The organism is Spirochaetota bacterium (genome assembly GCA_004297825.1).
Classification (GTDB): Bacteria; Spirochaetota; UBA4802; order UBA4802; family UBA5368; genus FW300-bin19.
The window spans coordinates 1-56,358 of record SCSX01000075.1 but is presented as its reverse complement, the minus strand read 5'-3'; the positions used below and the strand labels follow the sequence as shown (position 1 = coordinate 56,358).

At 59.5% G+C, this 56,358-nt stretch carries 51 protein-coding genes; 30 read left to right on the top strand and 21 right to left on the bottom strand.

Going from position 1 to position 56,358, the window contains the following annotated elements:
• The first annotated feature begins 322 nt into the window (after positions 1-322).
• Positions 323-2,434: a cyclic nucleotide-binding domain-containing protein gene (locus EPN93_16600; GenBank protein ID TAL32235.1), complete on the top strand. Its 2,112-nt coding sequence runs from the start codon at positions 323-325 to the stop codon at positions 2,432-2,434.
• Positions 2,435-2,488: 54 nt separating this feature from the next.
• Here EPN93_16600 and EPN93_16595 read toward each other — a convergent pair whose 3' ends face one another.
• A complete protein-coding gene (locus EPN93_16595; GenBank protein ID TAL32234.1) occupies positions 2,489-4,543 on the bottom strand; it encodes a hypothetical protein in 2,055 nt (684 codons plus the stop codon).
• Between the two features lie 301 nt (positions 4,544-4,844).
• On the opposite strand from EPN93_16595, the gene pyk reads away from it, so the two are divergent.
• Both pyk and EPN93_16585 read left to right on the top strand, forming a co-directional pair.
• The gene (gene pyk / locus EPN93_16590; GenBank protein ID TAL32233.1) at positions 4,845-6,605 is read left to right on the top strand and encodes a pyruvate kinase; all 1,761 of its coding nucleotides are present in this window, start codon (positions 4,845-4,847) and stop codon (positions 6,603-6,605) included.
• A 159-nt stretch (positions 6,606-6,764) separates the two neighbouring features.
• On the top strand, positions 6,765-7,886 hold the full coding sequence (locus EPN93_16585) for an ATP-binding protein (protein ID TAL32232.1): 1,122 nt from the start codon (positions 6,765-6,767) through the stop codon (positions 7,884-7,886).
• A gap of 19 nt (positions 7,887-7,905) precedes the next feature.
• Here the strand turns inward: EPN93_16585 and EPN93_16580 are convergent, their stop codons facing one another.
• The 9 genes from EPN93_16580 to EPN93_16540 form a co-directional block, all read right to left on the bottom strand.
• The gene (locus tag EPN93_16580) at positions 7,906-8,499 is read right to left on the bottom strand and encodes an RNA polymerase sigma factor (protein TAL32231.1); all 594 of its coding nucleotides are present in this window, start codon (positions 8,497-8,499) and stop codon (positions 7,906-7,908) included.
• 81 nt (positions 8,500-8,580) lie between these two features.
• The gene (locus tag EPN93_16575; protein ID TAL32230.1) at positions 8,581-8,949 is read right to left on the bottom strand and encodes a carboxymuconolactone decarboxylase family protein; all 369 of its coding nucleotides are present in this window, start codon (positions 8,947-8,949) and stop codon (positions 8,581-8,583) included.
• Positions 8,950-9,037: 88 nt separating this feature from the next.
• Positions 9,038-10,393, bottom strand: a complete 1,356-nt coding sequence (locus EPN93_16570; protein TAL32229.1) for a CoA-disulfide reductase — start codon at positions 10,391-10,393, stop codon at positions 9,038-9,040.
• Positions 10,394-10,574: 181 nt separating this feature from the next.
• Entirely contained in the window at positions 10,575-11,630 is a 1,056-nt protein-coding gene (arsB, locus tag EPN93_16565) for an ACR3 family arsenite efflux transporter (protein ID TAL32228.1), read from the bottom strand.
• 22 nt (positions 11,631-11,652) lie between these two features.
• On the bottom strand, positions 11,653-12,354 hold the full coding sequence (locus EPN93_16560; GenBank protein TAL32227.1) for a cytochrome C biogenesis protein: 702 nt from the start codon (positions 12,352-12,354) through the stop codon (positions 11,653-11,655).
• Positions 12,354-12,857, bottom strand: a complete 504-nt coding sequence (locus EPN93_16555; GenBank protein ID TAL32226.1) for a thioredoxin — start codon at positions 12,855-12,857, stop codon at positions 12,354-12,356. The genes EPN93_16560 and EPN93_16555 overlap by 1 nt, the downstream gene beginning before the upstream one ends.
• Positions 12,854-13,135, bottom strand: a complete 282-nt coding sequence (locus EPN93_16550; GenBank protein TAL32225.1) for a thioredoxin family protein — start codon at positions 13,133-13,135, stop codon at positions 12,854-12,856. Before EPN93_16550 ends, EPN93_16555 begins: the two co-directional genes overlap by 4 nt.
• Before the next feature lie 69 nt (positions 13,136-13,204).
• The gene (locus EPN93_16545; protein TAL32224.1) at positions 13,205-13,540 is read right to left on the bottom strand and encodes an ArsR family transcriptional regulator; all 336 of its coding nucleotides are present in this window, start codon (positions 13,538-13,540) and stop codon (positions 13,205-13,207) included.
• Between the two features lie 141 nt (positions 13,541-13,681).
• The gene (locus EPN93_16540; protein ID TAL32223.1) at positions 13,682-14,902 is read right to left on the bottom strand and encodes a PLP-dependent transferase; all 1,221 of its coding nucleotides are present in this window, start codon (positions 14,900-14,902) and stop codon (positions 13,682-13,684) included.
• A 66-nt stretch (positions 14,903-14,968) separates the two neighbouring features.
• On the opposite strand from EPN93_16540, the gene EPN93_16535 reads away from it, so the two are divergent.
• The 4 genes from EPN93_16535 (at position 14,969) to EPN93_16520 (ending at position 19,720) form a co-directional block, all read left to right on the top strand.
• The gene (locus EPN93_16535) at positions 14,969-16,522 is read left to right on the top strand and encodes a hypothetical protein (protein ID TAL32222.1); all 1,554 of its coding nucleotides are present in this window, start codon (positions 14,969-14,971) and stop codon (positions 16,520-16,522) included.
• 249 nt (positions 16,523-16,771) lie between these two features.
• Complete coding sequence (locus EPN93_16530) at positions 16,772-17,413, top strand: cobalamin-binding protein (GenBank protein ID TAL32221.1); 642 nt, start codon at positions 16,772-16,774, stop codon at positions 17,411-17,413.
• 18 nt (positions 17,414-17,431) lie between these two features.
• Positions 17,432-18,781 carry an MFS transporter gene (locus tag EPN93_16525; protein TAL32220.1) on the top strand — a complete coding sequence of 450 codons (1,350 nt, stop codon included), beginning with the start codon at positions 17,432-17,434 and terminating at the stop codon, positions 18,779-18,781.
• Positions 18,782-18,799: 18 nt separating this feature from the next.
• The gene (locus EPN93_16520) at positions 18,800-19,720 is read left to right on the top strand and encodes a methionine synthase (GenBank protein TAL32219.1); all 921 of its coding nucleotides are present in this window, start codon (positions 18,800-18,802) and stop codon (positions 19,718-19,720) included.
• A gap of 9 nt (positions 19,721-19,729) precedes the next feature.
• Here EPN93_16520 and EPN93_16515 read toward each other — a convergent pair whose 3' ends face one another.
• The gene (locus tag EPN93_16515; protein ID TAL32218.1) at positions 19,730-21,520 is read right to left on the bottom strand and encodes a hypothetical protein; all 1,791 of its coding nucleotides are present in this window, start codon (positions 21,518-21,520) and stop codon (positions 19,730-19,732) included.
• Positions 21,521-21,834: 314 nt separating this feature from the next.
• Here EPN93_16515 and EPN93_16510 point away from each other — a divergent pair, with 314 nt between their 5' ends.
• From EPN93_16510 to EPN93_16490, 5 genes are all read left to right on the top strand, one after another.
• Positions 21,835-23,739, top strand: a complete 1,905-nt coding sequence (locus EPN93_16510) for a propionyl-CoA synthetase (GenBank protein ID TAL32217.1) — start codon at positions 21,835-21,837, stop codon at positions 23,737-23,739.
• Positions 23,740-23,909: 170 nt separating this feature from the next.
• Positions 23,910-24,995, top strand: coding sequence for a hypothetical protein (locus tag EPN93_16505; GenBank protein ID TAL32216.1), 1,086 nt, complete (start codon positions 23,910-23,912; stop codon positions 24,993-24,995).
• A 101-nt stretch (positions 24,996-25,096) separates the two neighbouring features.
• Positions 25,097-25,258: a Trm112 family protein gene (locus tag EPN93_16500; protein ID TAL32236.1), complete on the top strand. Its 162-nt coding sequence runs from the start codon at positions 25,097-25,099 to the stop codon at positions 25,256-25,258.
• A 164-nt stretch (positions 25,259-25,422) separates the two neighbouring features.
• Entirely contained in the window at positions 25,423-26,571 is a 1,149-nt protein-coding gene (locus EPN93_16495) for a hypothetical protein (protein ID TAL32215.1), read from the top strand.
• Positions 26,572-26,588: 17 nt separating this feature from the next.
• The gene (locus tag EPN93_16490; protein TAL32214.1) at positions 26,589-27,053 is read left to right on the top strand and encodes a chemotaxis protein CheX; all 465 of its coding nucleotides are present in this window, start codon (positions 26,589-26,591) and stop codon (positions 27,051-27,053) included.
• 7 nt (positions 27,054-27,060) lie between these two features.
• On the opposite strand, the gene bamD is transcribed toward EPN93_16490, so the two are convergent.
• The 8 genes from bamD to EPN93_16450 form a co-directional block, all read right to left on the bottom strand.
• Positions 27,061-27,987, bottom strand: coding sequence for an outer membrane protein assembly factor BamD (gene bamD, locus EPN93_16485; GenBank protein ID TAL32213.1), 927 nt, complete (start codon positions 27,985-27,987; stop codon positions 27,061-27,063).
• A complete protein-coding gene (locus EPN93_16480; protein TAL32212.1) occupies positions 27,984-28,775 on the bottom strand; it encodes a hypothetical protein in 792 nt (263 codons plus the stop codon). The genes bamD and EPN93_16480 overlap by 4 nt, the downstream gene beginning before the upstream one ends.
• Positions 28,772-29,629, bottom strand: a complete 858-nt coding sequence (locus tag EPN93_16475; GenBank protein TAL32211.1) for a hypothetical protein — start codon at positions 29,627-29,629, stop codon at positions 28,772-28,774. The genes EPN93_16480 and EPN93_16475 overlap by 4 nt, the downstream gene beginning before the upstream one ends.
• Before the next feature lie 62 nt (positions 29,630-29,691).
• Positions 29,692-31,398 carry a DUF115 domain-containing protein gene (locus tag EPN93_16470; protein ID TAL32210.1) on the bottom strand — a complete coding sequence of 569 codons (1,707 nt, stop codon included), beginning with the start codon at positions 31,396-31,398 and terminating at the stop codon, positions 29,692-29,694.
• 8 nt (positions 31,399-31,406) lie between these two features.
• On the bottom strand, positions 31,407-32,903 hold the full coding sequence (locus EPN93_16465; protein ID TAL32209.1) for an HDOD domain-containing protein: 1,497 nt from the start codon (positions 32,901-32,903) through the stop codon (positions 31,407-31,409).
• 57 nt (positions 32,904-32,960) lie between these two features.
• Positions 32,961-35,054 (bottom strand): ComEC/Rec2 family competence protein, encoded by a 2,094-nt coding sequence (locus tag EPN93_16460; GenBank protein TAL32208.1) that lies wholly within the window; start codon positions 35,052-35,054, stop codon positions 32,961-32,963.
• Positions 35,041-35,673 carry a hypothetical protein gene (locus tag EPN93_16455; protein TAL32207.1) on the bottom strand — a complete coding sequence of 211 codons (633 nt, stop codon included), beginning with the start codon at positions 35,671-35,673 and terminating at the stop codon, positions 35,041-35,043. Before EPN93_16455 ends, EPN93_16460 begins: the two co-directional genes overlap by 14 nt.
• 3 nt (positions 35,674-35,676) lie before the next feature.
• Positions 35,677-36,288 (bottom strand): outer membrane lipoprotein carrier protein LolA, encoded by a 612-nt coding sequence (locus tag EPN93_16450; protein TAL32206.1) that lies wholly within the window; start codon positions 36,286-36,288, stop codon positions 35,677-35,679.
• Between the two features lie 170 nt (positions 36,289-36,458).
• On the opposite strand from EPN93_16450, the gene EPN93_16445 reads away from it, so the two are divergent.
• The 17 genes from EPN93_16445 (at position 36,459) to EPN93_16365 (ending at position 52,896) form a co-directional block, all read left to right on the top strand.
• Complete coding sequence (locus EPN93_16445) at positions 36,459-36,956, top strand: hypothetical protein (GenBank protein ID TAL32205.1); 498 nt, start codon at positions 36,459-36,461, stop codon at positions 36,954-36,956.
• 359 nt (positions 36,957-37,315) lie between these two features.
• Positions 37,316-39,322, top strand: coding sequence for a hypothetical protein (locus tag EPN93_16440; GenBank protein TAL32204.1), 2,007 nt, complete (start codon positions 37,316-37,318; stop codon positions 39,320-39,322).
• Between the two features lie 3 nt (positions 39,323-39,325).
• On the top strand, positions 39,326-40,393 hold the full coding sequence (locus EPN93_16435) for a hypothetical protein (GenBank protein TAL32203.1): 1,068 nt from the start codon (positions 39,326-39,328) through the stop codon (positions 40,391-40,393).
• A 4-nt stretch (positions 40,394-40,397) separates the two neighbouring features.
• A complete protein-coding gene (locus EPN93_16430; GenBank protein ID TAL32202.1) occupies positions 40,398-41,246 on the top strand; it encodes a hypothetical protein in 849 nt (282 codons plus the stop codon).
• A gap of 3 nt (positions 41,247-41,249) precedes the next feature.
• On the top strand, positions 41,250-41,750 hold the full coding sequence (locus EPN93_16425) for a hydrogenase maturation protease (GenBank protein ID TAL32201.1): 501 nt from the start codon (positions 41,250-41,252) through the stop codon (positions 41,748-41,750).
• Positions 41,740-43,602, top strand: coding sequence for a hypothetical protein (locus EPN93_16420; protein ID TAL32200.1), 1,863 nt, complete (start codon positions 41,740-41,742; stop codon positions 43,600-43,602). Before EPN93_16425 ends, EPN93_16420 begins: the two co-directional genes overlap by 11 nt.
• A 31-nt stretch (positions 43,603-43,633) precedes the next feature.
• A complete protein-coding gene (locus EPN93_16415) occupies positions 43,634-45,304 on the top strand; it encodes a Fe-S-binding domain-containing protein (protein ID TAL32199.1) in 1,671 nt (556 codons plus the stop codon).
• Between the two features lie 11 nt (positions 45,305-45,315).
• Positions 45,316-46,215, top strand: a complete 900-nt coding sequence (locus EPN93_16410; protein TAL32198.1) for an NADH-quinone oxidoreductase subunit H — start codon at positions 45,316-45,318, stop codon at positions 46,213-46,215.
• A gap of 23 nt (positions 46,216-46,238) precedes the next feature.
• Complete coding sequence (locus EPN93_16405; GenBank protein TAL32197.1) at positions 46,239-46,784, top strand: 4Fe-4S dicluster domain-containing protein; 546 nt, start codon at positions 46,239-46,241, stop codon at positions 46,782-46,784.
• A gap of 2 nt (positions 46,785-46,786) precedes the next feature.
• Entirely contained in the window at positions 46,787-47,314 is a 528-nt protein-coding gene (gene nuoB, locus EPN93_16400) for an NADH-quinone oxidoreductase subunit NuoB (GenBank protein TAL32196.1), read from the top strand.
• 74 nt (positions 47,315-47,388) lie between these two features.
• Entirely contained in the window at positions 47,389-47,793 is a 405-nt protein-coding gene (locus EPN93_16395; GenBank protein TAL32195.1) for a response regulator transcription factor, read from the top strand.
• Between the two features lie 111 nt (positions 47,794-47,904).
• Positions 47,905-48,615, top strand: a complete 711-nt coding sequence (locus tag EPN93_16390) for a tetratricopeptide repeat protein (protein ID TAL32194.1) — start codon at positions 47,905-47,907, stop codon at positions 48,613-48,615.
• A gap of 22 nt (positions 48,616-48,637) precedes the next feature.
• Positions 48,638-50,035, top strand: coding sequence for a hypothetical protein (locus EPN93_16385; GenBank protein TAL32193.1), 1,398 nt, complete (start codon positions 48,638-48,640; stop codon positions 50,033-50,035).
• Positions 50,036-50,171: 136 nt separating this feature from the next.
• Positions 50,172-50,678, top strand: a complete 507-nt coding sequence (locus EPN93_16380) for an ORF6N domain-containing protein (protein TAL32192.1) — start codon at positions 50,172-50,174, stop codon at positions 50,676-50,678.
• A gap of 215 nt (positions 50,679-50,893) precedes the next feature.
• Complete coding sequence (locus tag EPN93_16375; GenBank protein ID TAL32191.1) at positions 50,894-52,054, top strand: hypothetical protein; 1,161 nt, start codon at positions 50,894-50,896, stop codon at positions 52,052-52,054.
• Positions 52,055-52,331: 277 nt separating this feature from the next.
• A complete protein-coding gene (locus EPN93_16370; protein TAL32190.1) occupies positions 52,332-52,619 on the top strand; it encodes a DUF4258 domain-containing protein in 288 nt (95 codons plus the stop codon).
• Positions 52,606-52,896, top strand: coding sequence for an antitoxin (locus tag EPN93_16365; protein TAL32189.1), 291 nt, complete (start codon positions 52,606-52,608; stop codon positions 52,894-52,896). The genes EPN93_16370 and EPN93_16365 overlap by 14 nt, the downstream gene beginning before the upstream one ends.
• 160 nt (positions 52,897-53,056) lie before the next feature.
• On the opposite strand, the gene EPN93_16360 is transcribed toward EPN93_16365, so the two are convergent.
• Positions 53,057-54,061 (bottom strand): hypothetical protein, encoded by a 1,005-nt coding sequence (locus EPN93_16360; GenBank protein ID TAL32188.1) that lies wholly within the window; start codon positions 54,059-54,061, stop codon positions 53,057-53,059.
• Between the two features lie 125 nt (positions 54,062-54,186).
• On the opposite strand from EPN93_16360, the gene EPN93_16355 reads away from it, so the two are divergent.
• Positions 54,187-54,936, top strand: a complete 750-nt coding sequence (locus EPN93_16355; protein ID TAL32187.1) for a hypothetical protein — start codon at positions 54,187-54,189, stop codon at positions 54,934-54,936.
• Positions 54,937-54,979: 43 nt separating this feature from the next.
• Here EPN93_16355 and EPN93_16350 read toward each other — a convergent pair.
• On the bottom strand, positions 54,980-56,358 hold a 1,379-nt coding region (locus tag EPN93_16350; GenBank protein ID TAL32186.1), incomplete at its 5' end, for a serine/threonine-protein phosphatase.

Sequence of the window (56,358 nt, the reverse complement as noted above, 5' to 3'; positions counted from 1 at the left end):
CGCTTTCGCCGCATCGTGACGAAAAATCGGGGGAGAAAGCGCGCGCGCACGCGATGAAAACATGAAGTGAAAATGGAAAAACCTGCGCACCCGTGGAAAAATCGGCGCGGGAAAAGGAGAAATATTTCGCGCGCGCGCGAAACGGGCGAAATTCCCCGGATGATGCGCGAAAAATTTCTCAGCGGATTCAAAATCGCGTGATCGCGGCGCTAGAAATGACGGGGGAAAGGGAATTTTCGCCGTCGCGCTCTTTCAATCGGAATTCCGGCGCGCCGGGGACCCGCTTATTGCTAATGTTGCGAGCCCGCACGTTCGATGATTAATGCGAGTACATCCATGCGCGCGGCTGAAAACACATGACACGGCGGGAAAAAGCGCTCTCCACCAGGGAATGCGGCTAATGATTGCCTCTATCGTCATCTCAATTTTGCCGATGCCGCTGTTTTACCTGATATATTTCAGGCATTTCTTCACCTACTACCGGATGAAGGGAATAAAACCCGTCTTCATCAAGCATGTCGAGGGCCTTCTCTACGGTGTCGCCGTCGCAATAATCCTGATTCTACTCTCTCCAGCACTCGATGAACTTTTCAAGGGGGGATCGATTGCCGTAGATTCCTTCGTGAAGGCTGCGCTGGTCGAAAAAATGGGAGCGCTCGCCGCCATTTTGCTGCTCCAGCGCTATTACCCGCGGTTCAGCCTCCTCGAGGGCGTGAGCTCGGGCCTGATCGTGGGCGCCGGGTTCTCGCTCGTGGAAAACGTATTCTACGCGCTCAACTACGGTACCCCTGTCGTCCTCGTGCGCGCCCTTTTTTCGGTGCCCCTGCACCTCAGCACGTGTGCGCTTACCGGTTATTTCGCGGGTGCGGCGAAATTATGCGCCACGGCACCCTATCGCACGCTCCACTATGCGCGGGCGATAACCGTACCCGTCGCCCTGCACGGCGTGTTCGACCTCTTTATCATGCAAGGAGGGGGTTTTACCTACCTGGTGGGGCCCCTCGCGATCATTATCACGGGCATGCTCGAGCTTTTCATCGCCTGGGCGAAGCTTGTCCCGCCCGTCCAGGGTCTGGCGGCGGAAAATCTGCGCTTCGAGGACTGGCTGCTCAAGTATCGACAGCCGCGCTTCGAGCGCTGGATCCTCAATTCCATGGGGACGCCGCGCGCCGTGCGCGTTCCGTTTTTCAGACCTCTCATGAATCCCGCGCTCTGGGCGGCCTCGGCGGCGCTCGTGGCGGGCGGGCTCGCGCTCCTTCCCTTCAGGGCGGAAACGGTGACCCTGCTGGGAATCGCGCTCAGGCCGGCGGAGCAGATACTCGTGGTGACCGTGTTTCCCGCGTCGATCGGGATAAGCCTGGCGATGGCGGGCGCGGTGAACCCGGATTTCTTCAGGCTGAGCATGGTCCGCATCCCGGTGATATTCGACGCCGTTTTGAAGAGCCCGGGGGGAGAGGACAGCCTCGTGAGCTTCGACATCACCCCCGTCAATTGTTTTCTCCGCACCTTCGAGCCGCTGGATCCCGCGGGCGAGGCGGAGATCGTGTTTGAAAGGAAAGGCTTTCACTCCCCCGCGGTGAAGGCGCGCGCGGTGTGGAACAATCACGGCGCGCACATGGGAGACGAGCCCACGGGAACGATCGTCAAGTTTATCGGCCCCCCCCTGTCTTTTTTCCGCTTCGCGATGGGGTATTACTACTACCGCCTGCGCAAGGGAATCATTTATAACCTGAAACTGCCCGGTTTCGAGGGGGTGCGCAGGCTTTTCATGCTGCCCCAGACGGTCATGCAGAGCGAACTCGTCTTGCGCGCGGGATCGATGGTGTTTCGCCAGGGAGAGGATGCGAATTCCTTCTATTTCATTAAAAAAGGACAGGTGAACATATACAAGGAGCTCGATTCAGGAAAGCGCATACTGCTCGAGTCGATGGAGGCGGGGCAGATATTCAACGAAATGGCGCTCCTGGGGGAGACCCGCAGGGGGGTAACCGCCGAATGTCCCGTGAACACCATTCTCGCGCGCGCCCACGCGGATAATCTCGAGGCGCTGATAAAATATAATCCGGATTTCGCGTTCGCCCTGGTACGCAAGCTCGCCGGGCGCGTGGACCGGACACAGGAATCGCTCACCCAGACGATCGAGTACATCCAGAAGCTCGCGGACATGCGGTCCGCTCATTCGAGGAACGCCGCGGTGCTTCTCGCGTGGGCCATGGGGCACGATCCGCGGGGAAGCGGCAGCCTCGCCGTGGACGCCGATACGCCCGCCGCGGCGCTGGACGTAACCCCCGACGAACTCCTCCGCTATATCGCGGGTTCGCTTTTCGAAGCGCCCCACGATCACGAAGGATTGGGAACGCCCGCCGATCCCCGTCTCGTCGCGTCAATCGAGAAGCGGTTGTCCGGGACCGGGCTCAAACTCGTCCGAAAATAAAACCCCCCATCCCTGCGGAATGGGGGGCATGTGCGTTCGCAATAGAGAAGAAGCTTAACCCCCGGCGCGCATCCGTCTCCTGTTGAATACGAACAATCCCGCGAGTATGAAGGCTATTCCTCCCAGGAGCGCGATCATGAGCCCGCTGTGGCGCGATGCCACGTGCATTAAATACGCGGCGAGTGCCTCTCCCCCGGCCGTCTTGATCGTCTCGTAACGCGCCGCGACCTCGGTGTCGGGCAGGGCGCGTCCGAAGAGTTCGACACGGTCCACGATCCCGTTCATCCCGAGGTTTCTCCAGCTCGAGTTGTACAGCGTGTCCGCGAGCTGGGCCCCGATAACGAGCCCTCCGGCGCTGTCGCGCACCTCGCCCACGGTATTGGGCGTCCAGGACTCGAGCTTTCCGTTGATGTAGAGCCGCACCTCGGAGGCGTTCCAGGTGGCGACTATATGGTACCAGACGTCGGTCGAGAGCTTTGTGGAGCTGTCCACGTACGAATAGCGCCCCGACGCGCCGGTCACCAGGAAGCGCACGGTTCCGTCCGTGCCCCAGAACTGGAGGCTATAGGTCTCGTCGCTGAAATCGGGCCGCACGCCCTTGTGGACGATACCCGCATACGGCTTGTGCGTGATTATTTTCACCAGGGTCTCGACGCTCCCCGCCTGGGGAAGCGTAAGATCGGCGCTGTCGGGCACCAACACATAATCGTCATAGCCGTCGAACCGGAGTGAGTTGCCCTGCACGCCCGGCGTCTGCGTGGCCCCGAAAAGGGTGTAGCCGGCCGCGTCCGTGTACTCGAAGTTCCACAATCCCGCAAGCTCGGCGGTCGGGGTCACGATCACCGTGTAGGTGCGCGTGCTCCCGTTGTCCGCCTTGACGATATAGGCGACCGGGTTGGTAAAATTGTTTTCGGTCCGGCCGCTTTCCTGCTCCGCGCCGCCCACCGAAACGAGCACGCCTGTCGTGACGAAGAAGGCCTTGAGGGCTCCGAGCGGCCTGGACGCCGGGAAGGCGACGCGTATGGCGCGCGCGTCCTCGTCAATCGCGCACTCCTCGCCGTCGAGCACGAAGCGCGTGATCGCCTTCGCGTCGCTCTTCGCCACGGTCACGTCCACCGTATAGGTGCGCTGCCCGCCGTCCTCGGCGGTGACGACGAAGTCGCGCACGGACGAGAAATCGTTGCGGGTCGAGCCCGCGGACTGCGCGACGCCGTCAAGGCTCACCTTCTCGCCGGTGGTCACGAACCATGCGGCCAGGTCGTTCGCTTTGCTCTTGAAGGGAAGGACCACGCTGATAATATCGTCCGCGATCGTTCCGGGCACGTCGCTCCCGAGCGCCGGGTTGTCCGAGCTCCTGAATACGAAGGAGGTGATCTCCTTCCAGGGCGCGGGGATCACCGTGGCGGTGACCGTATAATCCTTTCGGGAACCGTTTTCGGCAACGGCCGTGTAGACGACCGGGACGCTGAAATCGTTCAGGGTGACGCCGCTCGCCTGTACGACGCCGTCCACGGTCACCTGGCTGCACGCCGCGGAAAACGACGCGGGGAGCTTCTTGAGCGAGGTTTTCGGGGGAAGCGACACGCGTATGTCCGCGCCGGTCTCGTCGATGATCGCATCCGTGCCCAGGAGGGCGAAGGTAGTGATTTTCTTTTCGGTGCTCGGGGCTTTCGTCACCGTGACGGTGTACTCCCGCGCCGCGAGGTTTTTCGCCGAAACGTGGTACACCACGGGGGAATCGAAGTCGTTGGCCGATTTGCCGCTCGCCTGCGTGATCCCGTTTACCTGGACGACCGGGCTGTTCGTGACGTATTCCGCGACCAGCCCGTCCAGCGACGCGTCATGGGGCACGGTGATCGAGATCGTGTCGCCGTCAAGGGTGCCGATCGCGTCGGCCGGAAGGACGGAATTGTTTTTCGCGGCGAACCGGAAGTCCAGGAGGTCGGTATCTCCCGCGTCGAAGCGGGGGTATTCCTTCCCGGAGGGGGTCTCGCTGCAACTGATTATCAGTAAAGGGATACAAAGCGCAATTGCTGTAAGTATTAATTTTTTCATATATTTCCTTCCATTTATACTAAAAAGGCGTCCATTAAATAAAATAGCAAGCATATCATTATCGGTCAATAAAAAAACCTACATGGGCTTTTTTTGAATAGTGGGATTAACACCGCTAAATTCGAATCTTTGCCGGTCTCCCGGGGACCTTTCGTTTCGACAGGACTGGTTCATTTGAAAGATAATTTGACATTGTGGAGGCGGTGGCAGTTAATAGCGCGGAATTCATGTCGCGGTTTCTTCCAAGGAAAGGCCGCGGCAGGGGGGCCGATTCGCATACGGTCGTCAGGGGCATGGGTCGCGGTACCGAACCGCCGACCCTCCGCGACAACGGGCGCGATATTCTGGAGGCGCAATGAGAAAGACGAAAATTATCTGCACCCTGGGGCCGGCAACCGACAGCCCGGAGGTGCTCAGGGGCATTTTCCTCACGGGCATGGACGTAGGGAGGGCGAACTTTTCGCACGGCACCCACGAGGAGCATCTCGCGAGGGTCACCCTCTTCAAAAAGGTGCGCGACGAGCTCGAGAAACCCGCGGCGCTCCTGCTCGACACCAAGGGTCCCGAGATACGGCTGAAAAAGTTCCGGGGGGGGAAGGCGCGCATCGAAAAGGGGGCGCGATTCACGCTCACCACCGATGAGGTCGAGGGTGATGCGGAACGCGTATCGGTCACCTACCGGGGTCTCCCGGATGACGTCGTCAAGGGCAACAGGATACTTATCGACGACGGGCTTATCGAGCTCAGGGTCGTGAGCGCCTCCGGCGCGGACGTGGTGACCGAGGTGGTGAACGGGGGCGAGCTTTCGGATAAAAAAGGCGTGAACCTCCAGGGGGTGACCGCCCGGCTTCCCTTCATGAGCGACGGCGACCGCGCCGACCTGCGTTTCGGCATCGAGCACGATTTCGATTTCGTTGCCGCGTCCTTCGTGCGCAACGCGGACGACGTCAGGCAGATCAAGGGATTCCTCGAGGAGCACGGCGGCGGCGCAATCAAGGTCATCTCGAAGATCGAGAACCGCGACGGCGTGGCGAACATCGACGAGGTCATCCGCGCGAGCGACGGGATCATGGTCGCGCGCGGCGACATGGGGGTGGAGATCGCCTTCGAGGATATCCCGCATTTACAGAAGATGATCATAAAGAAGACGCTTTCCGCGGGAAAGCCCGTGATCACCGCGACGCAGATGCTGGATTCGATGATCCGCAACCCACGGCCCACCCGCGCCGAGATCACCGATGTCGCGAACGCGATCTATGACGGGACGAGCGCCCTCATGCTCTCGGGCGAGACCTCGGTGGGAAAGTACCCGGAGCTCACCGTGGCCACCATGGCAAAGATCGCCGAGAAGACCGAGACCGAGATCGATTACCGGGCCCTCCTTGAAAACACGCATATCCGCATTTCAAAAAACGTGACCGACGCCGTAAGCTACTCGACCTGCTCGGCGGCGCACTCGCTGGGGGCCGCGGCGATCATCACGATTACGAAGTCCGGTCATACGTCGCGCATGGTGTCGCGCTACCGGCCTATCTGCCCCATACTCGCCTCCACGCCGCTGGTCAAGGTGTACCGGCAGCTCGCCCTCTCGTGGGGGGTAATCCCCATGATGGCCGTGGAGGCGGCCACCACGGACGAGATCTTCCAGAACGCGGCCGACCGGGCCCATGCCGCGGGCCTGATAAAGAACGGGGACCTTGTGATCATCACGGGCGGTATGCCGGTGGGGGTGAGCGGCACCACGAACATGATCAAGATCCACGTGGTGGGGGACGTGCTGGTCGAGGGGAAGAGCCTCAATGGGCTTTCGGCGACGGGGATACTCTGCGTTGTCGCCGAGGGGAAATCGACCCCCGGGGATTTCAGGGGCGGGGACATCCTGGTCATCCGGCGCTCGAGCGACGCCGTGCTCCATCTCATCCGGAACGCGACCGCCGTGATCACCGAGGAGGACGCCGCCGACTCCCCGGCCGCGATCGTCGCGAAGGCGCTCGATATTCCGGTGATCGTGAACGCAGGGCGCGCGACGGACATTCTCACGAGCGGCATCGCTGTACGCGTGGACGGGGAGAAGGGCCTGGTCTACAGCGGACAGAGCACGCGGGCGGGCGGGTGAAGCGCCGACCGGCCGGCAGGGACTTATATAGAAGAATCCATCCGGAGGGGACCATGGACCTCGCCTGCCTGGACAACCACAGGTGCTAATATTCCGACTATTTTGCAGCGCTTTGCTGGAAAGACTTGACTATTGTGCAATATAGTGCACAATAGTCGGATGAACAGGTTCCAGAAATCGCTGATCGAGAAAGACCTCTCTAAGAAGATGGTTTTTCTCACCGGCCCGCGGCAGGTGGGGAAAACCTGGCTAGCGAAGGAGATCGCCCGATCTTTTGAAAAGAGCGTTTACCTGAATTACGACCGTCGCGAGGACAGGGAAATAATCAGGAAAGAGGCATGGCTCGAGGCGACGGAGCTTCTCGTACTCGACGAGCTTCACAAGATGCCCGGGTGGAAGAATTACCTGAAAGGAGTGTTCGACACCAGGCCGGCGCATCTCAAAATTCTTGTTACCGGGAGCGCGCGCCTGGAAACGTTCAGGCAGGGTGGGGATTCGCTGGCGGGCCGTTTTTTGCTCCACAGGCTGCTGCCGTTCAGCCCCTCTGAAACCCGCCGGGCCGGGTCGGCGGAGCCGCTGGAGCGCTTCATGACGCGCGGGGGGTTCCCCGAGCCATTCCTTGCGGAAAGCGACGAGGATGCCGCGCGGTGGCGGAACCAGTATATCGACGGACTGATCCGCACGGATATCCTCGATTTCGAGAATGTACATGACTTCAGGGCGATTCATCTCGTCTTCGATCTGGTGCGCGCCAGGGTGGGTTCCCCGGTCTCCTATTCTTCCATCGCGGGAGACGTGGGGATCGCCCCCAACACGGTCAAAAAATACATCCAGATTTTCGAGGCGCTCTATATCGTATTCAGGGTCCCCCCCCTGTCGCGCGACATCGCCCGTGCGCTCAAAAAGGAGCCCAAGCTGTACCTGTACGATTCCGGTCTGGTGAAGGGAGACGAGGGCGCACGCCTGGAAAATACCGTAGCACTGTGCCTGCTCAAGAACGTCTACGGCATGTACGATTACCGGGGGGCGCACACCGCCCTGCATTACCTAAGGACGAAGGACGGTGAAGAAATCGATTTCTGCATCGCGGAAGAGGACGTCCCGCGGCGTCTTATCGAGGTGAAGCGCTCCGACCCGGAGATCGCGAAGAGTCTGCGGAAATTCCATGAGCGCTACGGGATACCGGCGATCCAGGCGGTCATGGAGCTGAAGCGCGAGCGGGTCGAGAACGGAATTGAAATCAGGCGCGCTCTCGACCTGCTCCAATCGCTCGATTTTTAAACCGGTTCCCCCGCCCCTGTTATCGGCTGCCGGGTTTTCTGGTGCACCTGATATTGCTGTCCCTGTCGTAGTAGAAATTGCATCCCCTGGTCAATATGCTGTTCAACAGCAATCTGCCCCGGTGGAGCCGCACCTTGACCGCGGAAATTGAAATGCCGCATACGCCCGCGATCTCCTCAACGGACATATGCTCGAAATAATGCAGTACCAGGACGATGTGGTAATGCGGGGCGATGCGGCCCATCTCCCCGCGGATGCATTCGTTCATTTCGTCCACGATGACCCGGTCCTCGATGTCGCCCGATGCGGCGCCCCCGCCATGGATGCGCTCGTCGAAAAGCACGATGTCCTTACCGCCGCGTCTTCTGAAGAAATCGACGGCGGTGTTGGTCGCGATGCTGAAGGCCCAGGACCTTGTCCTGGACGAGTCCTCCAGGTCGGAAAGGTGCGCGGCGATCTTGACCAGGGTCTCTTGAAGAAGGTCCTCCGCATCCTCCTCCTGCCCGGTGAGCTTGCGCAGGTAATTATAGAGCGCTTCTCCGTGCTCCCGGTAAAAGTATTCGAAGCTGTTCGCGTCATCCTGCCCGGTAGTCATGATCGATTCCTTGGCCATATGTATAATTGTAAATTAAATTTGAATCAACATCAAGAAAATTGCATATTCACCGACGGGATCGATTTGAACGCGTCGGCATCAACTGCAGGAGCACGGCTGATCCGCCGCGCATTCATTAGAGCCTTCACGTGAATCGAGCATGCGTTCGGCCGTGGAGAGGACATTCTGTGCCGGGACGCTCTTAACCTTCACGGCCATGGATACCGCTGCGCGGATCTGCCCGTCGGTAAGTCCGTTTTTTTTACACTGCTTCAGGTGGTAGGCCGTGCAGGGTATGCAGTTGGAGCCGATAGAAGCGCCCAGTGCCACCAGTGCCAATTCGCGTTCGTTTAAATTTTCCATGAGTATCTCCCTGGTGTGGTTTCTTTGAAATCGGCTTATAGACGCATCCGGCAGTGTCGGGGTTACAATTTTTTCATGAGGAGCGCTGGTGTCCGTAAAGAGCATCCGGGTGCATGCCGTTAAGAAGGACGTCAGGAGAATTTAATGAAACGGAAAGGCCTGTATAAAGGGACAACGTAAAATACTTTCCGCGCTACTTCTTCATGGTCCTTTCCAGGTGCTGCACCGCCGTCTGCACCGGGTCCCAGGGGCTGGAGAGCGGGGGCGTGTAACTCAGGTCGTAATTGCTGAATTCGCGCACGGTCATTTCATGGTACAGGGCCGCGGCGAAAATATCGATGCGTTTCGATACCTCCGTCCCGTAAGCGCCCAGCATCTGGGCCCCGAGAATTTTTCCGGAGAGCGTATCGGCGGTGACGCGGATGAATATTTTTTTCGCGCCGGGGTAATAGGCCTTGTGGTCCCATCCCTCGAAGTCGGCGCTCACGGGGTCAAGGCCTGCTCCCCGCGCTTCCCTCTCGTTCAGTCCCGTCCGCGCGGCGACCGTATCGAAAATTTTCACCGACTGCGTTCCCAGCGAGCCCGCGAACTCGGCGTCCCCGCCCGCGGCGTTTTCGCCGGCCACGCGGCCCTGCTTGTGGGCGACGGTTCCCAGGGGCAGGTAGAACGGGTCCCGGAGCATGCGGTGCCGGGTTTCCACGCAGTCGCCCGCCGCGTAAACGCCGGGGATGCCGCTCTCCATTTTCCGCGTGACCCTGAGCGCACCCCGCACCCCCGTCTCCATTCCTATGGATCTGCCGAGCTCCGTATTGGGTGCGCCCCCGACGGACACGAGCACCAGGCCCGCCGCGGCCCGGAAGCCCGCGGTTCCGTGTACCACGAGCCCGCCGCCGTCGCGCGTTATGGATTCCACGCCCGTCCCGGTATGCACGGAAATGCCGTTGGACGCAAGCGCGTCCGCGATCTTCGCGCCCAGTGCCGGCTCCATGGACGGCATCACGGAGGGCGCGGCCTCCACGATGGTGACCTTCATGCCGCGCCGGGCGAGTGATTCGGACATCTCCATGCCTATGTAGCCCGCGCCGATAATTACCGCCGCCGTCGGGCGCGCGTCCCGTATGTAGTCGTTGATGGCGAACGAATCGCGCATCCAGCGCAGGAAGAATACGCCCGGGCTGTCGAGTCCCGGCAGGGGCGGGCGGACCGATACAGCCCCGGTCGCGATTACGAGCGCGTCGTAGTCCAGGGAAATTTTTTTCCCGCCGGGCGCGTCGACCGTCACGCGCCTCGATCCGGTATCGATTGAGCGCGCCGTATGCTCCGTGAGAAGCCGTATCCCCGCGGCCTCGATCTCCCCGGCGGTCCGATGCGCGAGCGTGCGCCAGTCGGTCACGTCCCCCCCGATAAAATACGGCAGCCCGCAGATGCTGAAATTGGGAAACGCGTCCGCCACGATCATGACGGGCTGCACGCGCGGATCGATCTCCCGCGCACGCAACGCCGCGCTGATCCCCGCGTCGCTCCCGCCGATAATCACCAGGTTTTTCATTTCAACAGGGCCTCCATGATTGGTTGCGCGTGGTGCAGACCGCGATCATGCATTAAAAGAGCATAATCCCGGGATAGAGGTCAACGGCGCTTCTATTACGGCTGCCGGAAATATCGGATCCCGACTCCTTCATCGCCTCGACGACGTACGGGTTTAGCTCTCCCAGTTCGATCCGGGGGCGTCACCCGGTACCGCCGGCGAAGTATCTTTTCCGGAAAAAGAGCGCGACATTCACCAGCGCGATCATGACCGGCACCTCGATGAGCGGGCCTATGACTGCGGCGAAGGCGACGCCTGAGCCTATTCCGAACACCGCGACCGCGACGGCGATCGCAAGCTCGAAGTTGTTGCTCGCCGCAGTGAACGAGAGCGTCGCCGCGACCGGATAGCCCGCGCCCACCCGTCTGCTCATGAAGAAACTCACCAGGAACATGACCACGAAGTAGACCAAGAGCGGAATCGCGATGCGCACGACGTCCATGGGAATCTTCACGATATATTCGCCCTTGAGGCTGAACATGACGATGATTGTAAAGAGCAGCGCGACGAGCGTGAGCGGGCTTATCTTCGGGATGAACTTTTCCTGGTACCATTCCTTGTTTTTTATGTTGATAAGCGCAAACCGGGTGACAACACCCGCGATGAAGGGGATGCCCAGGTAGATGAAGACGCTCCAGGCTATCTGGCCTATAGTGATGTCCACGATGCTCCCCTTGAGCCCCACCAGGGGAGGGAGCACGGTGATGAAGAACCACGCGTACACGCTGAAGAAGAGCACCTGGAAGATGCTGTTGAACGCGACGAGTCCCGCCGCGTATTCCGTGTCGCCGTCGGCGAGGTCGTTCCACACGATGACCATGGCGATACAGCGCGCGAGGCCTATGAGGATGAGGCCCGTCATGTATTCCGGGTACCCGGAGAGAAACAAAACCGCGAGGACGAACATGAGCGCGGGACCGATAAGCCAGTTCTGCACGAGCGAGAGCCCCAGCACCCGCCAGTTCTTGAACACGTCGCCCAGCTCCTCGTATTTCACCTTCGCCAGCGGCGGGTACATCATGAGGATGAGCCCGATCGCGATGGGGACGTTGGTGGTTCCCGACTGGAAGCTGTTCCAGAAGTCTACGATGCCCGTTGAAAGGTATCCCCAGAGCACCCCCGCGAACATCGCGAGGAATATCCACAGGGTGAGATACCTGTCGAGGAATGATAACCTTTTCGCCGCGCGTTCGGACATGCCAGCCCCCTTTATAGTGTCATTAAATTGTAACCGCCAGATATATGCCGCCCATAATCACCAGCACGCCGCAGGCCTTTCTCAGGACAAGTGCGCCGTGGGTCGATTCATTCCAGTTTAAATATCTCTGCACCGCCCCGGTGAAGGTTCCCGCGCACACGATGACGGAGCAGTGGCCCGCCGCGTAGGCGATGATCAGGGAGACGGCGAACACCAGGTGCGTCGATGCCGTGCTGAATACGATTCCCAGCATAGGCGCCATGAAGGCAAAGGTGCAGGGGCCCAGGGCCGTGCCGAAGAGGAGCCCCAGGATGAGTGCCGCAACCAGTCCCTTTTTCCGGAACGCGGGACTGGCTCCCGTTTCCAGGAAGGTGAGGGGGATGATACCCAGCAGATGAAGTCCCATGACGCAGAAGATCACCGCGACCAGGTAGTTCCCCCAGGAACCGATATCGCCCATCAAACGGCCCATGAGTCCCGTCGCGAGGCCGATGACGCTGATTGTCACAAGGACCCCGGCCGCGAAGAGCAGTGCATGCGCGAAGGCCCTGCGCGTACCCATCGCTCCCTGCCCGCCGATAAATCCCACGATGAGCGGAATCCCGGCGAGGTGGCAGGGCGAGAGCACGACGGAGAGCACGCCCCAGGCGAACGCGCCCGCAAGCGCTATCCCCGCCGAACCGCCCAGGGTCCCGGAAAGCAGGGTAAACAATTCGACGAGCACTAGCGGACGCCCTTCATGGCGAGCACTTTCATGATCTCCTCCCGCGGGAAGAATCCCTCGTGACGGAAGTACTCCTTTCCCTCGCCGTCCAGGAATACCTGGGTGGGAATGACGCGTATCCCGTACCCCTGCGCGTCGGCCTTGCCCCCAGGCGTCCACACGTCGTGAAACACTATTTTCACCTGGTCGGCGTAATCCCTTTCTATCCCGCGGATGACCGGCTGCATCATCCTGCAGGGGATGCAGTCGATCGAGCCGATCTCCACGAAGGTTACCCTGGCCGCGGTTTTCGCGGCGACGTTCTCCGCGGTACGGGATGCGTCTTCCCCCGATCTCGTCTCCGCGCCGTCGGACGGGCGCGCGTCGCTGCACCCCAGGATGCCCGCGCCCACGAAAAGGGGCGCGCCGCATGATGTCCCGCATTCGTGCTCCACGCGGGGGACGGCGATCGCGATCGCGATTGCCGCCACGACGGGCAAAATTATCTTCAATGGCTTTTTCATGATTGCGTCCTTAATGGCGGCGCCTCAGGCGCCCGTGTTCGCGTCCGCGCACCGATCAGCTTCTTCAATTCCTCCGGGGAGGGGAGCCTCCCGGCAAGCTTCACCTCGCCGTCGACGACGAGCGCGGGGGTGACCATCACACCGTAGGCCATGATGGCCTTGATGTCCTGCACCTTGGCGACCTCCGCCTGCACGCCCATCTCGCGGACCGCGTCCCTCGTCATCTCCTCGAGTTTTTTGCACTTTGCGCAGCCGCTTCCGAGTATTTCAAGTTTCATGAACCGTCTCCGTAATTCCTAACTATGGTTGTTTGACAAATCAGCCAAGGTCATGCCGCGCGGGTATTCTCACCGCTTCCTGCACGTCATAACCAGTTCCCTCTGGCCCTTCAGGTTGGATTCCATCACTTCCTCGACGCAGCCCAGGAACTCGAGGATGCAGGGGACCCGGAGCGAATAATAGCAGTTTGTCCCCGATTTCCGGTGCTCCACGATGCCCGCGTTATCTAGCACGGAAAGGTGCTTGGAGACCGTCGAGGTGTCGAACCCGAGCATGTCGGTGAGCTCGCAGACGCAGCGCTCTCCCCTCTTGAGCTCCTCCACGATGAACAGGCGTGCGGGGTGCGCCACGGCCTTGATTATACGCGCGCGGGCCTCGAGTGACGCCCATTTTTTCGTGTCCACTATTGTCTCCGGTCAATGTTTCTTATTTGGCAATATAGCCAAGGATGTAAATTATTCAAGCTTTTTTTAGCTGTGTGGAAAAAATTCACTCGTGGAAACTTTACGGAATGGGAGATGACTCTCCCTTTCTTTGAAGCTTCCTCAAGGCACGGCATCGAGCGCGCCGGAGAGGTCCGCGATGATGTCCTCCGCGTCCTCGATCCCGACCGACAGGCGGAATACGCCGTCCCCCATGATCGCGCGGTACTTCGCCTTCTGCGCGTCGTTCATCACGCCCCAGTCCGCGAAGAAGAAATCCGTGGGCATGTAGTAGATGAGGCTCTGGTCGTGCCCCAACGACACGGCGTACGTTATGAGCCGCAGGTTTTTCAGGAATTCGAAGTGCGCGTTCATGTCCGCCTTCAAGTTAAAGTTGAGCATCCCGCTGTAGCCCTTCATCTGCCTCTTCGCGACCTCGTGGCCGGGGTGGCTTTCAAGGCCGGGGTAGCGGACCGATAACACCTTCGGGTGGGAGGCGAGGAATTCCGCGACCCGCTGCCCGTTTTCGCAGTGACGCTCCATGCGCATGGGCAGGGTTACCGAGCCGCGCATGATGAGCCACGCGTTGAAGGGGCTCGCGCACGCGCCCATGTGCACGATCCCGTACTCGCGCACCTCGGTCATGAGCTTCCGGGGGCCGATAATCGCGCCCCCGAGCGCGTCGCCGTGCCCGTTGATGAACTTGGTCGCGCTGTGGATGACGACGTCGGCGCCAAGATCAAGGGGCTTCTGGGTGACCAAGCCCGACCAGGTGCTGTCGACGGCGAGCATGGCCCCCGCGTCATGGGCGATCTTCGCGATCGCGGCGATATCGGCGACCTGGACGATGGGGTTGCCGGGGGTCTCGACGAAGACGAGCTTCGTGCCGGGGGTGACGGCCGCGCGCACGGCATCGAGGTCGCTCGTGTCGACCTGTGTCGTCTTGACGCCAAAGCGCGGAAGGTGGAAGCCGGCGAGCTTTTGCGTCCCCGTGTAGCAGATCTCGCTCGCGACCAGGCGGTCCCCGGCGCCCAGCACCGTGAAAAGGAAGGCGCCTATCGCCCCCATGCCGCTCGCGGTCACGACGCAGTCCTCGCCGCCCTCAAGGAGCGCAAGCCGCTCCTCCAGGTAGCGCGGGGTGGGGGAGAGCTCGCGCGTATAGGTGAAATGATCGGTATCTTCTATAGAGAGGGACTTGATGAGCTCTCCAAGGTCGTGCGGCAGGGCGTAGCTGTTGGCCATGTGGATGGGGCGCCGAATCGCCTTCGTGTCGGTATCGACCCCCTCGCCCGCGTGTACGCAGCGCGTGCCCAGTTTCCATTCGGGGTTGAAGTTCGTGCTCATGGGGCCTCCTGGTTTTGATGCGTATAAATATTTATTATTTGACTTATTAACGCAACCAGAAAATAAATGAACACAGGTTCATTATGCAGCGGCGGGCCGCCGGAGGAACGGGCGCGGATCCCCGTGCGCGAGTATTCTTGTATCCCGGGAGCGCGTATGAAAAGCAGCAAGTACCAGGTGTTGAGTGAGGGCGAGATTCGCACCATCCATGAGCATTCCGTCAGGGTGCTTTCCGAGACGGGGATACGGGTCGTCGTGAAGAAGATGCGCGGGATACTGCGCGACATAGGCTGCGCGGTCGACGACGAAACGAAGATCGTGAGGTTTCCGCCGCACATCGTCGAGGAATACCGGAAGAAGGCGCCGCGCGAGTTCGTCATGTGCGGCTGCGATCCCTCCTACGAGCGCCTGATAAGCCCGGACACGCGCGTCTTCTCGGGGCTGTCCACCGCGATCAATATGTACGACCTGGAGACGGGCGAATACAGGCCCACGACCCTTAAAGACGTCGTCGACCACATCGTGCTCATCGATTACATGGACCACATCCACACCAACCAGATGGACATTTGGCCCAACGACATCCCCATGCAGACCATCCACGTGGAGACGATGCGCCAGTGGGCGCTCAACTGTAAAAAGCCCTACACGCTGGGATCCTACGGCGTATTGGCCACCACCGACATGCTGCACATCCTCTCGCTCATCATGGGCGGGATGGACAAGATTAAAACGAAGCACCCCTTCAACAACATCGTCAGCGTGCAGAGCCCGCTCTCGACGGCCCATCTCCAGATCGAGGGGCTTATGATCATGGCCCAGAACGGCCAGCCCTGCATCATGGCGCCGGAGGCCATGGCCGGGACCACCGCGCCGGTGACGCTCGCGGGGCTCCTGGTCCAGCACAACGCCGAGATTCTCGCACACATCATCATGGCGCAGGCGGTGAACGCCGGGACGCCCGTCTTCTACGGTACGGTCTCAACGATCGCCGAAATGCGTCGCGGGACGGTCGCGTTAGGCGCTATAGAAACCGGCATGATAAGCGCGGCGAGCGCGCAATTGGCCAACCACTACGGCATCCCCTGCCGGGCGGTCGCCGGGTGCACGGAGTCGAAGACCATGGACGTCCAGTGCGGCATCGAGCGCTCGCAGTCGATCATGCTCGCGGCGATGGGCGGGGCGAATTATATCACCTGCGTGGGCACGTTTGAGTCCTCCACCGCGGCGGCGCACGAGCTTACCGTGATCGACAACGAGATCATCGGCATGACGGAGCGGGCCCTGCGCGGGATCGAGGTGAACGAAAACTCGATGGCCCTGGACGTGATCCAGGCCGTGGGCCCCGACGGGAACTACCTGATGCAGGAGCACACGCAGAAGAATTTCCGCTCCGAACATTTCATCCCGAAGCTCGCGGACAGGGACAAACGCGACATCTGGGAAAAGGGCGGGAAAAAGGACATGCTCGTGCGCGCGCGCGACGAAGCGAAAAAGATCCTCGCGAAACACAAGCTGAAAGACATCGATACAAAGCTCGCGAAGGAGCTGGACGACTTCGTGAAGTCGGTCGCCGCGCGCTCCCTGGACGACTTCTACAATGCCGAGTGGGAATCATGAGTGCCGGTGCGGACAAACGCTTTACGGAAAGGGAGATGAGGAGATAAAAGATTAACGGCGATGGAAGAGATGGAGGAAAGGGTTGCCGTGGGAGGCGCGGATTCGAATCCGCGCCTCCCACGGCCTTTCTCCTCCCCCTCGATGGGGGAGGCCGGGTGGGGGTGGAAAGCGCTCATCGGCTTATGATCACTTTTCACCCTCCCCTATCCCCTCCCATCGAGGGAGGGGCATCAGCTCAGGAGGAACGACATGGCAAATGAAATACTGGCAAAACTGGAAGACGCGATCGTCGAGATGAAGGCGGACGAGACCCAGGCCCTCACGCGTGAGGCGATGCAGGCGGGTGTTACCGCGCTCGACATACTGAACAAGGGGCTCCTCTCTGCGCTCGAACGGGTGGGCGTGCTCTTCCGCGACGGTGACTACTTCCTTCCCGACGTGCTCATGTGTGTGAAGGCGTACAACAACGCCTACGCGCTCCTGGACGCCGAGCTCAAGAAGGGCGCGTACAAGTCGCGGGGAACGGTGATGCTCGGTACGGTTCACGGCGACATTCACGAAATTGGGAAGAACATTCTGCTTGCCCTCCTGCAGGGCAACGGGTATACCGTGGTGGACATAGGCGTGGACATCAAGTCCGAGGTATTCCTCGAAAAGGCGAAGGAGGTGAAGCCCGACATCATCGGCATGTCGGCACTGTTGACCACGAGCATGCCGGCCATGAAAGAAGTGGTCGACCTCTTCGTGAAGGACGGCTCGCGCGGAAAGTACAAGATCATCGTGGGAGGCGCCCCCGTGAGCAAGAAGTTTGCCGAGGAGATCGGCGCCGACGGGTACGGGGAGGACGCACAGTCCGGTGTGGAACTTGTCGGGAAGCTGCTTGCGGGATAAAACTACGGGAGGACGCACATGAAGGGAATCTCAGTGGCGGCCGGTTCGGCGAAGCCGCTTACCCTGGGGGAAATCATCCTCTACAATATGGCGGGATTCGCATTCAATATCTACGATACGGTGCTGTACGCCTGGATACCCTTTTTCTACACCCCGCCGGACGAAAGCGGCCTGACGCGCTACATCCCGCTCGCGTGGCTCGGGATATTGCTCGCGGGCGGGAGGCTCCTGGACGCGATCAACGATCCGCTTATCGGCTACTGGAGCGACAACACGAAATCGCGCTGGGGCAGGCGCAAGCCCTACATCTTCATTTCGACCCCCTTCCTGTTCCTCTCGTTCATCTTCCTGTGGCTCCCGCCCGTGCAGGGGGAAAGCATGGTGAACGTCTGGGTTCTCGGCGCGGCGCTCTTTGTGTATTACTGGGCGTACACGGGCGTGCTCATACCCTGGTTCGCCGTTCTGCCCGAGATGAGCGACAAGAACGACGAACGTGTGAAGATCGCCTCGATAGGCGTTGCGATCGGGGTGCTCGGCGCGCTCATCGGCGGTGGACTATCGGGCCCCCTCTTTTCCTCCGTGGGCCCTTTCATGATGGGCCTCATCCTCGCGGTCCCCGCGTTCATCGCGGGCGAACTGACGCTCCTGGGCATACACGAGCGCCATGCCGCGCCGCATGAGGACGAATGGCCGGGCTTCTTCAACGTGTGCAGGCAGGTGTTCGCCGACAGGCAGTTTCTTTCCTTCGCGGCGATGATCATGTTCGTGCAGCTTACCTACCAGCTCATGCTCATGAACGTACCCTATTTCACGACGCTCATTTTAAAACGGCCCAAGGCCGACGCCTCGATCATTATGGCCGAGGTCATCATCCTGATGGCCGTGTCGGCGCCGGTATGGTACTGGTTGCTCAAGCGCTACTCAAAGAAGCGCGTCTTCCGCTTCATCATTCTTACGATGATCGCGGGATTCACGCTGAGCTACTTCATCGGCGTGACCGATATTCTGCCGCCGCTCGTGGAGGCGATGATCGTATTCCCGATCGCCGCGATCCCCATCGGGGGAATGTTCACCGCCTCGCTGGGCGTGATCGCGGACCTCTCGGACTACGACGAGCTGAAGCACGGAAAGCGGCGCGAAGCGGTGCACTACGGGATTTACGGCATCGTGCGCAAGACCGGCTGGGCGCTGTGCGCGCTCATTCTCGCGGGGGTCTTCGGCGCGTTCGGTTACAGCGCCGAGAACCCGGAGGGCGTGCGCGTCATCTGGCTCGTGTGCGCGCTCTCGTGCCTGGTGGGGCTGGTTGCGTTCATTCCCTACAGGCTGGGTGACAGCAAAGAAGAGACGAGGAAAATAATGAATCTGTAATCGCGGAACCCCGATCGCATGGCGCATAACGCGCAGGGCGCGGGGGGCCGATACACGGGAGGGACCATGAACACGCTCATCCAGAAACTTGTCGCGGAAGGGATAGTCGTCACCGACGGCTCGTGGGGCACGCAGCTTCAACAGCGGGGTCTTGCGCGCGGCGAGTGCCCGGACTCGTGGAACCTGTCGAACCCGGAAAAGGTGGGCGAGGTCGCGCGCCTCTACGTCGAGGCGGGAAGCCGCGTCATCCTCACCAACACCTTCGGCGCGAACGCCGTGGTGCTCGGAAAGTTCGGAATCGCCGATAAGGCCGCCGCGATCAACCGCGCGGGGGTGGAAATTTCGAAACACGCGGCGGGGGACCGGGCGTACGTCTTCGCGTCGATGGGCCCCTGCGGCAAGATGCTCGTGAGCGGCGACATCACCCCGGACGCGCTGCGTGAAGTCTTCACCGACCAGTCCCGCGCGCTCGCCGCCGCGGGCGCCGACGGCATCGTGGTCGAGACCATGATGGATGTGGAAGAGGCGCGCATCGCGGTGGAGGCCGCGAAGGCGACCGGGCTCCCGGTCGTTGCGAGCATGGTGTTCGATTCCGGCAAACAGAAGGACCGCACCATGATGGGCAACACCCCCGAGCAGGCCGTGACCGCGCTCACCGCCGCCGGCGCCGACGTGATCGGCGCGAACTGCGGGCAGGGGATCGAGGGCTTCATTCCCATCTGCACGCGCATGCGCGCGGCCACGGGCGTACCGCTCTGGATGAAGCCCAACGCCGGGCTCCCCGAGCTCGTGGACGGCCAGGTCGTGTATCGGACCACCCCTTCTGAATTCGCAAAATTCGTTCCGGAGCTTATTCGGGCGGGCGCGGGTTTTCTGGGCGGATGCTGCGGGACCAGCAGGGAGTTCGTGGAGGCGATCAGGAGGACGGTGAGCGTGTGAAGCGGAAACTCACTTCACCGGCAGCACCGCCGGGTCGATCGTATCCACTGTTTTTAAATCATTCTTGTCGAGCACGAGAATCTTCTTGTCGTGACGGTTTATGTAGATGTAGTCCTGGAAAAAGCTGATAAAGGTTTCTTTGCTCACCCGCTCCGTCGATCTCGCGACACGCTTAAGCGCGCCGTCGTACCTTCCCAGGTAGTACTCGCCCTTGTCGATCATGACCACGTAGACGCTGCCCTCGCGGACCTCGACGAAGCTTCTCCAGAACACGTCGTCGGTGCCGGTCGATTTCGCGGCGAGCGTTTCGCGGTCGAGTAGCACCAGGCGGTGCTCCCCCTTGTGGCTGCCCGCATGGGCGATCACGGCGATCCCCTCGGAGAAGATGTCGTAGCGGCTGCCGCAGATATTCTTGACGGGCGACGTGAACTCCACCTTCCGCGTCGAGGCGTTGATCATGATCATCTCGTTGTTGTAATGGCCCTCTTCAAGGTATTCCTTAATTTTCAGATAATAGAGCTTGAGCGCGTAGATGCTCTTGTCGGTTTCCTTGTCGCGGAGGCTGTCCTCACGCTTGTCCAGGTCCTTTTCCTTTTTTGCGAGCTCCTTCTCTTTATCCTTTTCCCCGGTCTTTTTTACGGTCGTGTCGGTCTTTTTTTCCGGCTCTTTTTTCTTTTCGTCCTCGGTGATCTCCTTCTTTTCTTCCTCGAGCTTCTTTTCCTTTTCGGCGATCTTTTTTTCTTTCTCGGCTATGCGCTCATCCTCTTTCTTTGTCTTGTCTTCCTTGTCTTTGAGGGTTTTTTCTTCCTTTTTGGTCTCCTCCGTCTCCTTCTTTAGCTCTTTTTCCTTTTCTTCAACTTCCTTTTTCTTCTTCTCGCGCTCCTGCTCGTCTTTAATCGCGGGAATCTTTTTCTTCTCCTCCTCGATCTTTTTGCGCTCAGTTTCCTCCGCCTTCTTCTCCTTCTCGAGACGGTCGCGCTCCTCCTTCAGCTTCTTTTCGGATTCGTCCTGTTTTTTCTTCTCTTCCTTAAGCTTTTCCTTTTCGTCCTCTATGACCTTTTTCTTGATGTCGACCAGGTCTTTTCGCTCGTCGATGTTTTTGTCATCCTTGCGGACGAGCTCCTTCACTTTTTCATCGGATATTACATCGGCATCTATGGTGCCTATATTGCCGCGCGCGGCGTTCTCGGTGAGCGGGATGAGGAGCATGGTCTGCCCCGGCCACTCGTAATATTTCGTGGAAAGACCGGCATTCGCCGCCGTGAGGCGTTTGGTGACCACGGCCTTGTATTTCCCGCCGAAATAATCGAGCTTGCCGCGGTACACGGCATTGTAGTAGGTCGAGAAGACCGCGAGCGTCCACGCGTCCTTCGCGGAATAGGCGTACATGCCTTCCAGGTATGCGGCGATGATGAGCCTCAGGTTGTCGATATGCGTGACCCTCGCATCGGGGTCCACCGAAAAGATATCCGCGGCGAGTTTCTCGGGCTCATCCGCCGAGACGGCGCGGATGATGGAATACTTCAGGTAGTAGGGGACCTGCACGTTTGCGCCGTAGCGCGCCGCTCCGGCGGCAAGGCCGTAGCCTATGGCCTTGATCTCCATGAAGCTGTCAGGTCTCACCGCAGGCGGCACGTAGTTCTGGAAATCGATCTTCTTCCCGGACTTGAGCTCCTCGACGTCCACCTTGATCGCGTACGCGCCCGTGGCGGCGAGCGATACCAGCAGCATCAGGCATACACGCTTCATGGCAATTCCCCGTATGGTGACTGTGAATGGATAGTTCTTTTCACATAGCATGGCCGATTCGCACACGCGCTGTCAAACCAATAATAGGGAAGGGTGCGCACGGACTTTGGACGACAGCCAGTTTTTTATTGACAAAACGGGTTCGTCATTTTATCTGGACTCAGTTGTAATACATCATTACAATCTTGACGGCCGTGCACACTCGGAGGTCATCCGGCCAGGGCGGCCCGGTAGTGGGCCCGGCCCGTCATACTTTTCCCTTCCGGGAAAGGACCATCGCCGTGCACATTGTAGTTACCTATTTGCGCGCCGTTATTCCGGCGCGCCCGGTACGACCGGAAACTTGATATCATCGGGAGGGCTTCATGACGGCAGGCTATCAACAGGCGTACAACGAATCAATTTCCAACCCCGAAAAATTCTGGGGAGAGGCGGCGAAGGCCGTCACGTGGACGAAACCGCACGACACGGTGCTCGATTCCTCCCATACCCCATTCTATCGCTGGTTTGCAGGCGGCGAGCTCAACACCTGCTTCAACGCCGTGGACCGGCATGTCCAGGGCGGGCGCGCCGACCAGGCCGCGATCATCTACGACAGCCCGGTGACGGGAACCGTGAAAAAAATTTCCTACCGGGAGCTCCTGGACCAGGTGTCGGGCTTCGCGGGGGCGCTCGTCTCCCTGGGCGTGAAGAAGGGGGACACCGTCATCGTCTACATGCCCATGATCCCCGAGGCGGCGGTCGCGATGCTGGCCTGCGCGCGCATTGGCGCGGTGCACTCGGTGGTGTTCGGGGGGTTTGCGCCCAACGAGCTCGCGATCCGCATCGACGACGCGAAGCCGGTGGTCATGGTCACGGCATCGTGCGGGATAGAGGGAAAGAAGACGATCGAGTACAAGCCGCTCCTGGACAGGGCGATCGAGCTCGCCTCGCACAAGCCGAAGCATTGTATCATTTACCAGCGCCCGCAGTGCACGGCCCCGCTTATCGGCCCCCGCGATCGCGACTGGAGCGAGGCGGTGAAAAGCGCCTCCCCCGCGGACTGCGTTCCCGTGAAGGCGACGGACCCGCTCTATATCCTTTACACGTCCGGTACCACGGGTATCCCCAAGGGTGTGGTGCGCGATAACGGCGGGCACGCGGTCGCGCTCACCTGGAGCATGAAGAACATCTACGGCGTCGAACCGGGAGAGGTATTCTGGGCGGCATCGGACGTGGGCTGGGTCGTGGGACATTCCTACATCGTCTACGCACCGCTCCTGTACGGCTGCACCACGATCATGTACGAGGGCAAGCCCGTGGGCACGCCGGACCCCGGCGCCTTCTGGCGTGTAATATCGGAGCACGGCGTCAAGGTGCTCTTCACCGCGCCTACGGCGTTTCGCGCGATCAAGAAGGAAGATCCCAACGGGGAGCTCATTAAAAAATACGACCTCTCGAATTTCCGATACCTCTTCTTGGCCGGCGAACGCCTGGATCCCGATACCTATTTCTGGGCGAGCGAAAAGCTGCAGCGTCCCGTAATCGACCACTGGTGGCAGACCGAAACCGGCTGGGCGATCGCCGCGAACTGCATGGGACTCGAGGCCTTCCCGGTGAAGGCGGGCTCGCCCACCAAACCCGCGCCCGGCTACCAGGTGGAAATCCTGGACGGAGAGGGAAAGTCCCTCCCGCGCGGAACCGAGGGCGTGGTCGCGATCAAGCTGCCGCTGCCTCCGGGGACGCTTCCCACCCTCTGGAAGAATGACGACAAGTACCGCGAATCGTACCTGGAAATGTTCCCCGGCTACTATTTTACCGGGGACGGCGGTTACTACGACAAGGACGGATACATCTACATCATGGGACGCGTCGACGACGTGATCAACGTCGCGGGTCACCGGCTCTCGACCGGCGCCATGGAGGAGATCATCGCCACGCACCCCGACGTCGCCGAATGCGCCGTGGTGGGCGCCGCGGATTCCTTCAAGGGGCAGCTCCCTGTCGGTTTCGTGGTGCTCAAGGCGGGGGTCGACCGCGAGGAGAAGGCGATCCAGGTCGAGCTCGTCAAGATGGTGCGCGACCAGATCGGCGCGGTCGCCTGCTTCAAGGAGTCCATCGTCGTGAAGCGCCTCCCGAAGACGCGCTCCGGCAAGATACTGCGCGCCACCATGCGCAAGATCGCGGACGGCGAGTCGTACACGGCGCCCTCGACGATCGACGATCCGGCAGTGCTGGGCGAGATCGCGGAAGGGCTCAAGACCATTGGATATGGAACGAAGAAAGGATAAAGACGTTTTAGAATGGGGGTTATCTCCTCATCCCCTTTTCCGTAATGCACTGCCTTAAAACAGCATTCCGGAAATGGAAACATATTGACTAAAGCACACGCGCCCTGGTAAAATCGGGGCGCGTCGTTTTTCAGTGAGCGCCGTCGCGCAGCCCCCTGGAGGTTTTCGCCATGCCTTTTACGCTTCCCGTCTACGACGGGCCCGATTTTTCGAATTCGCGTTTCAAGGACCGTCCCGTCGCCGTCTTCCTCCCCGCGCCCGCCGACGGCGTGGCCCCGGAGAATTTCCATGCGACGAGCAATTTCCCGGAATATATCCAGCGTGCCCGCGGGGAATGGACGCTCCTCGATGAAAGCCGCATGGATTGCGTGGTCGTGCGGGACGGCAGTCGGTTGCACGTTCGCGAGTTCCGCACCCTTCGCAAAAATGAGGAGGTGCTCGCCGGACGCGGTGAAAACGGGGAAGACGGCATCTATGTTCACCCCTCGGGTTTCGCCGAGGAAAATGGCGAAACCGACAAGTTCCAGTTTCGCACCCGCGCCACGCGCGAAACCCCGTTCAGCCGCGATTATGATTTTCTCTACGAACTCCTGCGCTACGAGCGGGAGCACGGATTCGTCACCTGGGTGCTGGGGCCGGCGGTCACGTTCGACCGCGATTCGCGCGAAGCGATGGCGTCCCTCATCCGTAACGGCTATTGCCATGCGGTCATGGCCGGTAACGCCCTGGGAACGCACGACCTCGAATCCTCCATGTTCGGGACGGCGCTCGGGCAGGACATTTACACCAAGAAGAATCGTCCGCTGGGGCATTACCATCACCTGGACCTCCTCAACCGCGTGCGGTTATCCGGATCCATCGAACGCGCGGTCCGTGAAATGGGACTTTCCGGCGGCATTCTCGCCGCGTGCATGGAAAAAAACATTCCCTTCGTGCTCGCGGGATCCATTCGCGACGACGGTCCGCTCCCGGAGGTCATTACCGATACCGGCCGGAGCCAGGACGGCATGCGCGTGTTCGCACGGCGGTCCACAACGGTGATCGCGCTCGCGACCCAGCTTCACGCGATCGCATTCGGGAACATGCTTCCCTCCTATATGGTTGTGAACAGCGTGGTTCGGCCCGTGTATTTTTATATCGTCGATATATCGGAATTCGCTGTGGACAAGCTCGCGAACCGGGGAAGCTTCCAGGCGGCGGGTATCTCGACCAATGTGCAGGATTTTATTGTGAACTGCCGGCGCGCCCTGGTGTGAGACCAACGCACATACCGTCAATCGCGCGATAATTGTAATTGACCTTTTTAGCAGTGCTTCTATACTCACCGCACATATTTCCACAGGAGTAGCTTTTCATGATCGATACGAAGCTTCTTGACATTCTCGCCTGCCCCGCCTGTAAGGGCGACGTCGAATACGACGCGAAGAACGAGAAGATCATCTGCACCGAGTGCAAGCGCAAGTACCCCGTCAGGGACGGGATCCCCGTCATGCTCGTAGACGAAGCCGAGCAGGGATAGCCCGCAAGAGTGCTTTTTGCGGGCCCGCGAGTCGCATGCAACATGCGTTTTTTGAAGTTCCCGGTTAAATCTCATTGACAAAATCGCGAAAACGGGCTAATCTTTTCGGGCTATATTTTGGATCAGATTCGCCATTTTCAGCAATGTATGTGTAAGGACCAGCTATGTTCGACAGAAATTCCCCGGTAGTGAAATTCGCGGGTTACGCGATCATCGGTTTTTTCGTGCTCATCATCATCATCTCGTTCGGCATGCCCGATTTCATGTCGCGCCTCGGGGGCGACAAGTCGACGGCGGCGGTGGTGAACGGAGAGAGGCTCCATGTCATGGACTTTGTCCGTTTCCGGGACATGCGCTACGGCAACAGGCTCAAGGATGCCGACAAAAAAGAATACCAGTATATCATACTTGAAAACTTCGTGCAGTACCACATGGCCGCCCAGCTCGCCGAGAAATCCGGCATCATGGTTTCCGAGGAGCGCGTGAAGAAGTTCATACGGGAGATCCCCGGGTTCCAGGACCAGTCGGGCTCGTTCAACGGCCAGTACCTGAAGGGCTATCTCGACAGGTCGCACCAGAGCCTGCCGGAATTCTACAAGACGATCAAGATGGATATCATGAACCAGGATTTCGGGCAGATGCTGCGCTTCGGCGCGGGCGCCACCCCCGACGAGGTGCGCGCGCAGGCGGCTGTCGACTCGTCAAAGATACAGGTCCGATACTGCTACGCCGCCAATAATGAGCTTAAGGCCCGCTTCAAGGACAGGATCGCAGTGACCGAGGACGAGGTGGACGCGGAGCTCAAGAAAAACCGCACCGAGGTCAAGGACCCCAAGACCGACCGGGAGCGCATTCGCGCCTCTCTCGAAGATCGGAAGTTCGAAACCGAGAAAAAAACGATCATCGACGAGATCGAAAAGCTTGCGGTCGCGGGTAAGAGTTTCGAGACGGCAGCCGCGCTCCTCGGGGGCAGGACGATGAACTCCGCGGTGTTTAAAATAGGCGAGCCTGTGAAGGAAGAGGCCGGGAAGGGGACGCCGCTGTACGCGCTCAACGATTCGGCCGTGTTCCTCGACGACATGCTTGCGATGGGAGTGGGAAAGACCTCACGGGCCGTCAATTCCGTGGAAGGGGTTTACATCTTTACGCCCCTCCAGCGGGACGTCGCGCTCAAGGCGGTAACCGGCAAGGAAGCGGAGGCCGTCGAGAGCCGCATAATGAACGAGAAGGGCAATGCCCTCATGTCGGCAAGCATGATGGCGTTCCGAGAAAACTCGAAGATCCAGAAATACCTGAAAATGGACGATAAATAATATCCGGAGAGGGAGCCATGAACATCAACGCTGAATACGTCAATCCATTTCTCGAGGCCGCGGGAGTCGTCTTCAAGTCGGTGGTGGGAGTGGACCTCAAGCGGGGGAAGCTTGCCATCAAGGAGACGCCCTCTCCCTCGCACGAAGTCGCGATACTCATCGGGATCACCGGGTCGATCAGCGGCGAAGTCGTCTACAGCATGAACTATCCCATGGTTCACAAGATCGCAAACACCCTCGCCCCCGGACTCACGGAGCCGCAAATTCAGAACGAGTACAAGGACATCATCGGCGAGCTCGCGAACATGATCACGGGCAACGCGATGAACCTGTTCGCGGAGACGGGAAAGCGTATCGAGATGACGACGCCCACCGTGATCGACGGCAAGAATTTCACGATCACCCATATCAAGCAGACCACGCTCGCTATAACGCTCTACAGCCCGTTTGGGCAGCTCGAGATGAACGTGGCGCTCAAGTAGGGGGATTTCAGTTTTCCATTTTGAAATAGGTGGATTCGATCGCGCGCAGGTCCTTTTCAACGCGCATGAGCAGCGGTGAATTCTGGAAATTGGGCTCCTTGTCTTCGCGGGCCTTCTTGAGAAAAATCTGGTATATCCTGCGCGCGCTTTCGAGGTCCCTGAGCCCCGGGTCCTTCTCGAACACCTGTCCCATAAGGAAATAGGCGTCGTCGATAGTCTCCCTCTTCGAATAGTACTTCGCGATCTTCGTTGCGGATTCCAGCGCCTGCCCGCCCTTGCCCTCGTTCAGGTATATCGTGCCCAGGAGCAGGTACGCGTCGTCGGCGAGCTCGTGTTCGGGGAATTGCGCCGACAGCTTCACCAGGTGTTCTATGGCCGCGGGCGTGCTTCCCTTCCTGTAGCTGGTGTCCCCTATGAAATATAATGACGCCGGGTATTCGCCCCGGTCCTCCGGGACCGTGCCGAACTCCTTTATCGCCTCATCGAGCTTGCCTGCATTCAGGTGAATGCGCCCGATCCACATACTCGCCTTGTCGGTGAACTGGCTCTCGGGATACTTGGCCTTGATCTCCCGGAATTTCACGAGCGCGGCATCGTACAGGCCGGAGGTATAGAGCTGGATGCCCGTACGAAGCAAAACCTCGTCGGGGGGAAGCGGCTGGAGCTTGTCCTCGGATTTTTCTTTTTTAGCCCTGGCCGGCCTGGACTGCGCTGCGTCCACGGCGGGTTGTTTCGCGCCCGCTTTCACCTCCGGCTTCGCGTCGGCCTTCGCCGCGGGCTTTACCGTCTTCTTCTGCTCGGTCGGCGGGGCGCTCTCCTCGATGCTTCCATCGAGAATGCTTTTCACGATCGCCTCGGGACGGTCCTGGGTTTTCGCGTATCCAGGCACAACGGCGATGGTTATCGCAAGAAACAGAACGAGGGTCCTCGTCATTTCTCCACCGCCTCGCCGCTCTTGTCGATAGGCTTCATCGTGCCCGGCTGGCGGATTATGCGTTTACCCTTTTCATCCTTACCGCGCAGGGGCGCCACCTCGTCGGACCGGGAAGGCGTCTTGCGCACCGCGGGCTCTTCATCGGAATCGAGGTCGCGGATATCCCTGCCCCCCTCGGCCGCGCGGGCTTTAGGGCGTCTCGGGGCTTCGCTTTCCAGGTCGTCCTCACCGCCCATCATGCCGCGCTCCTTCTGCCGGATTATGTCCAGCTTATCGGCGGCCGCCGCGGGCATTTTTCGCGACTTCAGGTTTTTAACCGCGGGCTCGGCGCCCCGGTCATCGGTGCGGTCGATCTCGGAGAGCCTGTCGCGCGAATCGATGGACGGCCGGCGCGAGATTTTTCTCTCGGAAAACTTTGACTCGGCGAGCACGCTGTCCGCCTCAGGGTCCAGGACGTTATCGTACCTGAATTCCTTTTTGCGGGTTTTCGGGAGCTTCAGCTCCTTGATCTTGCTTCCCTCCAGCATGCCCTCGTACGTGCCCTCGTCGCGCTCCTGCAGCACGTCGAGCCTGAACACGTCGTCGGTGTGTTCCGCCAGGGGTTTTCCGGGACGCTTCGCCGCGTCCTTTCCCAGGAAGTAGCCCACGATGATCCCGCCTATCATGAGCGCCACGGTCAGCATGTAGAATGCCTGCTTGATCATGTCCGCCGTTCTGCGGTCCATGTTCGCGACAAGCCGCTCTATGGGTCCGAATACGCCCGAAAGTAATTTAGTGACTGGATTCATCGTGCCGCCGCCTGGTGCGTGTCCAATATAATGATCAGCCTGCATTTTTTCAAATTATTTCTGGTCGCGGTGCTCCCCAGGATCCTTCGCGCGTCCCTGTTGGAAATGACCGGGCAGCCGCGCACCGTTTTCAGCGCAATCGTGAAGAGCGGACGGGACCCGGCCCGCTTCATGGCCCTGGCCTCGTCCTCGGTCGTGCAATAGGAAGCAAGGCCATATTTTGTCGCGACCGCGCTGTCCACGAACTCGCGCCCGTATATCTCGACGCCCTCGTCGTTCAGGACGGACGGAAAAATCATGGGCTCCATGCCCGTTCCCCGGCAATCGATGATCAGGCCGGTGTAATCGCTCTTCAGGGGGGTGTCGTCGATAACCGGGAAGTCCGCCTGGGGAAACGGGTAGGGCAGGGCGGCCGCCACGTCTCCCACGCGGAGATTCAGCTCGCACACCGTTCCGTCGTGGGCGCGCGGGAATGTCCGGAATTTCGCACCTGACGCGAGCATCTCGGACAGCCTGGCCTGCGTAGCGTCGTCCGAGGCGATGAGGTCCTTCATGAGCGTGCGGGGATCTATCCGGATGGTCCGAATCGCGGCCATGACGTTTTCCACGCACGCCCCGCGGGCACGCCCCGCGGAATCGGACCGGGCGCGGTTCAGGGAGAGCGGGCTCCCGTCGTTCGCGTCCACCGGCTGGCCCCTGCCGTCGGTCTCGACCGAGGCGAGCGCGGAGGAGACGATCGTTCCACGGGTCCAGTTGATAACGCAGTCGCGGTACGCGGTCGTGTAATCGGCGGCCGACGCCCCCTGCGTATGTAAAACCAGGGCGGAGATGATCGCTGTCAGGGTGCGTTTCATGGTCATGGGTTTGTGGGCCGCGTGTCGGCCGGTTTTATTATCGGAAGAAATCCGGTCTTCTTTCACGATAATTCGGCCAGCCGCGCCCGGCATCGCTCCAGCATCACGGCGAGCCTGCGGGAGGCCTGGGCGATATCTGCGCTCAGCATGGCGGCCGCCTTTGCGGGGTCCATGTCGGGATGCCGCGCGAGATAGGCGTGCGTTTTGCGCAGGAACGGATTATAGAGGGGTCTGATAAAATCGTCCTCGACAAGCGCTATCGCCCCTTCGCTGCCCTCCGGGCCGGACGCCTGAGCGGCGGTCTCCTTTACGCGCCCGATCGCCTCGTCCAGGGCCGATACTATCCGCTCCCTGGTGCGGGACCCCGTCGGGACAGGGGCGCGAAGGATATCCCCGGGCGCCGGATACAGGGGCTTCATCGATTCCGCCAGGCTTCGCAGGTCCTGTTCCCGCGTGTTGCGGATGCGCGCCCCCCCCTCGGTCGCGTTGATGACCGGGAAATTGACCTTGAGCGCCGAGTCCTCGAACCAGCCCCGATACAGGTCGAAAACATAATCGGCGATCACCGTGCCGTTTCCGCCGTACGCCTCCACGCGCTTGATCCTGCGCTTCCGCACCACGCCCTGGTTGATAGAGTCCAGGTTTTGGAACCGGGAGGTTCGCGGGAGCCAGCCGTCGTTGTGATAGGTACCGCTCGCGTGGATCTCCCTTCCGGTGTAGGCGAGATCCTGGCCCACGAGGATTATGGGGCTGCATCCCAGGTTCAACAGCAGGTCGAACGCGCTGGTCGCCACCGATCCCCCCGACTGGATGTCGCCCACGGGCTCGATGTAGCGCTCGATCCAGTCCATCATGGGGGTGGGTTCGCGGCAGGTTTCTCCCGAGGGCCCGCTGAAGTACTTGGCGGTGGTGCTCACGAATACGCGCCCCGGGTAAAGGTCGGCGATGCGGGGAAAGCTCACCAGGTCGGCGACCAGGGCCGCGCCGGAATTCATGGAACCCAGGAAATGGCGGAGCGAGTGCTTCTGCGCGTCCAGGGTGATCACCATGTGCGGTGTGACGCCGCGGCGGAGGAGGACTTTAAGGGCGGTGTCGACCGCGACCACCAGGGCCCTGTCCTTCATTCCTTCGAGCAGGGACGCGTTTTTCCTGAGCGAGGGCCCGGCCGACACGATAATCCCCGGGCACCCCCGGAACCTCCCGAACAGTCCCTGCACGGTGGGCGCGGTGAATACCCGGTGCAGGTTGCTGAGGATGTTCTCGACCCATCGCTCCTCGAACTCGAAGCGTGTAAGAAGGTCGCTCAATTTCGAGGAGAGGAAGCGGGTGATGTCCCTGATCATCGCGTCATAAAACGCGGGCGCGAGACTATAGGAGGGACGATGCGTGAAGAACGCGAATCCCCTGAACGAGCCCATCTCCAGGGATTCAAGCGCCGCGGGCACCTCCTGTATCGAGCAGGCGACAAGGACGTCCTCGAAATTTTCCGGGTAATGCGTTCTCGCGAGCCGTATGACTTCGGGGGATTCCTCGATCACGATGATCCGGCAGCCGGGGTATTTCTGCGCCAGGAGCCTGACGTGATAGCCGAGCCCGGCCCCGCTCACCAGGAGTATCGTGGCCCGCTTCTTGTCGAAGGACGAGACCGCGCGCTCCGCCTCGATCATGGGATCGTAGGAAGAATGCAGGCGCACCTCGCGCCCGTTCCGCCGGGTAATTGTCTTCCAGCCGCTTGGGGTGTCGGAGAGAAAATAGTCGGCCGGTGACATCGGGTCGGCTAGAGGCTCTGCTGTTTGAGAAGCGCCTTGAGCTCCTCATGGAGGGCAGTGAAATCGGCGCTATCGATCAGGTTGTAGCGCTCAAGGATTTCCTCGTCCACGTAGGAGAACTGGTACTTGCGCGACTCGATTCCCGCGATCAGGTTGGCGAGATATACCACGCCCACGAGCTCGGCGTGGGGCTGGCTTGCAGCGAGCGGCGTGTGATGGTGCCGGATCGCCTCGATGAGGTAGGCCGGGAAGCCCCATTTCTCGGCGATGAGCGCCCCGATCTGGGCGTGGCTGATGCCTACGGAAATCTCCTCGATTACCGTCGAGGTGCGTATCTTCCTGTTCTGCACGATATCGGCGATCGAGTTCGTGAGGTTCAGGTCGGTGGAGAGCATGACGATTTTTCCCAGGTCGTGGAGGAGTCCCGCCAGGTAGGCGTTTTCCACCACCTTGCTCAGCTTGAATTTCATCGCGATGCGCCGCGCGTAAAAGGCCACCAGGTTGCAATGGTTCCATATCTGCTCGAATTTCTGGAAGCGCTTGTCCATGATGCGCCGCGCGCCGGTCGCTACGAGGACCGCGTTCAGGTTCTTGAGCCCTATCGTCATCACCGCTTCGGAAATGGTCTCGATCCTCTTGGCCGGGACGAATCCGGCGGAATTCGAAAGCTTAAGGACATCGGTCGCCAGGGCCGGGTCGCCCATGATCTTGTCCGAAATCACCTGGATGGTGGATTCCGGGTCCGCGCAAAGCTGCTGAAGCTGGAAAATATGCTCCGGGAAGGTGGGTATTCCCTGGACCTGCGCGAGCAGGCGCTTCTTGATGTCCGAGGTGACCTCCTCGGGTCTCAGGGTGCTCGGAATATTCAGCACGGTGGTCGTGGTCTTCCCGTCGGTGGTGATCGCGTAATTATCCGTCCCCACGCCCGAATTCCTGAGAAGCAGCACTACCAGGACGATGCCCAGTCCGGCGCCCTCGGTGTCGTCATATATTTCGTCGAAGGCGTCGGTGAAGTCCTCGAATTCCTTCGCCTTGTCCTGGCGCATCTGGATGCGGCTGAGCTCCACCGGGTGGATGGGCGCGTTGTTTATGACCTTCATCGCCAGGACCCCGTCGCGCTTTTCGATCTCCAGGGTCACGCGGTAATCGCTTTTCTCGAGGTCGGCGGCAATCGATTCGAACTGCCCCACCACGGCCTTCTTGAACTGGGCGACCCCCCGCGAGTATTCATCAGGGTCGTTTATATCGATGTTATTGCGCAGGAAAAAAACCCGTTTCGCGTTCGCCTTCACCGCGTTTACGAAGATCTCGCGGGTGATGGTGATGATCATGTCGAGAAGGAATATCCGGTCCGCGCGGCTCAGTAATTTTGCGAACAGGGCATTGATGAATCGGCTCACGTCCTCCGAGAAATAGGGGAAGGTGAGGGCGTAAGGCTCCCCGTTGAAAATCTTTGAGGTTATGTCCGAGGTGCGCTGCCGTGGTACGCCGTTATCTGCCGCCATATCCCGCCCATGCTCCGGTTTTCGCCTGTTCTGTTCCCGCACAGTAAATGACAAATTTCATTCCTTGTCAACATAGATTTTGGCGAGCGCGCTCAGGTCGAGTATCCGCGCCTCGGCGAGGCGCCCATCCCCGCCCCCGGGAGGCTCGAAACCCAGCAGTCTCCCGAGAACGCGCGCGGGATCCAGTGTCCGGCTCTTCGGGGCATAACGCGCGGCGATGAGCTCCCACGAACCGGGGGCGCGCGGTTCCGGGATATCCAGCCGCTCCAGGCGAAGCCTCACCCCCTCCCGCTCCAACAACGCGGTGAAGCGCCGGAGGCCCGCCCCCAGGGCGATCCGTTCATCGAGCACGCACTCATCCAGGGCAAAACGTCTCCCCAGGTATTCCGCGCAGGCGAGCGACCGCCGCCCGTCCCCGGGAACGCAGAGCGTGAGCCTCTGGGTCCCGAGCTCCCGCAGCCGCGCCTCGATCGCGCGCGCATCCTCAATGCGCTCGATCGCCCCATAGACGAGCGCACCGCCGCCCCGGGAGCTGACCAGCACCGCGTCCCTCCCGGTTGTGTAAATTTCGGGCCGCGCGGCGGGCCCCGGTGCGAGCATGAACGCAGCGATCATGAAGGCCGCGGGAACGCCCGCCCACGAGGCGGCACGCAGCCGCGCGGGGGCATACACCGGCGCGAGGAACAGGATGAAGGGGATGAGCAGCAGGGGCGAGGGCGCATCCGCAGTGTAATGCAGGCCGAGCGAAGCGATACACCGTACGAACAGGTCGTTCAGGTCGAACAGGAGTCCCACCGCCCACGCGAGGGCGCGCGCCGCGTGAAGGGACGCGAACGAGACCGCGGCGGCGGCCAGGGACAGGGCGGTGGCGGCCACGGTCAGGGGGATCGCGACGATATTGGTGAGGACCCCCGCAAGGCCCACCTCACCCATGTGGGCGAGCACGATGGGGAACACCGGCGCCTGCGCGGCAAGCGAGAGGGCCGCGGATTCCCTGAAATAGGCGTGCACGCGCGGCATCGAGGCGGCGTACAGGCGCTGCGCGCCGATAATGCCCAGCGTCGCGCCGAAGCTCATCTGGAACGAGGGGGAATAGAGCTCGTGCGGCCGGAAACCGAGTATGAGTACGGCGGAGATCCAGAGGGTGTTGAAGAGATTGCGTTCCAGGAAAAACGCGCGCTGAACGGCGTACACCGAGAACATGATGAACGCGCGCACGAGGGACACGGGCATGTCGGTGAGAAACATATAGAAGGAAAGCGTTAAAAGTGTGGCGCAGATAATGACCCGCCGCGGGACGCGCACGAGGGTGAGCAGGAAGAACGGGAGCATCGCGACAAGACCGATATTGAACCCGCTTGCGGCTATCAGGTGCAGGATCCCCGCGCGCTTGAAGTCGCTCATGGTGCGCGTATCGATGTCGCTGTCGTCGCCGAAATAGAAGGCCGAAAGCAGCGCCGCGTGCCGCTGCCCGAAGAGCTTCCGGAGGGCGCCGTCTATCCGGATCCGGAGCCGCTCGTGAAATCCCGCGGGGGCCGCCTCCAGGATCGAGTACTCGCCCGCCCCGGGGCTGGCAAGGAAACGGATTCCCGCGCGCGCCAGGGAGCGGTGATACGACGAATCAGCAATCTGCCCGCAGGTAATCTTCCGGAAGGGGGCGCGCACCTCGATCACGTCGCCCTCCCTGAGCTCCGTCCCCGGGGCGAAGACGGCCAGCGCGCGTCCCCGTGCATCGTCGCCGGGGGTTTCGAATCGCACCATCGCTTTCAGCGCGTGCCTGCCGCGGTCGACCGATTCGACGAGAAGGCGTCCGTGCTCAAACGGGAAATTATCGGCGAAGCGCAGGCCGGGCGCGAAAAAGTACAGCGCTGCAAGGGCGCCCGCGAGCGAGAATCCCGCAAGGCCCAGGGTTTTTGCGTGACGGCGGACGAGCGGCGGCCCGGCGCCGGAATCCGGTTCAGCCGGCAGTGAATTGCGCAGCACCGCGGGTGTGAGCGCGCACGCGGAAAGCATCATGACGAGGCCGCAGACGACTTCCCCGGTCCGTCCGAGCGTTATTCCGAAACCGATCAATGTTGAGGCCGCGAGAAAGAGAAGAACTATGAGGGAGGGTACGAGGGCGGCGCGGCCGATGCGCCTAAAGTCGTCCAATCTTGTACATGACGGCGAGCTTTACGCCGTAGGCCGTGGTCTTCGCTTCTTCGCCGATCCCGTAGCGGCCGAAGTTGGCGGTGATGTCGAACATGATGCGCCAGTCCCGCGCGAACGAATAGCCCGCCCCGATCGCCGCTGCGATTCCGCCGCCTCCGTCGTAGGTTTTGCTCGCGGGTCCGGTATCCATTAAGATCCCGAATCCCCCCGTCGCGAAAAAGCTTTCATTAAAAGCATAAAGGTATTTACCGAATGCGGCGGTTCTCACGTAAATTGCGGCGACCTCGGCCTTGTCGAACATTGAGTCGCGCACCTGGAGCGCGAACTCGCCGACGAAATCGTGCACGAAAATATCCAGCTGCACCCCGCCCGAGAAGTACGGGCCCGCCGCGGTCCGGGAATCCAGTACGGCATTCGTGTGGTTCCACTTATCGTAACTGACCGAGGCCAGACCGGCTTCCAGGACGGGGCCCACGTACGTGAAAAAGAGCTCTTCTTCCGCCTTCTCCTGCGCGGCGAAGGATATCCGGGGAACGAGCAGCACGAGGGCACATACGAAGGGAATGATAATGGCTGTCCGCCCCTTCCGTGCGCCGCCGGATAATTTCTCCCGGTTCATCGTCTATTTCACGTCCAGCGGATTTTTCACGAGCTGGGCGTTCGACGGCACGTTAAAGTCGAACGTGCCCGCGGTCATGCCCTCCCCGGTGCGCACGTTCGAGAGGGTGATCGACAGGCCCTCACCGCCGCCCCGGCTCTGCATCACCGCTTTTTTCATCATGAAATTACCGTCCAGCACCAGCGTGATCTCGTTGTACTGGCGCTCGTTGCTCTTGAGCTTGATCGTGTAGCCGCCGGAGCCCTGTGCGCTCAGGAGGGGAAGATAACCCTGTACGAGCGATGCGATGCCGCCCGAACCTCCCCTGCCAAGGTCCTGCACCCCGCAGATGTTGCTCTGGGAGTCGTATACCCAGAGTTTTTTGCCGTTGGTGACGAGCACCCTTCCCGTGGGGGTAGTGAACTTTACGTAGATGCGTCCCGGCGCCATGTACTTAAAGCTTCCGGAATACATTGTCCCCGAAGTATATACCCACGATATCTGCCCGCTCATGGTGCCGACGCCGTACATCCGGTCCTGGAACTTCCTGAGCGCCTCGTCCCCGTTGAGCGAGTAGCCCTCGGTGAACACGAAGAGGCATAGTATCAGAACCACCGCCTTGAGAAAAGTCTTCATTGATCCCTCTTTCTGAATAGTATACGATTTGCCCGTGTAAAAGTGAAATTAAATTTCTAAATTTCATTCCCGGCGGGATAATGATTGCAATATCCGCGAGGAGGCTATTACAGTAGCGGAGGCGCATTTTATCAATTACAATTTTCCGCCCCGGGCGGCCCCACAGGACCATGGATACGCCTATCGCACGACTGTTCAGGGAGCACCAGGATTTCGACCGGTTCAGGGAGCGCGTCATCGCGCTCGGGGGCGAGTTCCCCTTTTCCGCCGAGGACATGATCGGGATAGGGGAGGCCTATTTCGAGCGCTATCCCGACTGTTTCTCCAACAGGAGCTGTACCGACGTGACGCTCGGCTACAAGCTGGTGCGGCTCTGCGTTATCGAAAAGCTGGCAGTATCGGCGGGCCCGCGGTTCTGCTGTGCGGTCAGGGACATGATCGGTTCCATAAGCCTCATCCGGGCGACAATCGAGACCATCGTCCGCGAAGCCGGCATGAAGGAAGCGGAGCGCCTGGTGACCGTGATGGAGGAATCGCTCGGTCTCATGCAGGGCGATATCGACGCCCTTCCCATAGGGATGATCAAGGAGCGCTTTATCGGCGGGGTGAGCTACATTCATAACGCCCTGTACCTGGTAAAATCCGCGCTGAAATCAATGTATCAATAAACTGGAAACAGATAATAAGTAAAATCTGCCTGCCACGAAGCGAATTTTTGTCATCGAAGCCGCCACTATGTAAAAATTAATGCCCCGATTTCCGTCCAAAGAATAATTTTTTCAATCGTATCAATAAATATTATTGACGGTTGAATTGCACAAGTTAGGCTTGGTTCCGGATTAACACTCAGGCTATAGTGCTATCACAAGGCCGCCAGGTAACGACAGTCATTGACTCTGCTCTGCTGGATCTTGTTGAAAAGCGTATAGCCGTCGGCAGAGTCCATGGCGATGTGATAGAAGGTCGTGACTCTGATGGCGGTGATATGCCTTTTTGACTGGGGAAATAATGTGCGCGGAGTTACTGTATGAGTCAGAAACCTGGCGTTTGTACATTTTGCGGGACCGGCTGCGGTCACTTCATAGACGTCCAAGACAACAAAGTCCTCAAGGTATTTCCCTCACAAAACCATCCCATAAGTAAAGGCCGACTCTGTGTTCGGGGATGGAACATACACGAACTCATTAACACCCCCGAAAGAATCACCACACCGCTCATACGAAAAGACGGGAAGCTCGTCCCGGCCTCCTACGATGAGGCGATCGCGCTCGTGGTGGAAAAGCTCAAGAAGCACGGCGCGGACTCGATCGGGTTCCTGGGTTCCCCGCGCTCGTCCAACGAGGAAAGCTACCTCTTCCAGAAAATAGCCCGCGCCGCGTTCAAGTCCAACAACATAAGCCTCGATTCCGAGTCCGGGCACCGCAACAGCCTGAACGTGATGAACGCGGGGACGGGAATGGCGGGAATGCTCGGCTCCGTTGAGGAAATTCGTAAAAGCGAATTCCTCCTGGTTGTGGGCATCGACATCACCAAGCAGAATCCGATTATAGGAAGCGAGTTGCATATGGCGGCCCGCGCGGGCTCCCGGCTGGTGACCATGGACAGCCGCCGCTCCCAGATCGCGAAGCTGTCGAAGGATTTCCTCCAGATAAAGCCCGGCTCCAAGAAGACGGCGATTCTCGCCATGGCGAAGGCCATGTACGATGAGGGGATCTACGACAAGGACTTCGTGGGCGCCCATACCCAGGGCTTCGAGGATTTCAAGAAGGCGTTCGAGACGCTGCCCGAGAACGAGATCGCCGAAAGGACCGGCATCGCCTACGATATCCTGAAGGAACTGGCCCGCGCGCTCGCGAAGGCGAAATCGGCGATGGTCTTTTTCGCCTCCGGAATTTCCGGGCTCGACGAGGCCACCATCGGCTACATATTCAACCTGTACCTCATGGCCGGGAAGGTCGGGAAAGAAGCCTGCGGTGTAAACCCGATCGCGGGACTCAATAACCTTCAGGGCGGCTACGACATGGGCGTCGCGCACGACCTCCTCACCGGGTTCCAGTCCCCGGCGGACGGCGCGGTAACCAAGAGATTTTCTTCGGTCTGGGGGTCCGATATTCCCTCCGCCGCGGGGGCGCCGGTGTACGGAATGCTTGCCGATCCCGCGTCGAAGCTCAAGGCGCTCATGGTCGTCGATCACGACGAGGGCATCATCCGCAGCGCCGATGCCATCAAGAAGCTGGATTTCGTCGCGTACGTGGGCGCCTACCAGAACGCCTTCACGGAACTCGCGACGGTCGTCCTGCCCATCACCACCTACATGGAAGACGAGGGGACATTCACGAATTCCGAGCGCCGCATCCAGTATACCGCGAAGAAGCTGGAGCCTACGGGTGACATACTTCCGGGCTGGAAGCTCTACGTCAAGCTCGCCGAAAAGGCCGGGCTGGTGTGGAAATACGCAAGCCCCTCCGATGTCATGGACGAAATCGCGAAGGTCACGCCTTCCTATTCCGGCGTGTCCTACAAGAAGCTCTCCTCCGGTTTCGGGCTCCAGTGGCCCTGCGACGACAAGAACCCCGAGGGGACAAAACGCTTTGCGCTGGAAAAGGCGGGAAGAAAGCTCAGCTTCGTCAAGGCGGACGCGGTCGTGGAAATGCCCGCCGCTAAGAGCGAATTCCCCGTGCTCCTCATGGTAGGGAAGGCTCAGCATTTCTGGCACCAGAACAATCTCATGAAGAAAACCTACATCCCCATGAGGGAATACAACGCGCTGCTCCTTGATTATCCGGAAGGCTACGTGGAGATTTCGGCCGAGGACGCGAAGACGATCCAGGTACGCGACCGCTGGCCCGTCCGGGTGGCGTCGCCGTTCGGGGAAATGCGCGTGACGGTCAGGGTTACGGGAGACGTCAAGTCCGGAACCGCCTACGCCCCCTATTTCGTGCAGGACATGATATCCAAGTTTTTGCTGGGCCACGCGGACGTGCTCAAGCAGGGCGAAGACGCAACTATTCCAGTAAGGATCGAGAAGGTGTGAGCCATGTTTCTGATCAAGAAAAGCGATGTACTCAAGATCGCCGAGGAGCTCGGCAAAGAATACCAGTTGTACGGTCCGTTCGTGGAAAAGACATCGGGGCAGACGTTCTTTGACAAGGTGGGAAGCGCGTCCGAGATAAACCTCGGTGCGCCCATCCCTTCCGCCCCGCCCAAGCAGTCGGTGTTCCCGCAGATGGAGCGAATCCTGTCGTACAAGTACGACAGCGCGAAGAAGTCCGTTGAGGTGAAACCGGATTTTACGGTGACGCCCAAGGCCCTTTTCGGCCTGCGCTCCTGCGACCTGAACGGCCTGCTCTGCCTGGACCGTTTTTTTCTGGGACAGGAATTCGTGGACGAGGTTTACCGCAACCACCGCAGGGGAATGTTCATCGTCACGAACTCATGCACCACCCCCTTCAAGCAGTGCCTGTGCGTCTGCATGGACAGCGGGCCCTTCGCGAAGGAGGGATACGACCTGAACCTCACCGACCTGGGCGACGAATACCTGGTCGAGGCCGGGAGCGATAAGGGCAAGATGCTCGCCGAGAAGATGGGGCTTAAGGCTGCCGCCGACGCGCACATGAAACAGAAAAGCGAAAAGCTCGACAAGGCCATCACGCTCTTCGAACCGGTGGCGGTCGACAACAAGGCCTGGATTTCGAGGGTGATTAACCGCGTGACCACGGGCTTTGCGAAAGAGGAAGTCTGGGAATACGTGGGCGACCAGTGCTTCGAATGCGGCGCCTGTACCTTCGTGTGCCCGTCCTGCTCCTGCTTCAACGTGGTGGACGTCAACGATACGGCGTGCGCCGGATGCACCGACAGGCTGCGCTCCTGGGATTCATGCGCGTACGAGGGCTACGCGCGCATGGCCGGCGGCCATAACCCGCGCAAACCGGTTGAAGACCGGCGCAACAAGAGGTTCTTCTGCAAGCTTTCATATTCGCAGTCGAAGAAATATCTCCGCCCGGGCTGCGTGGGCTGCGGGCGCTGCCAGTGGGTATGTCCCGGCGATATAGGGATTCCCAATGTCGTGACCTACGTAAGAAGAGAAATTACGAAGCAGGGATAATGCCATGAGTGAAGGAATGATTAACGGAAAGATTGTAACCATACCGGAAGTCGCGACCATCGAGGAAATCAAGGACGAGATTCGCGAGGTGAAGACCTTCTACCTTAATTTCGACAAGAAGGAAATTAAGGACAACCTCAAGATCAAGTCCGGCCAGTTCATCATGTGCACGATCTTCGGCGCGGGCGAGTTCGCGGTCTCACTGCCCCCGTCCCCCGAGAACGACCGGTTCCACATAACCGTCCGCTCGGTGGGAAAGGTGACCAGGGCGCTGCACGCGCTCAAGCCGGGCGACAAGGTGGGGATACGCGGCCCCTTCGGCAACGGGTTCCCCTTCGCCGAGCTCAAGGGCAAGAACATCGTGTACGTCGCGGGGGGCATCGGGCTGATACCGCTGCGTTCCTCGATCATGCACGTGCTCCAGCACAAGGAAGATTTCGGCGATGTGTACGTGCTCCTCGGGGCGCGCACCCCCGACGACCATATGTACAAGGAAAACCTGAAGGAGTGGCAGGGCGGCGTCCCCGGGTTCAAGTGCTTCCTGTCGGTCGACGTCGAGACCCCCGGGTGGAAGGGCGAGGTCGGGTTCGTCCATACGCTCCTGGACAAGGCGAACATTCCGATCGAGAACACCGTCGCGTTCGTGTGCGGGCCTCCCGTCATGTTCAACACGGTTATCGGCGAGCTCATGAAGCGCGGGCTCTCGGACGAAAACATTTATTCGACGCTGGAGCGCCACATGAAATGCGGCATCGGAAAGTGCCAGCACTGCATGGTGGGAAGGACCCTGGTGTGTACCGACGGGCCCGTGTACACGTTCCGGCAGATCAAGACGCTTGGAGAGCAGATCTAAACGATGGATTTCACGGGTGAAATAACCAGGCTCCTGGGCGAGAAGACCTGCATCGTCGCGGTGGGAAATTCCATACGCCGCGACGACGGGGTCGGCCTTTACCTCGCCGACGAGATCGAGAAAAGCGTCCACGGCGCGGACATCGTCCACGCCGAAGACATAATCGAAAGCTACGTCTTCGAGATCGCCGACCGCGACTGCGAAAACGTCCTCATCCTGGACGCGGTGCAGACATCGAGCCTTCCCGGCTCGCTCGTGTTCGGAAGCATGGACGAGATGGGAAGCCTCATGAACAATTATTCCACCCACAAGTTGTCCCTTACGCTCGCCTGCAAGATCTGGCGCGAGCGGGGGAAAAAGGCTTTTTTGCTGGGAATCGAGGCGGCTGACGTGGATTTCGGCGTGGGCCTCACGCAGACGGTGAAAAAAAGCGCGGACGCGATCAAGGATATCATTATCGAAACACTACACAGTACCCGTAAGGAGTATGTCTATGAACAGTAATCTGTATGGCAGCCTGCTCTTATCCATGGGGATACTCGTGCTCTCCGCGGTCATCGTGCCGTTTTTCTCGGAAAAGAGAAAGCTGGCCGGCTGGCTGAATTTTGCTTTCGTGGCGATCGCGGGAGTAGTTTTATTGAATATAAGCTACAGCGTCATCTTCGAGAAGTCCCTTACCACGGAGCTCTTGTATATCGGACCCCTGCCCGTGTATCTCCTGCTCGACAGTTTTGCGGGCTTCTTCCTGGGGATCATCGCACTCATGTCGATCGTGAGCGCGTTTTACTCCATCGAATACATGGAACACTACCACGACTACAGCCTGAAAAGCTATTATCTCAACTACCCGATCTTCATCGCGGGGATGGCCGCCATCGTGACGGTGGACGACCTGACCGTGGGATTCACGATCGCGTGGCAGATGATGACCGTCGCGAGCTACTTCCTGGTCAAGTTCGAATACAAGAAACCCGAGAACGTGAAGTCGTCGAACAAGTACCTGCTCCTCATGGAAGTCGCGTGGCTGCTTATAGTCGCCGGAGCGCTGGTGGCCGGAAGCGGCCTGGGCGATTCGGTGCACGCGGTGACGCGGAGCCTGGGCGCCTCGCAGGGAGCGATTCCCTTCATAGTATACGCGCTCATCTTCCTGGGATTCGGATTCAAGGCGGCCATCTTCCCCTTTGGACAGATGTGGCTGCCCGACGCGCACTCCATAGCGCCGTCTCCCATAAGCGCGCTCCTTTCCGGCGTCATGATCAAGACGGGCGTGTACGGCATCATCCGCACCTTCTTCTGGATGATCCCTCATAACGAAACCTTTCATTTCAACGGCGCGCTCTGGGGCGCGATCATCGCGACCTTCGGGGTGGTCACCCTGTTCATAGGGACCGTGCAGTCGATGAAACAGAGCCAGTCCAAGCGGCTTCTCGCGTATTCCTCGATTGGCCAGGTCGGCTACATCATCTTCGGGATAGGCGCCGCGGTGTTCATGTTCAACTCGGAAAGCGAATACCTGAAGCTCCTGGCGCTCATCGCGATAATCGGCGCGGTCTACCACGTGCTCAATCACGCGATCTTCAAGGGACTGCTGTTCCTCACCTCCGGGAGCGTGCTCTTCGCGACCGGAAGCAAGGACCTGAACAAGCTGGGCGGCCTCCTCAAGTTCATGCCCGTGACCGCGATAATCGCCGGCATCGCCTCCCTGTCGATTTCGGGGGTGCCGCCGTTCTCCGGCTTCGCGAGCAAATGGACGCTCATCTCCTCCTCGCTCCTCGCGGGCAACGAGGTGCTCTTCCTGGTGTTCTTCGGCATCGTCGCCCTCTTCACGAGCGCGATCACCCTTTCCTGCTACGTGAAATTCTTCGGCATGACCTTCACCTCGGCAGGGACCGAGTGGACGATCGAAAAAGAGGTGAAAGAGGTACCGGCGGGCATGATACTCCCGAAAGTCATCCTGGGTGCGCTGTGCATCCTGCAGGGCGTGATCCCGTTCTTCTACTTCAATACCATCATCACCATGTTCCAGAATTCCGGGGGCTCCATGCTCTCCGCCGCGTTCAGGAACATGGACCTTGATAAACACGTGTTCAACACCGCGATGGGCGTGACCTTCGAGGTGCCCGGCCTTACATCGGCGGCCTCGATGGCGGTTCCGCTCGTGGTGCTCGCGATATTCGCGATCGCGGGGTGCGTCGCGTGGCTCCTGACCAGGTCCGGCGGCAATACCACGCGCGAGGTAGACACCTGGCTGTGCGGATACCAGACCCTGAACAACCGCAACCGCTACATGGATTCAAGCATGTTCTCGGCGCTCAAGCTGATGTTCTGGTGGACGGGCGGCAACGTGAAGAAGTAAGGAACAATAATTCACACACAAGGGGTTCATCATGGCAACGATTCAAGCCTTAACGGATCAGCTTAAGAAAAAATTCGCGAATGCGGTCACCGGCGTGGAAAACCCGGAGGCCACCCAGCTCTTCATAGACATCAAGAAGGACAAGGTCCGCGAGATATGCAACGAGGTCATCGCCCAGGGCGGACGCTACCTCGTAAGCGTAGGGACCGATTACCTTGCGAAGGACGGTACGCTGGGTCTCATCCACACCTTCGCCTTCGACAAGGAGCATTACTTCGCGAGCCTGCGCACCGCGACGAAGGAGATGGAGCCCATCGAATCCATCACACCGGACATCCCCAACGCGGGATGGTCGGAGCGTGAATACATGGACCTTCTCGGGATGAAGTTCACCAACCACCCGAAGCCCAAGAAACTCGTTACCGCCGACGACTGGCCCGCGGACATCTACCCGCTCCGCAAGGAGGTCCCCTTCAACATCAAGCCGTTGGCCGCCGAGAACGTGGCCTACCAGCTTGATGAATGCCCGGACGGATGCTCCATAGTTCCTTTTGGTCCCTATCATCCCACCCAGCACGAGCCCGCGCACTTCGCGCTGTTCGTGGACGGAGAGACGATCAAGGGAAGCGACTACCGGGGATTCATGATCCACCGCGGCGTCGAGAAGCTCGCACAGACCCAGATTTCGTATAACGAGATTCCGTTCCTGGCCGAGCGTATCTGCGGCATTTGCGGATCGGTGCACGCGGCCTCCTTTTCGCAGGCGGTCGAGATCGCGGCCGGCCACAAGATATCGCGCCGCGCCGAATACATCCGCACGATAATGCTCGAGATCGAGCGCGTGCACTCGCACCTGCTCTGGCTGGGCGTCGCGGGCCACCTGATCGGATTCGACACCGTGTTCATGCAGGCGTGGCGCGTGCGCGAACCCATCATGTGGCTGTGCGAGCGCCTCACCGGGAGCCGCAAGACCTACGGGATGATCGTTATCGGCGGCGTACGCCGCGACATCACCCCCGAACTGAAACAGGACATCCTGAACGTGATCGGCACGATCGAGAAGGAGATGGTCACGATCAAGAACGCGATCATCGGCGACACGGCGATACACCGCCGCACCAAGGACGTCGGCTATATCACGAAAGAGGACACCATCAAATGGAGCCTCGTGGGACCCGTCGCCAGGGCCAGGGGGGTCGATATCGACGCGCGCAGGGACCAGCCGTACGCCGCGTACGATGAAATGAAGTTCGACGTGCCCGTGGTCGACAACTGCGACGTGTGGGGCACCGTGCTCGTGCGCGTGCTCGAGACCTTCGAGGCGATCAGCATCATACGCCAGGCACTCGACAAGATGCCCAACGACGGGCCGATACTCATGCCCTTCGACGACGCGCTTCCGGCCGGGAGGCACGGCATCACCGCGGTCGAGGCGCCGCGCGGAGAGGTCACGCATTACGTAATCACCGGCGAGGAGAACAGGCCGGAGCGCTGGAGGGTGCGCGCCCCCACGTACCCCAACCTCCAGGGCGTGCCCATGATGCTCCTGAACAACCAGCTGGCGGACGTGCCGATAATCATCGGCAGCATAGACCCGTGTTTCTCCTGCACGGAACGCATGGAAGTGGTAGACCTCAGGAACGGCGGCATGAAGGTCATGTCGCAGAGCGAGCTGGAAGCGCTCTCGAGAAATAAGGGGTAGGCAGGTAAGCTATGGACATACTGGCAATAATCGTAAACGTGGTCGTGTTTCTGGGACTCGCGCCGCTGTTCGAGGGCGTGATTAGGAAGCTCTACGCAAAGGTCCAGTCCCGCCAGGGGCCGCCCATCGTGCAGCCTTATTATGACCTGATCAAGCTCCTGGGCAAGGAGCGGCTCGTTCCCGGCAATGTCGCCTTCAAGATCGCGCCCATGATGGCGTTCGCTTCGATCGTGACGGTCGTCATGTTCGTGCCGCTGGGATTCAAGGCGAACTTCCTTACCCAGTACGCCGACATAATCACGATAATCTATGTGCTTACCCTGGGCGGCGTATCGGTCCTCCTGGGGGCGCTCTCGAGCCGCAACACGTATGCGATGGTGGGCGCAAGCCGCGAAATGATCACGATGATCATGGTGGAGCCCGTGCTCGCGATGACGCTCATCATGGGCGCGCTCAAGGTGAAGGGAATGTCCGTGGGCGCCAGCTTCTTCAGCGTCGCGATGACCGGCTACGGGTGGGGCGTAGTGCTCATGCTCGTGGTCTTCCTCATGGCGCTCCAGGCGTTCGTAGGCCGCCAGCCGTTCGACATCGCGGAGGCCGAGATCGAAATCATCGAAGGTCCGTTCATCGAGTATTCCGGTCCCTATCTCGCGCTCTTCAAGTACTACATGATGATCAAGCAGATGTTCTATGCGTTCCTGTTCGTGACGGTGTTCATGCCCTTCCTGCAGACCGGGTCGTACGCGGCGAATATCGGAACCCAACTCGCGGGCATTCTCGCGGTGGTGGTGCTGATATCGCTGGTCGGTTCGACGAACCCGAGGCTTCGTATCGAACAGGCGGTCAGGTACTACGCCGTGCTCATCCTGCTCTCACTCACGGCGGTCGGGCTGACCGTGTATGGAATATAAACTACTACTAGCGAGGTGCGACCGTGTGGTTAACTAGCAAGATAAAACAGGTATTACTGGTAATCAAACCCGGTACCGTTACGCTTCCCTATCCCTTCCAGCCGCATCCTACGCCGGAGGGGTACCGCGGGCAGCCGGTCTGGGACCATCATAAATGCATCGGCTGCGGCGGCTGCCACGCGCACTGCCCGGCCCGCACGATCATGATACGCGACCTGTGCCAGGACCTGCGCGTCCTGGTATACGACGGCGGGCGCTGCACCTACTGCGGGCGCTGCGCGGACGTGTGCCCGGAAAAGGCGATCACGATGACGGGCGAGTTCGAGCTTGCGTGTCCCAGCAGGAGCGACCTGAGCCAGAGCCTGGAGCTTTTCATGGCGACCTGCAACCGCTGCGGACGCTGCTACGAAATGGAGACCCCGAACAGGATCGACCGCATGAACCTGAAGGGATACCGGTACGACAATCTCGAGATGCGCACCGTGCTGCCGGCATGCACCGAACAGTTCGACACCGAGCAGCTGGCCAAGAGCGACCGGTTCAAGAGACCCGAACGGATAGGAGAATAATCATGTTTAGAAATCTCGCAAAGAAAATTCTGCCGAGGTCGCTGTGGGTGTATCACTGCAATTCCGGCGCCTGCAACGGCTGCGACATCGAGATATTGAACGTGCTGACCCCGTACTATGACGTGGAGCGGTTCGGCATCAAGGTGGTGGGCTCGCCGCGTCACGCGGACGTGATGCTCATCTCCGGTGCCGTGACGCGGCCCACCCAGCCGCTCGTGAAGCGCGCCTATGACGCGATGCCGGCGCCCAAGCTCGTGTTCGGGATAGGCTCGTGCGCGATCGGCGGCAACATGTGGGCCGACAGCTACAACGTATGCGGCGGCGCCCTCGAGGCCGTGCCGGTCAATTACTTCATCCCGGGCTGTCCCCCAAGGCCCGAGGCGATCATCTACGGCGTCGCGCTCGCCCTGGGCCTGGTTCCCCAGAAGGCCGCGCCGGTCGAGCTCAAGCAGATGGAGTTCCCCATAGACACGTACGAGCGGAACAAGGCGTGGGAAGACCGGAACGTGATATACGAGCTTGTAAAGTAGACGTCGTCGTAGAGACGTCCCGCCGGGACGTCTCTACGACGATGGCGCAACAATTCACCGGATGGAGTGAACAAATGGCAAAAAAGATATTACTGGTTGACGATGACAAGGATCTGGTCGGCACGCTCGCACAGGCGCTCAGCGTGAACGGATACACGGTGGTTCCCGCGTACAGCGGCGCCGAGGGCCTTCAGAAACTCCTGGCGGAGAAACCGGACCTCATGCTCCTGGACGTCATGATGGAGACGGACACGGCCGGGTTCGAGATAAGCTACCAGATCAGGAGCGACCGCCCCACCTCGAAGTACAAGGACGTGAAGGCGACACCCATCATCATGATCACGGCGATAAACCAGGTCACCAACAACAGGTTCTCGCTCAACGAGGACGCGAATTTTCTCCCCAAAATAAACGACTTTCTCACCAAGCCGGTGAAGATAGACGAGCTTTTGGGCAAGATCAAGAACGTAATCGGGTAACCGTTAAGTCCGGGCGATACATCTTTTATCATCTTGACAAAACCCCGGAGTCGTGAAAAAGGAAGGAATACGCCCGTATTTCTTCCTTTTTCTTTTTAGCGGTATAAATAAATGAAGCTCATTAAATTCATGTTTTTCCTCGCCTTCTTCACCGGAATCGCCGGATCGGTGATCTATCACCGGGAGGTGTACCGGTATTCGCTGCGCGTGTATTACGAGAGGGTGAAGAAGGAGGGCTTGGAGGATTCGCTGAAGAAAGCGAAGGCGATGTATTCCAGGGATGAATACGCGAAACTGAAACCCTATTTATCGGACCTCATGACGCTGTACCCGGGCAACCGGGAGATCGTGCGCCTGCTGGGGCTCACGCGCATCGAACTGGGGGACCGTATCGAGGGGGCACGCCTGATCGTGTCATCCATGAAGGAGGACGAGGACCTCTCCACGATGCAGAGCGTGCTTGAAATACTGTACGAAGAAAAGGAATACCCGGATCTCATAGACGTATTCTCGCGCCACGAGCCCCGCGAGCGCTACCCGAAGTTCATTTACGGAATGTCCTTTTATCACCTTCACCGCTGGGAGGACGCGATCCCCCGCCTGGTCGCGGCGCGGGATGCCGGGCAGGACGGCTTCGAGCTGCACTTCGCGCTGGGCACCTCGTATGAGAACGCCGGTAAGATCGAGAACGCCGTCGCGAGCTTCGAGGCCGCCTTCGCGCTCGAGCCGCACAGGGCAGACGCGCGGCAGGCGCTCGTGCGCGCGTATCGCAAGGCAAAAAAATACGACAAGGCGGAAAAACTGGGACGGACCGCCCCCTGAGGGACAACGCGGAGGGACATGCATGCTTGATTACTTTTTTCATCCCGAGGGCGTGGCGATTATTGGCGCGTCGGACAACCAGGTCAAGGGCGGGTTCCACATAGTTCGAAACGTCCTCGCCGGCTACAAGGGCCCCGTGTACCCGGTTAACCCGCGGGTGAAGGAAATCCTGGGCGTCACGTGCTACCCCGATATCAAATCGATTCCACGGCCGTTCGAGCTCGCGATCTATTTCATTCCCGCCCGGTTCATACTGGAAACGATCGACGACTGCGCCGACCGGGGGGTTAAGGGGATCATCATCGAGTCGGCGGGGTTTTCCGAGACGGGAGAGGCGGGGAACAGGCTTCAACAGGATATGGTCGCGCGCGCGCGCGCCCGCGGCATCCGGCTGTGGGGGCCCAACTGCATGGGGCTCCTGGACGGCCACACGCGCAACGTCTTCTCCTTCATGTATTCGGACAGGTGGAAGGTTCTCATGAAGCCGGGGAACGTGTCGCTCATCGTGCAGAGCGGCATGCTGTCGGCGGGATTTCTCATGACGATACTCGAGCGCGGCGGCATGGGGATCGCGAAGGTGTGCTCCATTGGCAACAAGTGCGACGTGCACGAGACGGACGTGCTGGAGTACCTGGTAAACGACCCGGACACGGAGGTCATTGGCTGCTACCTGGAATCCATCATGGACGGGCGGAAATTTCTTGACCTGGCGCGCGCGACGGCGAAGCCCGTCGTGGTACTCAAGGCGGGGCGCAGCCCGGGGGGCGCGCGCGCCGCGATGAGCCACACGGCGAGCCTTTCCGGGGAGGAGGCGGTCTACGAGGGCGCGTTCCGGCAGGCGGGCGTGGTGCCGGTGTACGACATGCACGAGCTCATGGATTTTGTCCGCGGGTTTTCGAAAACCACCGCGTTCACGGCGCGGCGCGGTACGGCAATCGCGACCTTTTCCGGGGGGGCGGGCATTGTGTCGGCCGACCTGCTCGCCGATCACGGACTGGATCTTGCGGAACTTTCGCCGGAGACGATCGCGGAGATCGGGACGGTGTTTCCCGAATGGATGCGGCCGAGTCATCCCGTGGACCTCTGGCCCGCGGTCGAGCTGAACGGATTGGAGCCCGTATATACCCGGGCGGTCGAGGCGCTCATGAAGGACGAGGGCGTCGATTCGCTCATCGTGGAGACGATCGCCTGGGACCTCACGACGACGGCGTACCTCTCGAAGATCGCCGCCATGAAGCGCCGCTACGGGAAACCCGTCGCGCTCTGGATGATCGGCATCAACGTCTCGCAGGACTCGTTTCGCGAGGCCGCCGAGGCGGAGGGCATACCCGTGTTCACGGAGATTTCACGCTGCGCGGCGTTCCTTGCCGGGGTGAAGGCGCATTTTTCGAAGAAGGGAAGGGCGGGCGTTGCCACATAGGTTTCCGGGCAGGTCTAGCCCCGCGAATCCTGGCTAATTCAAGGCGTAACTCATCGCCCAAATGAACCGAAAAATGAAATGACAGCAGAATTTATTCAACAGGCCGCAAAAAGATAGAACGGGAGAGACCACAGATATGCTTCCAGATGAAAGAATACTGAACAAAATATATCTGCTGCGGGGTCACAAGGTCATGCTCGATAAAGACCTTGCCGAATTGTATGAAGTGGAAACCCGTGCGCTCAACCAGGCGGTGAAACGGAACCAGTCACGCTTCCCGGAAGATTTTATGTTCCAGCTGACCGTGGATGAATTCGACCAGTTGAGATCACAGATTGTGACATCAAGTTGGGGTGGTACGAGAAAGCCGCCCTTCGCCTTTACCGAACAAGGCGTTGCCATGCTGTCCAGCGTACTTACCAGCGATCGTGCGGTCCAGGTGAATATCCAGATCATGCGCACCTTTACGCGGTTGCGTACGATGCTTTCCTCTCATGATGATCTTCGCAGGAAGATAGAGAGCATGGAGAAGAAATACGACGAGCAGTTCCGGATCGTGTTCCAGGCGATTAAGCGGCTGCTCGCGGACGACGCAAAACCAAAGCGAAAGATAGGCTTTGACAGCCCTAAGGAAAGGAAATGAAGGGTATGCGCTAAATCCCCAGCCCTTAAAAACTCTTGAGCTTCTCGTGCGAGGGGTCGCACTTATTCTCCTTCCTTTCCCGATACCGTAATATACCCGTGTTCACCGAGATTTCACGCTGCGCGGCGTTCCTTGCCGGGGTGAAGGCGCATTTCAAGAAGAAGGGCAGGGCGCGGGAAGAGACGCTTCGATGATAAAAACGGGAGGATGTTTCGATGAAACTCCGTATCGTTCTCGGTGTAATGACCATCTTCTTTCTTACTATACGTGGATTTGCAGGGTCAACGCTTTCAGTTGATACTGAGATACAGGAGAACAGATTCAAGGCGGGGACAGAAGTTTGGTTCGATGAAAGCGGCAAGCTGAGACAGGCACGACTTTCTGCGGATACGGAGATACAGGGGATCGCCTTTAAAGGGGGTACGAATGTCTGGCTTTTTGAAAGCGGCATGCTGAGGATGGCCCGACTCTCGGACAATACGAAAGTTCGCGGAATCAGATTCAAGGCGGGCACGGACGTTGAATTTTTTAATGGAAAGCCTGAGCATGGCACGCTCTCATCAAATACGGAGATACAGGGGGTCAGGCTCAAGGCAGGCACTGAGATTCAGCTTTATGAGAACGGCACGTTGTCCTGGGGAACCCTTCTGAAAAACACAAAGGTACAGGGGCTCAGTTTAAGGGCTGATACGATAGTTCATTTTTTCAAAAAAGGTAAACTGCTCAGAGGGACTCTGTTAGCCGACACAGAGATACAGGGGATGAAGTTTAGCGCCGGCACCGTGGTGGATTTTAATCGTAGCGACATGCTGGAACTCGTACATCTAATAACCGATATGGAGATACAAGGGATCAAATTCAAAGCAAAAACGTGGGTTCGGTTCAGTGGAGATAAACCGGATTGGGCAGATCTTTCAGAAGATACCGAAATACGGGGGATCAAATTCAAGGCGGGTACCGAAGTTCAATTCCGGCACGGCAATTTGGATCAAGGAATACTGGCAGCCGATACGGAGATACGGGGGATCAAGCTCAAGGCAGGCACTGGAGTTATGTTCAACGAAAGCGGCACCCTGAGCCAGGGGATACTGTTGGCCGATACAAAGATACAGGGGATCACGTTCGTTGAGGGTTCAAGAGTCTATTTTTATGATAGCGGCAAGGTGTGCCTTGTAAAACTTTTAGCGGATACGGAGATACAAGGGATCAGATTTACCGCGGGTACGGAAGTTCATTTCTACGAGAGCGGCAGATTGAGCGATGGGTTCCTTGCGGCAGATACCGAAATCCAGGGGATTAGGTTCAGGGCGGGCAGTGGAGTTCGGTTTCAGGAGAGCGGCAAGCTGAATGAGAAGGTACCCGGTGGCGGTAAATAAGAGCTGGCTTGTACGTGAGAGGCTTGTTCGTTGGTTGCGGAGCTGGGGGTGCTGTATAAAAACAGGCCGGCCCTGCTGGAAGAGTTGCGGAAGATAGGGTGATCCATAAGGGGGAAAGTACTTTCGTATCATGAACCCGGTGTCATCCGGGAAGAAGTGTTATGTCGGAAGGAACCGCGCCCGCTGCGTTGAAATCCTTGTCGTCGCCATGCGTATGTCATCTTCAATCGAGAGTAAAATGTATTGACAAAGTGCGCACATTGATGCATATTGAACAATGAAGTTTGCTTTTGATAAATCCAAAAACGAGATCCTGCGAAAAGACAGGGGCGTTTCGTTTTACGATGTAATAGAGGCAATCGCGGAAAAAGGCATCCTGTTGAATATTGAGCACCCGAACAGGGAGAAATATCCGGACCAGTTCATGCTGGTAATTGAGTATAACAACTATACATATTGCGTACCGTATGAAAGGAGCGGGGATACGGTGCGTTTAATCACGCTGTTTCCCAACAGGGAATATTTATACTTGCTTGAGGGGAGGAACAAAAATGGAAAAAATTAAATATCTAAACAAGGAAGAAAAGGACTTGATCGAATCGTATAAAGGCGTAGACGCGAAGAAGATAAAAATACCTTCCCGGAAAGTCCAGGATGTATTTAAAAAAGCGGCGAAGGAATTTGTAAAAAACGAAATGAAAATGAATATCCGTATAGAACCGTCTGAATTAAAGGAAATAAAAAAACGCGCCGCCGTCGAGGGCTTGAAATATCAATCGTTCGTGAAAAGCGTTCTCCATAAATATATCACCGGCCAGCTGGTGGAGAGAAGGCCCAAGTAGTTCAACGTCCCCTTCCGCCATGTCTAATGGTACCAGCAGGTATTGAAAGTTTTACACTCATAGGAATAGATACAGTTGATGAAAATATAGGATTTGAAGAGATTTCAAAATGCCAATTTAATTGGACATAAAAAAATCGCAGTCCTCTGCCTGAATAACGCTAAAACCCCGCCAGCTTCTCGTGCGGCAGTTCGCACTTCTTCTCCTTCCTCTCACGGTACCATTTATAATAATTGAGCCCGTGCGCCGGCACCATGATGCAGTTCTCGTGGTCCGAATAATCCTTGTAGTGGTTGAGCAGGTGGCCGAACTCGTGCACCGCGTAGAGCGCGATGACGTCGGTCATCTCGTGCGCGGGGATCGCCTCCTCGCGGGCCGCGGTGAAAAAGTTATCGTCGGAGATGAAGGGGAGGGTGAAGAGCACGATCGCCCCGCCCACATGGCTCTTTTCGTTGCGCTCGGTGAGGCCGGTGGTCACGCCCCCGCGCAGGATCACGTAGATGGGAAGCTCCGTCTCCATGTCGGCCATGACGGTGTTGGAGAGGATGAACTGCGCCCCCCCGTACTCGCGCACGGCCATGTCCCAGAAGGGATAGGTGAGCGTTTCCAGGTACGCGGGGTCCGCGAGGAGCGTTACGTCATGGGTGGGGATCTGATATATCTTCCGGAGGTTGTCGACGTAGCCGCGGTAGACGTGCCCGGCCAATGAAGCGCGGTCGGGGAACTTCCCGAAGTCCTTCACCTGCATCGCAAGGACCCTATCGGGCGCGGCGCCGATCGTCTTCGCGATATCGGACCTGAGCCGCTCCCTGTCCGCCGCTTTTTCGGGATCGAGCAGGTAGCCCCGGACCTCCTTCATCGCCGGAAGGTCCTCGATATAGGCCATCTCGCTCCGGAACGCGAGGAGGTCGAGCGCGGGTTTCATCGTGAACGTTATGCGATATCCTAGATATTCCTTCACGCGCGCGGCGATGCGGTCCAGGACGAGGGCGAACTGCGCATCGGCGAGGCGGGGGAGGCGCGTGTCGTCGACCTGGCGCGCGGCCAGGACGTATTCCCTCTCGATCGGGAGATCGGGCATGACCGATACAGGGGTCCCCTGCGGTCCCGACGTGCAGGAGGCTGCGAGGAGCAGGAAGAAAAGCGCGTGCTTCTGGAATTTCATATCGGACCTCCCCTGAACTGATACGTGAAGTATCCCTCCACGGCGCCGCGCGCGCAACGAAAAAACACCGGGGCCGCCCGTATTTTGAATGGACAGGCGCCGCCATCCCGCGTACACTGAATCGCATGAAGCCTTCAATTAAGCGCCGCGCTCCCTGCGGCACGATCCTGGCCGCTGTATGCGCTGCCGCGCTCGCCGCGGGGTGCGCCACCATGGGAACCGCCGACCGCGATGCGCTCACCGACGGACTCCGCTCGGAGAACGCGCTCATGAAGGGCAGGATAACCCTGCTCCAGAGGGAGAACAGCGTCCTTAAAGATGAAACCTCCGTGCGCAGGAAGGAAGCGGGCGAACAGAGGTCAAGGATCGAGCGGCTCGAGGCCGACATCCAGGCGCTCAAGACACAGTTCGCGCGCGACATCGAGCTCAGGGAGACCCGCACCAAAGCGCTCGAACAGCAGAATGAGGTGCTCAAGAAGGAAAGCTCGGGGAAGATTCAGGAGCTTACCCGGTTGAACGGGGAAATACAGAAGACGCTCGAGTCCGAGCTCAAGCGCCTGAACGAGGAGATCGCGAAGAACAGCGCGGCGTGGAACGGCGAGCGCGAATCCATGAAAAACGAGGGGGCGCGCAAGGAGCTCGCATTCTCGAAGGAGATCGACACGCTCAGGAAGGAATCGTCGCAAAAGGACGAGGAGATCGCCGCCGGGAAGACCGCGCGTGCCGAACAGGACGCGAGAATAAAAAAACTTACGCAGGACCTGGAATCGGGAAATGACGCGGTTGGGCGGCTCGAAAAGCTGGTTGCGGAGATGAAGGGCCGGCTCAAGGACATGGAGCCGATACGCGGCGACGGCGCGAAACCGGAGAAGTAGGAACGGTGCCTCCCGGCGTCAGGGACCGCGCCAATAATCGCGCCTAACGCTTGCGCGCGACGATGAGCGTAAAATCGTCCTCGACGCGCCGGTCCCCGAGGAAGTCGTGAAACTGCCGTTCGATGAATTCCAGTATCGCCCCCGCGTCCTCCCCGGGGGCGCGTTCAAACGAGGCGATAAGCCTCTCCACCCCGTACGAGTTGTTTGCCGCCCCCACGCATTCGGTGACGCAGTCGGTGTAGAGCACCAGCACGTCTCCGGGGGCGACACCGAACTTCACGGTCTTACAGGTTCTCGTGGGCCCCTCGATGCCGAGGGGCCGTCCCTTGATCAGCTCGTGTCCCGCCCCGATCACCCTTACCCCGCGCCCGGAGCGGCGATGGAGCAGATCGGGGTGCCCGGCGTTGACGTATTCCACCGAGCCGCCGCCGAACCTGAGCATTATCCCGGTGATGAACCCGTGGATGTTGCGCATCTCGTCGATCAGGCGGAGGTTCGCGGCCTCTATCACGCGGTGGAGCGGCCCGCCGGACATGCGGGTGAAGTGCCGGAAGAAGATGGGTTTCGCGAACATGGTGATGAGCGCCGACGACACGCCGTGGCCCGATACGTCGAAGAGCGACATTCCCCGGAGGACAGGTCCCTCGTAATAGAAATCGTAGAAATCGCCGGAGACGCCGTTTCTCGGTTTAAAGGAGAAGGCGACGTCCCACTCGTCGGTCTGGGGGGCCGCATCCGGGAAGATCGCGGACTGGATGGTGACGGCGAGGTCCATCTCGATTTCGGTGACGCGACGCGTCGCCTCGAGCTCCTCGTTGGCGCGTGTGAGGTCGAGATTGGCTTTCTCGAGTTCCCGGTTCGTATCCCCGAGCGCGGCGTTCTGGCGCTGGAGGCGGCCGGCGAAATACGAGATGATCAGGAACGCGGGAACGAACGCGATCGTGTAGAATATCTCCCGTGCGAAGCTCCCCGGCTGTCCCGCGTCGTAGATGGCGAAGCGGGACACCACCAGGTGGCAGGCTACCGTGCCCAGGGACATCATGAGGCTCCTGCTCATGGGGGTGTAGGTGAGGACGATCGTCACGGCGATGAGCGCGTTGAACAGGCCCAACGTCCGGATTTCGCCCAGTTTGTAGATCCAGACACCGTACATGGCGAGGTACACCGTAAGGTTTCCATAATAGACAAGCGAATCGATGAGGAGGGTGACCCTCCTGTTCAGGTAGACGAGCCAGTAGGAGGCCATGGCGTAAGAAAAGACCGCACCGGCGATGAAGAGCACCTCGCCGTAACTGATGGACGTAAGTCCCAGGGCGCGCGCGAGCATGGTTTCCAGCGTCGCGATCACGTATCCCGCCATAACGAGCACGATGTTCTTGATGAGTATGTCGTAACTGGGCAGGCCGGTCTCGGGGAAAAGGG

Bases quoted from the DNA above. Each gene is read 5' to 3' on its own strand.
- EPN93_16600 (TAL32235.1), top strand. From the start codon at position 323: ATGCGAGTACATCCATGCGCGCGGCTGAAAACACATGACACGGCGGGA.
- EPN93_16595 (TAL32234.1), bottom strand. From the start codon at position 4,543: ATGCTTGCTATTTTATTTAATGGACGCCTTTTTAGTATAAATGGAAGG.
- pyk (TAL32233.1), top strand. From the start codon at position 4,845: ATGAGAAAGACGAAAATTATCTGCACCCTGGGGCCGGCAACCGACAGC.
- EPN93_16585 (TAL32232.1), top strand. From the start codon at position 6,765: ATGAACAGGTTCCAGAAATCGCTGATCGAGAAAGACCTCTCTAAGAAG.
- EPN93_16580 (TAL32231.1), bottom strand. From the start codon at position 8,499: ATGGCCAAGGAATCGATCATGACTACCGGGCAGGATGACGCGAACAGC.
- EPN93_16575 (TAL32230.1), bottom strand. From the start codon at position 8,949: ATGCTCTTTACGGACACCAGCGCTCCTCATGAAAAAATTGTAACCCCG.
- EPN93_16570 (TAL32229.1), bottom strand. From the start codon at position 10,393: ATGAAAAACCTGGTGATTATCGGCGGGAGCGACGCGGGGATCAGCGCG.
- arsB (TAL32228.1), bottom strand. From the start codon at position 11,630: ATGTCCGAACGCGCGGCGAAAAGGTTATCATTCCTCGACAGGTATCTC.
- EPN93_16555 (TAL32226.1), bottom strand. From the start codon at position 12,857: ATGAAAAAGCCATTGAAGATAATTTTGCCCGTCGTGGCGGCAATCGCG.
- EPN93_16550 (TAL32225.1), bottom strand. From the start codon at position 13,135: ATGAAACTTGAAATACTCGGAAGCGGCTGCGCAAAGTGCAAAAAACTC.
- EPN93_16540 (TAL32223.1), bottom strand. From the start codon at position 14,902: ATGAGCACGAACTTCAACCCCGAATGGAAACTGGGCACGCGCTGCGTA.
- EPN93_16535 (TAL32222.1), top strand. From the start codon at position 14,969: ATGAACACAGGTTCATTATGCAGCGGCGGGCCGCCGGAGGAACGGGCG.
- EPN93_16530 (TAL32221.1), top strand. From the start codon at position 16,772: ATGGCAAATGAAATACTGGCAAAACTGGAAGACGCGATCGTCGAGATG.
- EPN93_16525 (TAL32220.1), top strand. From the start codon at position 17,432: ATGAAGGGAATCTCAGTGGCGGCCGGTTCGGCGAAGCCGCTTACCCTG.
- EPN93_16520 (TAL32219.1), top strand. From the start codon at position 18,800: ATGGCGCATAACGCGCAGGGCGCGGGGGGCCGATACACGGGAGGGACC.
- EPN93_16515 (TAL32218.1), bottom strand. From the start codon at position 21,520: ATGCTATGTGAAAAGAACTATCCATTCACAGTCACCATACGGGGAATT.
- EPN93_16510 (TAL32217.1), top strand. From the start codon at position 21,835: ATGACGGCAGGCTATCAACAGGCGTACAACGAATCAATTTCCAACCCC.
- EPN93_16505 (TAL32216.1), top strand. From the start codon at position 23,910: ATGCCTTTTACGCTTCCCGTCTACGACGGGCCCGATTTTTCGAATTCG.
- EPN93_16495 (TAL32215.1), top strand. From the start codon at position 25,423: ATGTTCGACAGAAATTCCCCGGTAGTGAAATTCGCGGGTTACGCGATC.
- EPN93_16490 (TAL32214.1), top strand. From the start codon at position 26,589: ATGAACATCAACGCTGAATACGTCAATCCATTTCTCGAGGCCGCGGGA.
- bamD (TAL32213.1), bottom strand. From the start codon at position 27,987: ATGACGAGGACCCTCGTTCTGTTTCTTGCGATAACCATCGCCGTTGTG.
- EPN93_16480 (TAL32212.1), bottom strand. From the start codon at position 28,775: ATGAATCCAGTCACTAAATTACTTTCGGGCGTATTCGGACCCATAGAG.
- EPN93_16475 (TAL32211.1), bottom strand. From the start codon at position 29,629: ATGAAACGCACCCTGACAGCGATCATCTCCGCCCTGGTTTTACATACG.
- EPN93_16470 (TAL32210.1), bottom strand. From the start codon at position 31,398: ATGTCACCGGCCGACTATTTTCTCTCCGACACCCCAAGCGGCTGGAAG.
- EPN93_16465 (TAL32209.1), bottom strand. From the start codon at position 32,903: ATGGCGGCAGATAACGGCGTACCACGGCAGCGCACCTCGGACATAACC.
- EPN93_16455 (TAL32207.1), bottom strand. From the start codon at position 35,673: ATGAACCGGGAGAAATTATCCGGCGGCGCACGGAAGGGGCGGACAGCC.
- EPN93_16450 (TAL32206.1), bottom strand. From the start codon at position 36,288: ATGAAGACTTTTCTCAAGGCGGTGGTTCTGATACTATGCCTCTTCGTG.
- EPN93_16445 (TAL32205.1), top strand. From the start codon at position 36,459: ATGGATACGCCTATCGCACGACTGTTCAGGGAGCACCAGGATTTCGAC.
- EPN93_16440 (TAL32204.1), top strand. From the start codon at position 37,316: ATGAGTCAGAAACCTGGCGTTTGTACATTTTGCGGGACCGGCTGCGGT.
- EPN93_16435 (TAL32203.1), top strand. From the start codon at position 39,326: ATGTTTCTGATCAAGAAAAGCGATGTACTCAAGATCGCCGAGGAGCTC.
- EPN93_16430 (TAL32202.1), top strand. From the start codon at position 40,398: ATGAGTGAAGGAATGATTAACGGAAAGATTGTAACCATACCGGAAGTC.
- EPN93_16425 (TAL32201.1), top strand. From the start codon at position 41,250: ATGGATTTCACGGGTGAAATAACCAGGCTCCTGGGCGAGAAGACCTGC.
- EPN93_16420 (TAL32200.1), top strand. From the start codon at position 41,740: ATGAACAGTAATCTGTATGGCAGCCTGCTCTTATCCATGGGGATACTC.
- EPN93_16415 (TAL32199.1), top strand. From the start codon at position 43,634: ATGGCAACGATTCAAGCCTTAACGGATCAGCTTAAGAAAAAATTCGCG.
- EPN93_16410 (TAL32198.1), top strand. From the start codon at position 45,316: ATGGACATACTGGCAATAATCGTAAACGTGGTCGTGTTTCTGGGACTC.
- nuoB (TAL32196.1), top strand. From the start codon at position 46,787: ATGTTTAGAAATCTCGCAAAGAAAATTCTGCCGAGGTCGCTGTGGGTG.
- EPN93_16395 (TAL32195.1), top strand. From the start codon at position 47,389: ATGGCAAAAAAGATATTACTGGTTGACGATGACAAGGATCTGGTCGGC.
- EPN93_16390 (TAL32194.1), top strand. From the start codon at position 47,905: ATGAAGCTCATTAAATTCATGTTTTTCCTCGCCTTCTTCACCGGAATC.
- EPN93_16385 (TAL32193.1), top strand. From the start codon at position 48,638: ATGCTTGATTACTTTTTTCATCCCGAGGGCGTGGCGATTATTGGCGCG.
- EPN93_16380 (TAL32192.1), top strand. From the start codon at position 50,172: ATGCTTCCAGATGAAAGAATACTGAACAAAATATATCTGCTGCGGGGT.
- EPN93_16375 (TAL32191.1), top strand. From the start codon at position 50,894: ATGAAACTCCGTATCGTTCTCGGTGTAATGACCATCTTCTTTCTTACT.
- EPN93_16370 (TAL32190.1), top strand. From the start codon at position 52,332: ATGAAGTTTGCTTTTGATAAATCCAAAAACGAGATCCTGCGAAAAGAC.
- EPN93_16365 (TAL32189.1), top strand. From the start codon at position 52,606: ATGGAAAAAATTAAATATCTAAACAAGGAAGAAAAGGACTTGATCGAA.
- EPN93_16360 (TAL32188.1), bottom strand. From the start codon at position 54,061: ATGAAATTCCAGAAGCACGCGCTTTTCTTCCTGCTCCTCGCAGCCTCC.
- EPN93_16355 (TAL32187.1), top strand. From the start codon at position 54,187: ATGAAGCCTTCAATTAAGCGCCGCGCTCCCTGCGGCACGATCCTGGCC.